A 57,671-nucleotide genomic window follows, 5' to 3' on the forward strand; every position below is an offset into this window, starting at 1 on the left:
CTTTGAGTCCATCAAAACCCTTTGGGTGTTGTATGGTTAAGCCTCACGGGCAATTAGTACAGGTTAGCTCAACGCCTCACAACGCTTACACACCCTGCCTATCAACGTTCTAGTCTCGAACAACCCTTAAGGATACTTAAAGTATCAGGGAAGACTCATCTCAGGGCTCGCTTCCCGCTTAGATGCTTTCAGCGGTTATCGATTCCGAACTTAGCTACCGGGCAATGCGTCTGGCGACACAACCCGAACACCAGAGGTTCGTCCACTCCGGTCCTCTCGTACTAGGAGCAGCCCCCTTCAATCTTCCAACGCCCACGGCAGATAGGGACCGAACTGTCTCACGACGTTCTAAACCCAGCTCGCGTACCACTTTAAATGGCGAACAGCCATACCCTTGGGACCGACTTCAGCCCCAGGATGTGATGAGCCGACATCGAGGTGCCAAACACCGCCGTCGATATGAACTCTTGGGCGGTATCAGCCTGTTATCCCCGGAGTACCTTTTATCCGTTGAGCGATGGCCCTTCCATACAGAACCACCGGATCACTATGACCTGCTTTCGCACCTGCTCGAATTGTCATTCTCGCAGTCAAGCGGGCTTATGCCATTGCACTAACCTCACGATGTCCAACCGTGATTAGCCCACCTTCGTGCTCCTCCGTTACTCTTTGGGAGGAGACCGCCCCAGTCAAACTACCCACCAGGCACTGTCCTCAACCCCGATAAGGGGTCTAAGTTAGAACATCAAACATACAAGGGTGGTATTTCAAGGATGGCTCCACTAATACTGGCGTACTAGTTTCAAAGCCTCCCACCTATCCTACACATGTAGGCTCAATGTTCAGTGCCAAGCTGTAGTAAAGGTTCACGGGGTCTTTCCGTCTAGCCGCGGGTACACTGCATCTTCACAGCGATTTCAATTTCACTGAGTCTCGGGTGGAGACAGCGTGGCCATCATTACGCCATTCGTGCAGGTCGGAACTTACCCGACAAGGAATTTCGCTACCTTAGGACCGTTATAGTTACGGCCGCCGTTTACCGGGGCTTCGATCAAGAGCTTCGACCTAAGTCTAACCCCATCAATTAACCTTCCGGCACCGGGCAGGCGTCACACCGTATACGTCATCTTACGATTTTGCACAGTGCTGTGTTTTTAATAAACAGTTGCAGCCACCTGGTATCTGCGACTCCCCATAGCTCCATCCGCAAGGGACTTCACCGCGAGGAGCGTACCTTCTCCCGAAGTTACGGTACCATTTTGCCTAGTTCCTTCACCCGAGTTCTCTCAAGCGCCTTGGTATTCTCTACCCGACCACCTGTGTCGGTTTGGGGTACGATTCCTTACAATCTGAAGCTTAGAGGCTTTTCCTGGAAGCATGGCATCAATGACTTCACTACCGTAGTAGCTCGACATCGTGTCTCAGCCTTAAAAAGAGCCGGATTTACCTAACTCTTAAGCCTACGCACTTGAACCTGGACAACCGTCGCCAGGCCCACCTAGCCTTCTCCGTCCCCCCATCGCAATTGTAAGAAGTACGGGAATATTAACCCGTTTCCCATCGACTACGCCTTTCGGCCTCGCCTTAGGGGTCGACTTACCCTGCCCCGATTAACGTTGGACAGGAACCCTTGGTCTTCCGGCGAGGAGGTTTTTCACCCCCTTTATCGTTACTCATGTCAGCATTCGCACTTCTGATACCTCCAGCAGACCTTACAGTCCACCTTCAACGGCTTACAGAACGCTCCCCTACCCAATAACTAAAAGTTATTGCCGCAGCTTCGGTGTATAGCTTAGCCCCGTTACATCTTCCGCGCAGGCCGACTCGACTAGTGAGCTATTACGCTTTCTTTAAATGATGGCTGCTTCTAAGCCAACATCCTAGCTGTCTAAGCCTTCCCACATCGTTTCCCACTTAGCTATACTTTGGGACCTTAGCTGGCGGTCTGGGTTGTTTCCCTCTCCACGACGGACGTTAGCACCCGCCGTGTGTCTCCCGGATAGTACTTACTGGTATTCGGAGTTTGCAAAGGGTTGGTAAGTCGGGATGACCCCCTAGCCTTAACAGTGCTCTACCCCCAGTAGTATTCGTCCGAGGCTCTACCTAAATAGATTTCGGGGAGAACCAGCTATCTCCAGGTTTGATTGGCCTTTCACCCCTAGCCACAAGTCATCCGCTAATTTTTCAACATTAGTCGGTTCGGTCCTCCAGTTGATGTTACTCAACCTTCAACCTGCCCATGGCTAGATCACCTGGTTTCGGGTCTATATCCAGCAACTCGACGCCCAGTTAAGACTCGATTTCTCTACGGCTCCCCTAGATGGTTAACCTCGCTACTGAATATAAGTCGCTGACCCATTATACAAAAGGTACGCAGTCACACCACGAAGGTGCTCCTACTGCTTGTACGTACACGGTTTCAGGTTCTATTTCACTCCCCTCACAGGGGTTCTTTTCGCCTTTCCCTCACGGTACTGGTTCACTATCGGTCAGTCAGTAGTATTTAGCCTTGGAGGATGGTCCCCCCATATTCAGACAGGATATCACGTGTCCCGCCCTACTCGATTTCACTGATTATGATATGTCGGTTACGGGGCTATCACCCTGTATCGCGCCACTTTCCAGAGGCTTCACCTGTATCATTAAAAGCTTAAGGGCTAATCCAATTTCGCTCGCCGCTACTTTCGGAATCTCGGTTGATTTCTTTTCCTCGGGGTACTTAGATGTTTCAGTTCCCCCGGTTCGCCTCACTAACCTATGTATTCAGTTAGTGATACTCTCTTATGAGAGTGGGTTTCCCCATTCAGAAATCCCAGACTCAAAGGTTGTTACTACCTAATCTGGGCTTATCGCAAGTTACTACGTCTTTCATCGCCTCTGACTGCCAAGGCATCCACCGTGTACGCTTAGTCACTTAACCATACAACCCCAAAGAGTTTCAAAGAAACCTTGAGGTTGTCGTCTCTTTGCTTTCACTTTGAAAAGTGAAGACAAATAAGCAACCAAAGTTGTCTGCAATTATTTAAACATGATGCAGACTCGATTTTGCCGGACTCAAATATTAAGTAGCTTTCGCTACTTCCAAGAACACTTGAATGTGTGTTGGTACCTAAATCTTAAAGACTTAGGATTTGAGAACTTTTATTTGAATAACAACACTTATCTAAAAGATAAGGGGATTGTTGTTATTCGTCAGCTTTCCAAATTGTTAAAGAGCTTGATTCAATTAAATGAACCATTTTTAAAGATTCTTAAGGAAAAACCCTTAAAGATGGTGGAGCTAAGCAGGATCGAACTGCTGACCTCCTGCGTGCAAGGCAGGCGCTCTCCCAGCTGAGCTATAGCCCCATCAATGGATAAATCCATAAACAGTCATTGAGACTGGGAATCTTTTCGTATGCAAGGAAACAAGTAAGGCCGTGTACATCAGTACACAACGCGCTTGTTGACGCAGCAGACGGAAAGATTTGGTGGGTCTGAGTGGACTTGAACCACCGACCTCTCGCTTATCAGGCGAACGCTCTAACCACCTGAGCTACAGACCCCCAATTTTGATTTTACCTAAACAGTAAAATCACTCTTTCTTTTACAAACCATATCAATCTGTGTGAACACTCATCGCAATAATCATCGTATAAGGAGGTGATCCAGCCCCAGGTTCCCCTAGGGCTACCTTGTTACGACTTCACCCCAGTCATGAACCACAAAGTGGTGAGCGTCCTCCCGAAGGTTAAACTACCCACTTCTTTTGCAGCCCACTCCCATGGTGTGACGGGCGGTGTGTACAAGGCCCGGGAACGTATTCACCGTAGCATTCTGATCTACGATTACTAGCGATTCCGACTTCATGGAGTCGAGTTGCAGACTCCAATCCGGACTACGACGCACTTTTTGGGATTCGCTCACTCTCGCGAGTTGGCTGCCCTCTGTATGCGCCATTGTAGCACGTGTGTAGCCCTACTCGTAAGGGCCATGATGACTTGACGTCGTCCCCACCTTCCTCCGGTTTATCACCGGCAGTCTCCCTGGAGTTCCCGACATTACTCGCTGGCAAACAAGGATAAGGGTTGCGCTCGTTGCGGGACTTAACCCAACATTTCACAACACGAGCTGACGACAGCCATGCAGCACCTGTCTCAGAGTTCCCGAAGGCACCAATCCATCTCTGGAAAGTTCTCTGGATGTCAAGAGTAGGTAAGGTTCTTCGCGTTGCATCGAATTAAACCACATGCTCCACCGCTTGTGCGGGCCCCCGTCAATTCATTTGAGTTTTAATCTTGCGACCGTACTCCCCAGGCGGTCTACTTAACGCGTTAGCTCCGAAAGCCACGGCTCAAGGCCACAACCTCCAAGTAGACATCGTTTACGGCGTGGACTACCAGGGTATCTAATCCTGTTTGCTCCCCACGCTTTCGCATCTGAGTGTCAGTATCTGTCCAGGGGGCCGCCTTCGCCACCGGTATTCCTTCAGATCTCTACGCATTTCACCGCTACACCTGAAATTCTACCCCCCTCTACAGTACTCTAGATGACCAGTTTCAAATGCTGTTCCGAGGTTGAGCCCCGGGCTTTCACATCTGACTTAATCATCCACCTGCATGCGCTTTACGCCCAGTAATTCCGATTAACGCTCGCACCCTCCGTATTACCGCGGCTGCTGGCACGGAGTTAGCCGGTGCTTCTTCTGTCGCTAACGTCAAATACCGCAGCTATTAACTACGATACCTTCCTCACGACTGAAAGTGCTTTACAACCCGAAGGCCTTCTTCACACACGCGGCATGGCTGCATCAGGCTTGCGCCCATTGTGCAATATTCCCCACTGCTGCCTCCCGTAGGAGTCTGGACCGTGTCTCAGTTCCAGTGTGGCTGATCATCCTCTCAGACCAGCTAGGGATCGTCGCCTTGGTGAGCCATTACCTCACCAACTAGCTAATCCCACCTGGGCTAATCTTGACGCGAGAGGCCCGAAGGTCCCCCTCTTTGGCTCCTGTTCATTATAAACAAGGGCATTATGCGGTATTAGCTATCGTTTCCAATAGTTATCCCCCACATCAAGGCATATTCCCAGGCATTACTCACCCGTCCGCCGCTCGCCGCCCAGAAACGCCCCCGAAGGATTGTATCTGTCGCTGCCGCTCGACTTGCATGTGTTAGGCCTGCCGCCAGCGTTCAATCTGAGCCATGATCAAACTCTTCAATTTAAAGTTTTGTGACTCAATGAATACTGAACATTACATAAAGTAATGTTTGAATTGACTGTGCCGAATCTTGCGATTCGTAATGGTCACTTCGTTTCATTGAAATCTAAGTTGATTCCGAAGAATCATTTTCGATTATCATCAACGAGTGCCCACACAGATTGATAGGTTTATATTTTTAAAGAGCTTTCCAACTAACGCTTGGCTTAACACCTCGTCGTTGGGGATGCGTATGATACGCTGTGAAAACTCAGAGTCAACTCTTTTTTTCACTTTTTCTCAAGCTGCTTTCCAGCAAATCTTAGAGAAAAATAAAGAGGACATCGAGATGTCCTCTTTATCGAAAGATGGTACCGGTGGGCGGACTTGAACCGCCACGCCCGAAGGCAACGGATTTTGAATCCGTCGTGTATACCAATTTCACCACACCGGCTTTAACGGACTGCCCCGTCTTTGTGTTGTGCATTATACGTAACAGCGAAACGAACGCAACCCTTAAAATTGATGCTTTTGCTCGACTGCTGATTATTTGCTCGCAAAGCCTGCGAAATCGACAATCTCTTCCTCCCAAGGGTAGGATTTTGTATGCTGATTACACGAACAACAATAATCGAAAAACAATGAACACAATAAAGGACTACCCAACAGCCGGACTTATGCGCCGCTTTGCTGCTCTCTTTTACGATGCACTAATCATAATTGCGATTGAAATGATCGCTGCAGGTATAATTGTCGCTGTTTTGATGGCGGGCATCTCATTAGGGGTTATCAGTTATGGTCACTATATAGATGCTGGCGATTTACTTTCTAATCACCCGATATGGAGCCCACTGTTTGCCTTATACCTTGCTACTGTCTGGGTCGGCTTCTTTAGTTTCTTCTGGATCAAAGCAGGACAAACTCTTGGCATGCGTGCCTGGCGTCTCCAGTTGGTCAATCAAGAGGGCGGCAAAATAACCCTGACCCAAGCCTTGATTCGTATCGCCACTTCCGCGTTTGGTCTAGCGAACCTTACCGTACCACTGGACCCACAAAAACGTGGCTTCCACGACATGTGGGCCAAAACCAAAGTCGTAGTATTACCAAACACCAAATAAACCCAGACGCGAGGAGCTTAAGTTTATTAACCACTCGCTTCTCGCCTCTGCCTTTATACGACGCGGTTGTGTTGCTCACCACGCTCGAATCTCTCAACATTGTCGATCAAAATGTTAGCCAGCGCCTGAATCGCACTATCACTCCCCCACGCGACATGTGGTGTCAAAAGCAAGTTAGGTAAATGTGCGTTATCGAGTAATGGGTTGGTGATATCAGCGGGCTCTTGGGTGAAGACATCCACACCCGCAGCGGCAATTTTTCCTGTTTTAAGCGCAGCGACTAAGTCTTGCTCATTAACCAACCCACCGCGCCCAGTATTAATCACGATCGCGTTCGGCTTCATTTGTGCAAACTGCTCGGCAGCAATCAAGTTGGCTGTGTCGGCAGTCAATGGGCAATGCAGCGTTAATACATCAGACTGCGCCAGTACCTGCTCAAACGGGTGATAACCAGCTCGACAATTTTTCTCTTCTTTACGCTCGGCAAGTAACACCCTCATACCTAAGGCTCTGGCAAGTTTAGCGGTTGCCTGGCCTAATACTCCCGAGCCAATCACCCCCATGGTACTTCCTGCAATATCGCCAATCGAATGGGTAAAGAAGCAGAACTGTTTATTACGCTGCCACTCTCCTCGAGCAATGTCTTGATGATAGCCGATTAGGTTGCGTCTTAGCGCAAACATCATCGCGATAACATGCTCAGGCACCGATTGATGGGCGTAGCCTCGCACATTGGTCACGGCAATCGAATGTTGCTGACAGTAGTCAATATCGACATTGTTATACCCAGTGGCAGAAACCGCAATCAGGCGCAGCTTTGAGAGGCCAGTGAGTTGCTCATGACCTAGATAGACTTTATTGGTCAAAACAATCTCCGCATCCGCAATTCGTTCACGAGCCAGCTCGGGTGGCGTGAAGTCGTATTCGACCCACTGGTGAGGAAAAGATAACTTGGGTATGACAATATGATCAGGGATGGTGGCAGTATCAAGAAACACTACTTTGGGCAGCGACATACAAACTCCTATGCACTGCCAGGGTTGGATTAATAGACGGTAACTAGCATTTAGGCAGTGTCTTGTAATCGGGCAATTCTCTCACAGGATCAAAAAAGGTAAAGATCATTGGCTTAGCCTGCGGGTAGAAATCACATGGCACGAAGGTGGTCTTCAATTGCTGCGAGTTCGGGTGGTAATAGCTCAACTCAGCCGCGTGCAGCTCAAGGCGGTCTGAGAAAGCGAGCGCCTCACCCTCAGAGTAAAACTCATCCCCCACAATCGGATGCCCCAGCGCCTGCATATGCACACGCAATTGGTGCGATCGACCAGTGATCGGCAACAAACGGATAATACTGGTTTGTTCTTCGTGCCTTACCACCTGATAAAGCGTTTGTGATGGCTTGCCATCTTCAAAACAGACCTTTTGCCGGGGTCTGTTTGGCCAATCACAAATCAGTGGCAGATCCACTTCACCACTGTCATGCTCAGGGTGCCCCCATACTCGAGCATAGTAAACCTTGTGAGTTAAGCGGAATTGAAACTGTTTCTTCAGCGCACTCTCGCTCGCCTTATCTTTGGCAAACAGCATCAAACCGGATGTCGACATATCCAAGCGGTGAATAACCTGAATACCAGGATACTCCTGCTCAAGGCGACTCCACATGCTGTCGTAGTGCTCTTCCAGACGCCCCGGCACGGAGAGCAAGCCTGAAGGCTTATTGGCTACGAGGATAAAATCATCTTCATAGACAATATCGATCCAAGGGTCGCAAGGAGGGGTGTATTCAAGCATTGCCATAGCCAGTCTCTAAACAAGGAAGTGGGCGCGGATTATAGCAACAGTAAAGCGGGGAACAAATCGCTGAATATCACAAGTGTAAACTTCAATGTAATTAATAATTGACACTAATTAACAGTATGATATTTGTGTAATTGGTTGACAATAATAAAAAGGAATTTAGGAACATGGAAAGTGTATCAGGTGCACCTTCACCAATCCGCAGTGGCTGGTCTCAGTTTATTCGCTCTCTAGGCCCAGGGGTTATGATGGCCGCCGCCGCAGTCGGTGGCTCACATTTGGTTGCCTCAACCAAAGCTGGGGCGATTTACGGCTGGCAACTTGCTGGTCTGATCCTGCTAGTTAATCTATTTAAATATCCCTTCTTTAAGGCAGGTGTACAATTTACGGTTGGCACAGGCAAAAGCCTGGTTGAGGGCTACTCTGAACTGGGTAAGCCCTACCTATGGATCTTTGTTATTTTAAGCACGGTTTCGGCAATTGTTAATACTGCTGCTCTCGCCCTATTTAGCGCTAGCTTGCTTAATTACTTTGTTCCCTTCGATCTAAGCACCCCTGTATCAACAGCGAGTGTGCTGATCATCTGCTTGGCTATCCTATTTGCCGGCCACTACAAGGCTCTCGATACCCTGTCCAAGATCATTATGGCGTGCTTGACAGTGGCGACCATCATTGCGGTCGTGATCGCGATGGGCAATCCGGTCGAGCCTGCAGCTGATTTTCAATCGCCTTCTCCTTGGTCTATCGCCGCGATTGGCTTTTTGGTGGCGACCATGGGCTGGATGCCAGCACCGATCGAGATTTCAAGTATCACCTCAATGTGGCTAAAAAGTCAGCAGCGCCATACCCAAGTCACCGCCAAATCAGCCCTGTTCGACTTTAATGTTGGTTACATCGGCACAGCACTATTGGCTTTATTCTTTGTTGCACTTGGTGCTCTGGTGATCCATGGCAGTGGTGTTGACCTCGCAGCTTCCGGTGTTGGCTTTACCCACCAGCTGGTTGGTTTGTATGCTTCAACCATCGGTGAATGGTCACGCATGCTCATCGCCGTGATCGCCTTCTTCTGTATCTTCGGCAGCACAATTACGGTGATTGATGGCTACTCACGAGTGATCTCAGAGTCACAGCGCTTATTGATGAAGCAGCCACAAGCCAACCCTAAGGTGACCTTAGCTTGGATGGTGATCGTCTCAGGCTGTGCGTTTGGCATCATTATGTTCTTGATGTCGGCTCTTATGCCTATGCTCGACTTCGCCATGGTGATGGCATTTATGACCACGCCAGTGTTTGCCCTGCTCAACTACATCCTGGTCACTCGTACCGAGCTACCAAAAGAGCTCGCCGTAAGCAAAAACCTCAGACGCTTATCCCAGGCTGGCCTAATCTACCTCTTCGGCTTCTTAGCGGTGTTTATTTGGTGGAAGTGGTTGATGTAACTATTTAAGAGGCGAGAGTCGAGAAGCGAGAATCGAGGGGGTGACATACTCGCCTCTCGTTTCTCGCCTCTCGAATCTATTTTTTAGTTGTGCGAAACCACAATCAAGCGTAGTGAATCGAGTTGGTACTGCGCTTTATCGATCAGACCATCAAGCTGGGTGATCTGTTGTTCGATGACCTCAAGCTCCTCATCACGGATATTTGGGTTAACCGCTTTCAGTGCTTGTAGGCGCTCTAGCTCGGTATTGAGGCTGGCGTGCATCTCTTGTTTGGCCTGCTGGCGGATCTGCTCAATCGGCTCAACCACCGCTTTATCGCCCGCTTCGATCATGGTGTGGATCTGAGCTTGGACTGAATTAACCAGTTTGCTTGCCAAGTGACGATTCACTGGGCTCAACTGGCGGTTAAAGCTATCAAACTCCACCTGCGCCGATAGATCGTTACCACGCTGATCAATCATCAAACGGATCGGCGTTTTCGGCAAGAAACGACTGATACCAGTACGTTTTGGTGCCTGGGCATCCACGCAGTAGATAAGCTCAATCAGAATCGTACCCACAGGCAGCGCCTTGTTCTTAAGTAGAGAGACCGCCGACGTGCCGACACCCTCACTCATAATAAGGTCGATACCACCTTGGATCATCGGGTGTTCCCAGCTGATAAAGTTCATATCCTCGCGCGAGAGTGCAGTTTCGCGATCAAAGGTGATCGTCGCACCTTCATACGGCAAGCCAGGGTAGCTTGGTACTAGCATATGCTCAGATGGCGTAACGACTAGGGCATTCTCGCCTTTGTCATCTTGGTTAAGGCCAATGGTGTCAAACAAACTCAGGGCAAAGGTAACTAGGTTAATATCACCATCGGTGGCTGCGATTTGATCAACGATCTTCTGCGCCTTTTCGCCACCGTTTGAGTGCATCTCTAGTAAGCGATCACGACCTTGCTCTAGTTGTGCTTGGAGCTCTTGGTTCATCTTCGCCGATGCCTCAATGACCCCGTCCAGCTCAGAGGTATCCCCCGAGGCCAGCATCTTGATCAGTGCATCCGCGTGCAGCTCATAAACCATACGACCAGTTGGACAGGTTTCAGCAAAGGCATTCAAGCCTTCATTAAACCAGCGGGCTAAAATGCCTTGTGAGGTGCCCTCAAGGTAAGGCACGTGAACATCAATATCGTTACGCTGACCGATACGATCTAAGCGGCCGATACGCTGCTCCAGCAGATCCGGGTTAAACGGTAGATCGAACATCACCAATTGACTAGCAAACTGGAAGTTGCGTCCTTCCGAGCCAATCTCACTACAGATCAATACCTGTGCCCCGCCCTCTTCCTGAGCGAAGTAAGCCGCGGCCTTATCACGCTCAAGAATCGACATTCCTTCATGGAATACGGTTGCTCGGATCCCCTCGCGCTCGCGCAATGCCTGCTCAAGTTGCAGTGCCGTTGCTGCTCGTGAGGCGATCACTAAGATCTTGTCGCCACGCTTATCTTTTACCTTATCAATCAGCCAATCGACACGTGGATCAAATTGCCACCAGCTCGACTCGTCCCCTTCAAACTCTTGAAAGATCTCTTCTGGATAAAGGTTTTTCACCGCGCGAGCCTCATCGCTCATCTTGCCACCCAGCATGCCCGCCACTCGCATTGAGGTGTTGTACTGAGATGGGATTGGCATTGGCATCAGGTTAACCATGCGCTTTGGAAAGCCTTTGATCGCGGCACGGGTGTTACGAAATAGCACGCGTCCGGTACCGTGGCGGTCCATCAGGTTATCAATCAGCTCCTGACGAGCATTGGCTTGCGACTCCTCATCATCATCGTTTTCAATGATGCGGAACAGCGGCTCGACGTCTTGCTCTGACAACAGTTCGGTGATCTGGTTCTTCGCTTCATCCGCAAGTCGCTCACCAGTGAACAGCGCGGCAACAGCGTCAGCGACAGGAGCATACTGCTCCTCTTCATCGACAAATGCCTGATAGTCATAGAAACGATCAGCATCAAGCAGGCGTAAGCGAGCAAAGTGGCTCTCGCGCCCAAGCTGCTCTGGTGTTGCAGTGAGAAGTAATACGCCCGGCGTGCGCTCAGCAAGGCCTTCAATCACCTGATATTCACGACTCGGCTTATCTTCACTCCATTCGAGGTGGTGCGCCTCATCCACGACGAGCAAGTCCCAGTCACCCTCAAGCGCTTGCTCAAAGCGCTTGCGGCTTTTGCGGAGGAAGTCGAGTGAACACAACACCAACTGCTGAGTATCAAACGGGTTATCCGCCTCGGCATATGCCTCGACACAGCGCTCTTCATCGAAGATAGAGAAGTGCAGATTAAAGCGGCGCAACATCTCAACCAACCATTGGTGCTGAAGGGTTTCTGGTACCACGATAAGAATACGCTCAGCACGTCCTGCTAGTACTTGTTGGTGAATGATCATGCCTGCTTCAATGGTTTTACCCAAACCTACTTCATCGGCTAGAAGCACGCGAGGGGCATGGCGGCGACCCACCTCATGAGCAATATACAGCTGATGAGGGATAAGGCCCGCACGCATACCACACAGACCGCGCATTGGGCTCTTGTGCTGCTGATACTGGTTTTGCAGAGCGCGATAGCGAAGCACAAAGTTATCCATGCGGTCCACTTGGCCTGCATAGAGCTTGTCTTGCGGTTTATTAAAGCGAATTTGGTTGCTTAGCAGAATTTCTCGCAGCTCAACACCAGCTTCCTGGGTATCTTCACGAGTACCGATGTAGCTAAATAGCCCGTTCTCCTCAATCACTTCCTCAACAACCAAGGTCCAGCCTTGTTGTGACTCGATGACATCACCAGTGTTGAAAGTTACACGTGTGACGGGGGCATCATTTCTCGCGTAGACACGATTATCCTCTGATGCGGCGAACATTAGAGTCACTGTGCGTGCATCAAGTGCGACCACGGTTCCTAGGCCTAAATCGCTTTCCGTATCGCTGATCCAGCGCTGCCCAATAGCAAATGTCATGAAAACACTACCTCGTTTGAAGAATAATTGATGGTGAGCTTGGTTATTGTCTCAGCCAGTTCGAATGCAAAACACCCTAGTAAATATAGGCGAGTTATGGCGGAGAAAAAGGGGGCTAATGGTACTTGAAGCTGTGATAGAGGTCACGTGATCCGGTTAGATTTTTTTGGCGAAATTTGAATGTAATCAAGCTGTAAAAAAGCAACGGTTATGTTATTTACAAGCCTCGCTATAATAGGAGTGAGGAATGCTCATTTTTAAGAAGATGAGCAAAGAGTAAATCGGCGAGCTCACGGCCGACCTAGCATTCTCGTCGACATCGCCGCTTTACCGCCATATGTCAGCCACTTGGCTGACAAGATTACTGCGCTGCCAAAGGCAAGGAGATGCTTATGGGCGATACTGATCGCAAACTGTTTGTCCTCGATACCAACATCCTGCTTCACGAACCTCTCGCTATTTTTTCCTTCCAAGAACATGACGTGGTCATCCCGATGACCGTCCTCGAAGAGTTAGACCGCATTAAAGATAGCAAGCGTGATATCGCACGTGATGCTCGAGTCGCAATACGCGCACTAGAAGACCTGTTTAGAGACGCTACCCCAGACCAAATCTCTGAGGGGATCCCAATTAACCGCCAGCAACACAGCTCAGGAACCATCGCAATCCTTGCCGATTATGTTTTGCAAGAAACCGTCAAAGCCTTTGCCGATAAAGAGGGTGACAATCGCATTCTCAACGCAACCATCTACCTACAAAATAAGCGCGCCCCACGTGAGGTTGTCTTGGTCACCAAGGACATCAATATGCGCCTACGCGCCAAAGGCGCCGGAGTGCGCTTTGTTGAGGATTATCGTACCGACCAACTGATTGATGATGTGCGCTACCTAACCAAAGGCTTTCAACGCTGCGAAGGAAGCTTCTGGCAACATATCGACCAGGTAGAGAGTCGCCGTTTGGGTAGCAGAACCCTGCACACCCTTCCAAGAGCACCGTTTGAACCCACCTTTATCAATCAGTACGTGATAGATGAAGAGAGTGACTTTGCAGGCAGAGTTGAAGAGATTGACTGTGAGACCGTCACTGTGCGTGACCTCAGTCGTGAGCGCATGATGTCGCGCCGAGCCTGGGATATCACGCCAAAAAACATCTACCAAGCGATGGCACTCGATGCGCTGCTTGACCCTGATATCGATTTGGTTATTCTCACTGGCGCAGCCGGCAGCGGGAAAACATTACTCGCTATGGCCAGCGCACTTGAGCAAAGCATCGAGCGCGGCCTGTTTGATAAGATCATCGTCACCCGAAACACCCCAGATATTGGTGAGTCAATAGGCTTTCTTCCCGGCACGGAAGAAGAGAAGATGATGCCTTGGCTCGCCGCTATTACCGACACGCTTGAGGCGCTGCACAAAAATGATCACTGCACCGAGGGCTCACTCAAGTACATCTGCGATAAAGCCAATATCCAGTTCAAGTCGATCAACTTTATGCGCGGACGCTCAATTCAAAACGCCTTTGTATTGCTCGACGAGTGTCAAAACCTGACTGCGTCGCAGATAAAAACCATCATCACTCGCTGTGGTGAGGGCACCAAGATTGTCTGCTCGGGCAACCTGGCCCAAATCGACTCCCCCTACCTAACACCGGTGACCTCAGGCCTGACCTACATGGTCGAGCGATTCAAAAACTTTGAGGGCAGCGCCAATATTCACCTCAACGGGGTGGTGCGCAGCCGTCTGGCAGAGTTTGCCGAGGAGAATCTCTAAACAAAAAGGAATAACTATGTAGTAGAAGCGGCATTTTTAATTAAATGCCGCTTTTATTTGAAATAATAATTCACATAAACTGCATTTGTATGCTTTACTGTCACTACTGTGTGTTTCAAGGAATAGAATATGGCCTTTAATCTTCGTAATCGTAATTTTGTTAAGCTATTGGACTTCTCACCCACCGAGATCCAATTTCTTCTCGACCTATCCACTGACCTAAAAAAGGCTAAGTACGCAGGCAGCGAGCAACCGAAGCTAACGGGCAAAAACATTGCCCTGATCTTTGAGAAATCCTCAACTCGCACGCGTTGTGCTTTCGAGGTTGCGGCCTTTGACCAAGGCGCTCAGGTTTCCTATATCGGTCCCTCTGGGTCACAAATTGGCCATAAAGAGTCGATGAAAGATACTGCTCGCGTTCTCGGTCGCATGTACGATGGCATCGAGTATCGTGGCTTTGGCCAGGAGATTGTTGAAGAGCTGGCGGATCATGCTGGCGTCCCAGTGTGGAACGGCCTGACCAATGAGTTCCACCCTACGCAAATCCTGGCCGACTTTCTGACCATGCAAGAACATGCGCGTGACAAGCAGCTAAGCCAGATCAGCTTTGCCTATCTAGGTGATGCGCGCAACAATATGGGCAACTCATTAATGGTCGGTGCCGCCAAGATGGGCATGGATATTCGCCTTGTAGCACCAAAAGCCTTCTGGCCTGAGCAAGCACTGATCGATACCTGCATGACCATCGCCGAGCAAACCGGCGCAACCATCACCCTCACCGAGGATGTCAAAGCTGGCGTGGCTGGCTGTGACTTCCTCTACACCGACGTTTGGGTGTCGATGGGCGAGTCGGAGCAGGCTTGGGATGAGCGCGTCGCGCTGATGACACCTTACCAAGTCAACCAATCGGTGCTTGAGGCTACCGGTAACCCAAAGGTCAAATTTATGCACTGTCTGCCCGCTTTCCATAATGATGAGACGACGATTGGTAAGCAGGTAGCAGAGAAATACGGCATGAATGGGCTTGAAGTCACCGAGGACGTGTTTGAGTCACCGGCCTCCATCGTGTTCGATCAGGCAGAGAATCGCATGCACACCATCAAAGCGGTGATGGTCGCCACTCTCGGCTAAAAATCCGCTCGTATAATGAGTGGCGGTACTGCTTTTGACGCTTTTGGTCACCCATGATCCAAAAGGTGATAAAGGGGTACAAAGGAGGCTAAACCGCGTATCACGAGAAGAGAGAAGTCAATTAGTGACCAAGTAAACGAATAGTCACGACAAGACTGGCAAAAACGGCTGATTTAGCGCTATAATCAGCGCCAGTTTTGAGGAGGGCTTTCATGCAACGCAAACGATTACTTAACGTTGGTCAGATCGCACTGAAAGCACGTTGTTTTCACTCCTCATTGTTCATATTCTAAGCCTCCCACAACGGGGGGCTTTTTTATGGCTTTTCACCAGGGAATATCACCATGACTAACTCTCTATACAAAAAGCACATTATCTCAATCCCTGAGCTTTCACGTCAGGAGCTTGAGTTAATCGTTGAAACGGCTGGCCAATTGAAGGCGAACCAGCGTCCTGAGCTTATCAAGAATAAGGTTATCGCAAGTTGCTTCTTTGAGCCTTCGACTCGAACACGTCTATCGTTCGAGACTGCGATCCAACGCATCGGTGGTGATGTGATCGGCTTTGATAGCGGCGGTAATACGTCTCTGGCCAAAAAAGGCGAGACACTGGCTGACTCTGTGCAGGTGATCTCTTCCTATGTGGACGCGTTCGTTATGCGCCACCCGCAAGAAGGTGCCGCACGTCTGGCCTCTGAGTTTTCTAATGGTGTGCCAGTCATCAACGCAGGCGACGGTGCCAACCAACACCCAACGCAAACCCTGCTTGATCTCTACAGCATCGCAGAGACGCAAGGTCGCCTGGATAACCTCAATGTGGCCTTTGTTGGCGACCTAAAATACGGTCGTACTGTCCACTCTCTGACTCAGGCTCTGGCTAAATTCGATAACGTGCGCTTCTTCTTTATCGCGCCTGATGCGCTAGCTATGCCGGATTATATCTGCGAGGAGCTCGATGAGGCAGGCATCCGCTACAGCCTGCATAATGATATGGAGAGCGTGGTACCTGAGCTGGATATTCTCTACATGACGCGCGTACAAAAAGAGCGTTTTGATGAGTCTGAGTACGCACACATCAAGTCCGCTTATATCCTAACAGCTGAGACGTTAAAAGACGCTAAGAGCAACCTTAAAGTGCTTCACCCATTGCCACGCGTCGATGAGATCACGGTGGATGTGGATAAGACCCCGCACGCTTACTACTTTGAGCAAGCAGAGAATGGCGTTTACGCCCGCGAAGCACTGTTGGCACTCGTGCTAAACGAAACCTTGTAATGGAGTGAAGACAATGACTAAAGATAACCAATTGCAGGTAGAAGCGATTAAAAACGGCACCGTTATTGACCATATTCCAGCCCAAGTTGGCATCAAGGTGATCAAGCTGTTTGATATGGACAAGTCAAACCAACGCGTCACGATTGGCCTTAACTTGCCATCTTCTGCTCTGGGCAGCAAAGATCTGCTCAAGATCGAAAACGTCTATATCAACGAAGAGCAAGCCAACAAACTTGCCCTTTACGCGCCAAACGCGACCGTGAATCAAATCGAAAATTATCAGGTTACGCGCAAGCTGCCTTTGGTTCTGCCAAAACAGGTGCACGATGTGTTTGAGTGTCCAAACTCGAACTGTATTACCCACAATGAGCCGGTTGAGACCAGCTTTAGCGTGATCGAGAAGCAACAAGATATCCGCTTGAAATGTAAATACTGCGAAAAGGTCTTCTCGCGCGAAATCGTCACTGAAAGATAACATTTCCCCCGGGGAAAGAGGCGGGAGTCGAGAAGCGAGAGGCGAGTGTGGTTCAACGCACGCTGCGAGCTTCTCGAAACACAGCGCTCCCTCCTCATAACTGAGGTTGCATGGTATTTTGCTTTACGTCTGCGTTAATTGACGGCACACTGACTTTTTAATCCTTAATCACAATTGGAAAAAACTGATGACTAAAGTTCTTCACACTGAGTCTGCACCAGCAGCGATCGGCCCATACGTTCAAGGCGTTGACCTAGGTAACATGGTTCTGACTTCAGGCCAAATCCCAGTAAACCCAGCTACAGGTGAAGTGTCAGCAGATATCGCTGAGCAAGCACGTCAGTCGCTAGACAATGTGAAGGCCGTGGTAGAGTCTTCTGGTTTGAGCGTAACAGACATTGTTAAGATGACGGTATTTGTTAAAGATCTTAATGACTTCGGTACGGTTAACGAGGTTTACGGTAAGTTCTTTGATGAGCACAACGTGGCTAACTACCCAGCACGCTCATGTGTTGAGGTGGCTCGCCTGCCAAAAGATGTGGGTATTGAGATTGAAGCGATTGCCGTGCGCAAGTAAGTTTCAAGCTAAAACAAAAAAGGCGAGTCAGTGCATGACTCGCCTTTTTTGTTCTTTGTGTCCCGCGTTACTTAAAGCCTTTCTCTTTCTTAATTAAGTCATAAGCATTTTGGATCTCTTGCGCTTTTTCCTTCGCCACACTCATCATCTCTGGCGGCAAGCCTTTCGCCATCAATTTATCCGGATGATGCTCATTCATTAGTTTGCGATAGGCGCGCTTCACAGTACGTGCATCAGCACTCTCTTCGATACCCAGCACCTTGAACGCATCACCCAACTGATCTCGGCTTGGGGCTTGCTGCCAGTTACCCTGGTGCTGGTGCGACCCTTGATGCTGACCACCAAATCCACCCTGCTGAAAACGAAACGCGGCCTCTTGCATGCGCAAGCGCTGCTCAAGCTGGCCAGATGAAAAGCCTAACCCCTGTGCAACGCGATGCAATACCTGACGCTGACCTGGGTGAACCTCACCATCAGCAAATGCTGCCGACACTTGGAGCTCGAGGAAAAACTGTTTAAGGTCAAAACGATTATGCGCCGCAACTTGCACTCGCTCTAACACGCTCTCGAGAGGGAAGTCACTCTCTTTACCCTCGCGAAAAGCGTCTTGAGCCGCACGACGCTGATCGCCATGCAGGCTCATACGATCCATCATCGTCGAGGCAAGCTCAATCTCGGCTTTCTCTACCTGTCCTTTTGCTTTGGCTACGTGTCCCATAACCGAGAATGCGGCACGAAAAAACTCTTCCTGCATCTGTTGGTCTTGCTTAGGACCAGAAAAGCCACCAAAACCGCCGGTGCGGTAGCCCATACTCGCTAAGCGACGCGCTTTATCAAATTGGTGGCCGATAAATAAACCGAACAGGAGACCAAGTGGGCCTCCAAATAGCATGCCAAAAAAAGCACCTAACAATTTGCCAAAAATATGCATTGTGTGGTCTCAATCAGTGAATTTTGTTGTGTGTACGTGGTCTGATAGTGCTCGACAGTGGAAATTCCTTTATTATAAAGAGCGTTTTTATTACATTCGGTCTCTTTGGCCGGAACGATCAAGCTAAACAGGATAGTAAAACTCGATGTCACGCTTTTCTTTCACCATTCTAGCATCGTCCATCAGTGCGGCTCTGTATGTGCCGACTGTGATTGCTGCAAGCGACTCAGTTCCGAGCGACCCTATTCTAGGCGACCCTACCCCGGGCGGCCCTATCCCGGGCGGCACCCGCCCTAGTTTGCAAGAACTTCCTACCAAAGATCAATGTCTAATCAACGATCAAGACATTGAAGCAACCAATCAACTGCCAATTAACGTCGAAGCCGATAGCCTTGAGGCGACCAACGGTGAGACCGCTGTCTACCAGGGAGATGTCATCGTCACCCAGGGAAATCGAACCATCACCGCCGATAGTGTCACCTTTAACCAAGAAGACGATATCGTCGTTGCCTCAGGAAATGTCACCTTCTCTGATGGTGAATTTCAATCAACGTCAGACCAAGTCACAGCTGACTTGATCACCGATGAGGTGTCATTGGTCAATACTCGCTATCAAATGCTGTGTGAACAGGGCCGTGGTGAGGCCGTGTTTATCTCAAAAGATGGCCGGGGCACCTATAAGCTCAGTGATGGCACCATCACATCATGCCCAGAAGGCAATCACTCTTGGCGTATGCGTGCATCGACCATCGAAGTTGACCAAGAAGAGGAGCAAGCGACCCTATACGGCCCGCGCTTCGAGGTGCTCGATGTCCCTATTTTCTACATTCCATATGTGACCCTGCCGCTCAACGATGCGCGTAAGACTGGTCTGTTATATCCTACCTTCTCGTACGGCTCAAGTGACGGTGCGCAGGTAGATATTCCCGTGTACTGGAACCTGGCAGAGAATTACGACCTCACGACCACCTTTCGCTATTTGGAAAAACGTGGCCTACAGCTCGATGGTGAGTTCCGCTATCTGTCACCCTATGGATTAAGTACCCTAGACGGTGAGTACCTTGGTAGCGATCAAAAATATGACGACCAAGAGCGCTGGGGCTTTCAGTTCGAGCACGATGGTATTGTTAACGAGCACTGGAAACTGCGCACAAATTACTCGCGTGTCAGTGACGTTGAGTACTTCCAAGAGGTAGACTCACGAATTGGTAATCGAGAAGATGGCCAACTGGTTCAGGAAGGCTCAGTCTCCTATCGCTCTAATAGCTGGGATACGACATTGTTAGTACGTGATTTTCAGGTTCTTGCCGACACCGACAATCAACCATATCGCTTACTGCCTCAAATCAAAGCCAACTACTACGCACCAAATATCTATGGCCCGCTCGATTTTGACCTGATCAGTCATGTGTCGGTTTTCGATACTGATACAAGTAACAACCCAACAGCAACCCGTGTCCATATCGAGCCAGGTTTTACCCTGCCGATTGGTAACCCATGGGCAACTTGGACAACCGAGGCACGCTTACTGGCAACCCATTACGAGCAAGACTTCGACGCTAGCCTGTACACTGAGCTGGACAAGTCAGTGACGCGCATATTACCCGAATTTCGCACACACACAGGGTTAGTTTTGGAGCGGGATACCTCGGTTTTCTCGGGCTATACTCAAACACTCGAGCCTCAATTGCAATATGTGTATGTGCCGGATAAAGACCAAAGCAATATCTTCTGGTATGACACCACTCTCTTGCAAACCGATTACTATGGCCTGTTTAGAAGTCGCCAGTACAGTGGGGTTGACAATATCGCCTCGGCGAACCAGCTCAGCTATGGCGCCTCCAGTCGCTTTTTTGACTCCGAGTTCAAGGAGCGCCTGGCCATCTCATTTGGTCAAATTTTCTATATTGACCGCAAGACCAACTCAACGTTGGGGGATGAGCGCTCAAATTACTCGGCCTGGGCGGTTGAGATCGATTTCAAATATGGCGATAACATCTTCTACCACGGTGGTATTCAATATGATATTGAGACCAACGCCGTGCAGCACAGTAACAGCACGCTTGAATACCGACGCGACGCTGGCTTTGTTCAAGCCAACTATCGCTTTGTCTCGAAAGACTACATCAATGAAACGGTGGGCGACAATATCCGTGACAGCGATGGCAACCTCAACATTGATGAGATCACCAAAGACGGTATCTCACAACTAGGACTGCTGACTGGCTACCAAATCAACCGTAACTGGAATTCCCAACTGCACTACTTCTACGATCTCACCATCCAAGAAGAGCTAGAGTGGTTGGCAAACCTAACCTATACCGATGATTGCTGGTATATCGGCTTCACATACAGCAACCAGTTGCGCAGTTGGTCATCAACCGGAATGAACTTCTACGACAGTAACCCGGTCTACGAAAATAACTTGAGCTTAAACATCGGCATTATTGGTTTTGGTAAGCCACAAAAAATCAATGAGTATGATATTTCAGGTTCGAAAAACTCTCTCGGCTATGGACGCCCATTTGTCTTAAACGATTAATTCGATGATGTTGGACACCAGCATCACCCAAAGGAAACCAAACTCTATGTGGAAGAAAACTCTCCTAAGCGTAACCGCTGCACTGGCTATGACAACTGCTTGGGTCCAGGCTGAGCCTGTTGAAATGGATCGTGTCGCGGTCATCGTAAACGAAGGCGTGATATTGCAAAGCGACATCGAGAGTGCATTGATCACACTGCGTACTAGTAACGCAGACAACCCACAGTCTTTGCCTAGCGAAGAGATATTGCGTGAGCAAGTGATTGAGAAACTTGTTATCGATACCCTACAGCAGCAGGAGGCCGAACGCCTGGGTGTGCGAATTGATGATAGCCACCTTAACGAAGCCATTGCCGATATCGCTGCGGGTAATGGACAAACCGTTGAGCAATTGATCCAAGCCGTTGCACTTGAAGGTCTGAGCTACTCGGCGTTTCGTGAACAGATCCGCAATGAAATCGCGGCAAGCGAAGCACGCAACGCCTTAGTCCGCCGCCGTATCAATATCCTACCAGCAGAGGTGGACAACCTAGCAGAGCTTCTGGCAGAGGAAACCAATGCAACGGTAGAATACAATATTAGTCATATTCAACTGCGCTTTAGCGACGACCAAGACAAAGCTGAGCTCGAGGAGCAAGCCAATCAGCTGATCGCCGAACTGGAAGCTGGAGCTGATTTTACTAACCTTGCCTACACCCACTCCAAAGGGCCAAAAGCGCTCGAGGGCGGTGACTGGGGCTGGATGCGCAAGGAAGAAATGCCGACGATCTTTGCCGATCAGATCAAGCTGCAAAACAAAGGCAGCATTATTGGTCCATTTCGCAGCGGAGTCGGTTTCCACATCCTAAAAATCGATGACGTGCGCGGGTTGGAAACGGTCGCGGTGACAGAGGTCAATGCGCGTCATATTCTAATTAAGCCGACAGTGATCCTCAGCGACGACGGCGTTCTGCGTGAGCTCAATGCCATTACTGCCCAGATCCAAGCGGGTGAAGCTACCTTCGGTGATATGGCCCAGCAGTACAGCCAAGACCCAGGTTCAGCAGCACAAGACGGTGAGCTCGGCTTCCAAACACCCGATCTCTATGTGCCTGAGTTTAAACACCAGGTCGAAACGCTTCCAGTAGGACAAATCAGTGAGCCATTTAAGACGGTTCATGGCTGGCATATCGTTGAGGTTATTGAGCGTCGTGAGGTCGATCGCACTGACTCAGCCCTGAAAAACCGTGCCTACCGCATTCTGTTTAATCGCAAATTTAACGAAGAAGTCGGTGCCTGGGTTCAAGAATTGCGTGCCAGTGCATTTGTCGAGATGATTGGGGAGAGCAGTGATGACAGCTAAGCGCATCGTTGTAACCGCAGGCGAGCCAGCCGGAATTGGTCCCGACCTGACACTCGCGTTAGCCAACCAAGCCTGGCCACATGAGTTGGTGGTGTGTGCCGATAAGCAAATGCTGGCAGAGCGTGCACAACAACTTGGGATTGAGGTTGAGCTGGTTGACTATCAGGCAGACATCCCCGCGCGGCCAACGCCAGCGGGCAAGCTCATCGTTGACCACTTACCAATGCAGGCCCCCGCCGAGGTTGGGAAACTCAACGCAGAAAATGGACACTATGTTTTGGCGACACTTGAGCGGGCAGCCAAAGGCTGCATGAGCGGCGAGTTCTCTGCGGTAGTCACTGGGCCAGTACACAAGGGCATTATCAATCGCGCTGGCGTAGCCTTTAGTGGCCACACCGAATTTTTTGCCGAAAAGTCAAACACCCCGTTGGTGGTCATGATGCTGGCCACCGAAGGGATGCGCGTTGCCTTGGTCACCACTCATATCCCACTCGCGTACGTATCAAAAGCGGTCACCTCTGAGCGACTCGAGCAGATTATCGATATTCTTAACCGGGATCTAGTAGAAAAATTTGCTATTCCGCAGCCAAAGATCTATGTTTGCGGGCTTAATCCTCACGCAGGGGAAGATGGCTGCCTTGGCAGTGAAGAAATTGAGACCATCACCCCGACGTTAGAGCGTCTGCGCGACGAAAAAGCAATGGATCTTATTGGCCCATTGCCTGCAGACACGATTTTTAATCAGAAGTACCTAGACGATGCAGATGCTATCCTAGGTATGTACCATGATCAGGTATTGCCTGTACTAAAGTATAAAGGATTTGGACGTTCAGTGAACATTACACTTGGACTGCCCTTTATTAGAACATCGGTTGATCATGGCACCGCACTCGATCTTGCGGGAACCGGCCAAGCGGACACAGGGAGCTTCCGAACGGCCCTTGCGCATGCAATTGAATTAGTTGAGAAAAAACAATGAGAAATGATGTCCACTTGGGACACAAAGCGCGTAAACGTTTTGGTCAAAACTTTCTAAATGATCCATATATTATCGACGGTATTGTCTCATCGATTAACCCAAAACCGGGCCAGAACCTGGTTGAGATCGGCCCAGGTCTGGGTGCAATCACTGAGCCTGTCGGTAAAGAAGTTGATAAATTCACGGTTATCGAGCTCGATAGAGACTTGGCTGAGCGCCTTCGTAATCACCCGGAACTGGCAGACAAGCTGACCATTCATGAGGGTGACGCGATGCGCTTCGACTTTACCCAGTTGGTTAAGCCAAACAACAAGCTACGAATTTTTGGTAACCTGCCATACAACATCTCGACGCCATTAATGTTCCACCTGTTTGAGTTTCATAAAGACATCCAAGATATGCACTTTATGCTGCAAAAAGAAGTGGTTAATCGCTTGGCTGCAGGCCCTGGTTCTAAAGCTTATGGTCGTCTTACCGTCATGGCACAGTACTACTGTAAAGTCGTGCCGGTTCTTGAGGTTCCGCCAACTGCGTTTGTACCGCCACCGAAGGTAGACTCTGCGGTTGTACGCTTGATGCCATATGAAGAGATCCCGCACCCTGCTGCGGACATTAAGTGGCTTGATCGCGTTTGCCGTGAAGGCTTTAACCAGCGTCGTAAAACCGTACGAAACTGCTATAAATCACTACTCAGCGATGATGACTTAGCGCAGTTGGAGATCAACCCAAGTATGCGTCCTGAGAATCTAACCCTTGAGCAATTTGTTGCAATGGCTAATCTATTAGCAGAACGCCATTAATCTTTATCCAAAAGCAGGCTTCGGCCTGCTTTTTATTTGTCGTGTGTTAGCCTAAGAAATCTTGAACAAGCAAAAGCCACTTTAGATAAGGACTGGATATGAACGCATCTTCACCCTGCATCAAAGTTCAAGTACATAGTAAGTACATCGAGGCCCAATCCGAGCCGGATCTGGGTCGGTATGTGTTTGCCTACTTAATCACGATCAAAAACCTCAGTGGCCAACCGGTGCAGCTAATGGGTCGCCGCTGGCTTATTACTGATGCCAATGGAAAACAATTAACCGTTGAGGGAGACGGGGTAGTGGGTAAGCAACCCATTATTGATGCATATGATGAGTACACCTACTCAAGCGGGACGGCGATAGAAACCCCTGTTGGTGTGATGCAAGGACACTATACAATGCAGGACGCCAACCAAGAGCCATTTATTGCTGAAGTGGACCCCTTCCGACTCGCGGTACCCAATATCCTCAACTAGGAGATGCGGTGAAGCCGAAATCAAATTATATCGTTGGTGACATCCAAGGCTGTCATGACGAACTGCTGTTGCTACTCAAACAAGTCAACTTCAATCATTCTACCGATAAACTCTGGATTGCCGGTGACTTAGTCGCCAGGGGCCCAAAGTCGCTTGAGACACTACGCTTTGCCTTTCAGTATCAAGACTCCGTTCAGGTGGTGCTCGGAAATCATGATCTACACCTACTTGCGGTCTCTCGTGGGATAAAAAAGATCAAAGAGCGCGATCGCACCGCACCAATCTTTGATGCCCCAGATCGAGAGCAACTGCTTGAGTGGTTGCGCCACCAACCCCTACTTGCTGAGCACCCTGAGTTCGTGTTGTCTCATGCAGGTATTTCCCCACACTGGGATCTTGCCACCGCTCGTCAAGAGGCGCAGAGCGTTGAACAGGTATTACGCAGCTCACGTTTCATATGGCTTCTAGAGAACATGTACCAAAACCTGCCAGATGACTGGAATCCTGATCGTACAGACCTGAGTCGCTATATCTACGCGATTAATGCCTTTACCCGCATGCGATACGTCACGCCTCAAGGTCAACTTGACATGGCATGCAAGTTACCCCCCGAAGAGGTTCCCAGCGACGAGTTGATGCCATGGTTTGATTTTCCTAATAGAAAACAGATTGATAAGGCTATTCTGTTTGGCCACTGGGCAGCCCTACAGGGCTATCAAAGCCCAAAAGTGATCGGTCTCGATACGGGCTGCGTGTGGGGTGGTTGCTTAACGATGCTTGAATGGGAAACGAAAACGTTTTATACGCAAAGTGCGGTCTAAGACTGAAATGGCCAGTCCTTACTCTGTAAAGAATGAAAACAGCTGCGCATTTTTTGATCTAGATCGGGTTTCATATCAACTTCATAATCTTTGCTTCCTCCTCATCTACACTTTTTAATGAGGTCGCGCCGCTGGAGGAAATAAAGGATGATTACCAAGCACAGAGATTATTTGATACCCAACACCAAGAGTTTTCACGCCCACGTTGAGATCAACCCTGTTGGGGAGGTGGACATCGACATTATCGAAAGCCGCAAGCACTATCACTCAAGTCTGGAAAAGCTGAAGTTCGAACCTAAAGGGGAGAAAGTCAAAGTGGTGGGTTGCGATGAAAGCGGCGGTCGTAAAGTTTGGCAACTCACACTCGCCTCAACAGATGCGCTCGACCTCAACCATGTGATTGAGGAAGCGAACGACGAATATGAAATATTAATGAGGGACCTGATTTAGCTCATTAGGGACTGGATTACCAAGGGCGCCCAACCTTTGTCGGGTGCCCTCGTCTTGCTTAGTTACGCTCTAACACCACGAACTGCATATCATATTTGTTCGCTTCGTCAGCTTGATATGACTCCACTTCTGTTTGCTTAAACGACTCATCCCATTGAGGAAAGCGAGTATCGCCGTCTATTTGGGCATCGATAAAGGTGAGGTACAGGCGCTGAGTAAGTGGCAGGCAAGCGGCATAAATACTGCCGCCGCCAATAATCATCAATTCTTTAACATCCCCTGCTGCATCAATCGCTTGCTCAATTGACTGAACCACCTCAACACCATCAATTGCTAAGCTGGTATCGCGGCTAATGACAATATTTTTACGACCAGGCAAGGGACGACCGATCGACTCATAGGTTTTACGCCCCATCACGATAGGCTTGCCCATCGTACAGCGTTTAAACCACGCAAAGTCTGCTGGTAGGTGCCAAGGCATTTGATTATCTTTGCCAATGATACGGTCGTCTGCCATCGCGGCAATCATACTAATGATCATGTCTGTTCCTAGTCATATTGGTCACTGACCTGATGCACTTCGGCTTAGGTCACATTATACAATGGGTTTGCGGCGATAGAATATCAGCCCAGGAACCGCTAAGCCAACCGCAAGTGCAGTAATGATAAAGATTGCTGCTAGGAAGTTTTCCACTAGCATCGCCATTAATGACTCTGAATAGCCTATGTATTGGATCTCGATCAGCGCGATCATGGCCTTAAAGGCATAGACACCCGGTACCATAGGGATCATTGCAGCGACGGTAAATACCTTCGGGTGAGCTAAAAAGCGCTGCGACCAATAGATACCAATCACACTGACAGTTGTCGCGGCAGCAAATGTCGCCCACTCTATTGGCACACCATACTCCAGTAACAAAAACCTTAGTCCGTGACCTATCGCCCCGCCGAGGGCACAATAGAAAAGCGCACGCTGCGGGACATTAAATAGCATGGCAAAGCCAATGGCAGGAATCGATGCCAGCAACATGTCTTCTAGCAATGCGAATATCAGTGTCATCATGAGCCCATCCATCCCCAAATACCAGTGAGCCCCATTGAAGCGACAATCCCGACACTGGTGGCGAGAGTGAGTAAGCTTGCCATCATAAATCGAGCCAAGCCCATGTTGATGTGACCTTTGAGCATATCAGCTACGGCATTGATCAAGGGCAAGCCAGGGACTAACATCAAAACTGATGAAGCCATAACTAGGGTTGGCTGATCACCAATACCAAACACCACAGCTTGGGCCGATATCGTCGAGGTAACAAATGCCGTGGCCGCGAAGTTGACCAAGGGATTAAAGTGACGGTGGCCCAGCTCTTGACGCACTATCATACCAAGACTAGAGGCGATAAAAGTCATTAGAAAGACCCATATATCTCCTCCTGCAAGACGGCTAAAGCTGGCGCAAGATACACCGATCATAAAAACAATCAGCCAACGGTTATAGCGCTCGGGACTGATCCTATCAATTCGCTCTTGCGCTAACTGGTGATCAAGTAGTCCCTTCTCCATCATGATACAAATACGCTGGATCTGAGTGATCACGCGCATATTGATCCCGCGATCAGCACAACCTCGTGTCGTAGTTACGCAGTGATTGTTCATTACCGTCGTGACCACCAGCGCATCGGCAGACAGAGCAACCTCAACTTCCGTTACCCCGGCTGCGCGCCCTATGCGTCGCATCACAGTACTGACTAGGGTACTTTCTGCACCATGGGCTAATAACATCTGCCCGGCCTGAGCGATCAAGCGAGATATATCCCTCTGCTCGTTATCCATAACTTACTCCAAATCCATTACCACGGGGCTGTTATACTCGATTTTCCAGTCACCGCCATGATTTGGGCACAAAAAAACCGCAATTAAGCGGTTTTTTAGTTTTCAGCAATAAGCTTGATTGAGGTGAGAGTTATTCGCGAACCCAGATAACGTGGCCGTCATCTTCGTCGTCATCCCACTCGTCCCAGTCATCGTCATCTTCAGACACGACGTTTTTACCCGCCATAGCATCGTTGTGGTAGTCGTCCCACATGAAGTTAACTTTCTCTTCTTCACTGATCTCCTCTTCCTCACGCGGAAGGGCTTCCATAAAGTCAGCGAGTTTATAACACAGCTCTTTGGTACCCATCTTGTTGATGGCAGAGATCTTAAAGTACTGCTCTTCCCAACCGAGTGCATCGAGGATCTCTTGGATCTTCTCGTTGGCTTCTTCCTCTGGCATTAGATCCGTTTTGTTGAATACTAGCCAGCGCGGTTTACCCGCCAATTTCTCGCTGTATTGCTCAAGCTCATCGATAATGGTCAGTGCATTTTGCACCGGATCCGATTGATCGATAGGCATGATATCAATCATATGCAGAAGAACGCGACAGCGCTCTAGGTGCTTGAGGAAGCGAATCCCTAGCCCCGCTCCATCAGCCGCACCCTCGATAAGACCTGGGATATCAGCAACAACAAAGCTCTTCTCAGGTACGACACTCACCACACCCAAGCTTGGGATCAGAGTGGTAAATGGGTAGTCTGCCACTTTCGGCTTCGCCGCCGACACCGCACGGATAAAGGTTGATTTACCCGCATTTGGCAAACCAAGCATACCCACATCAGCCAAAAGCAATAGCTCTAGGCGTAACTCGCGGATCTCGCCTTTAGTGCCCAATGTCTTTTGACGTGGCGCACGGTTAACGGAAGACTTAAAGCGGGTGTTACCCAGGCCATGCCAGCCGCCTTTTGCTACCATCACTTTCTTGCCGTGCTCAGCAACTTCACCAACGATTTCGTTAGTGTGGATGTCCACCGCACGCGTACCCACAGGCACACGCATTACCTTATCTTTGCCGCGCTTACCGGTACAGTTACCGCCGCGACCATTTTCACCGCGCTCTGCTTCATAGAAGCGCTGGAAACGATAATCAATTAGGGTATTTAGGTTCTCGTCCGCTTGGATGTAAATATCACCGCCGTCACCGCCGTCGCCACCATCAGGGCCACCTTTCGTAACGAATTTCTCACGCCAAAAACTCACTATACCGTTACCGCCGTCACCGGCTTGAACTTTTACTACCGCTTCATCAACGAATTTCATCTCTTACTCCGCCCAATTGCTACATGTGTGTAGCTGCGTTGCAAATATCATCTCTGTGGCACGTAGTTGCCATAGAATGATATAAATTCTAGCAGATCCCAATATCAGATCGATCACCTAAGATCTCAGATCGTTCTGCCACCTGTGCCAGACTCTCGAGCTCACCGACAAAACCAACGGTTAGGGGTATGCTCACTGGCTTGGTATTAGGAACCAATAATGAGGGACTCTTTACAGAGTGCCTTAGTATTGATTCGGTTCGCATAAATAAAAAACCCCACCGAATCGGCAGGGCTTTTGAATTCAGCTTGAAAGCTTTTAACTAATTAAATCAGAGATTTAATTACTCAGCTTCGATGCTAACGAATTTACGGTTTTTAGGACCTTTCACTTCGAACTTCACTTTACCTTCAGTAAGAGCGAATAGAGTGTGGTCTTTACCGATACCTACGTTAGTACCAGCGTGGAACTTAGTACCACGTTGACGAACAATGATGTTACCTGCAAGAACAGATTCACCACCGAAACGCTTTACACCAAGACGTTTGCTTTCTGAATCGCGGCCGTTACGAGTAGAACCACCAGCTTTTTTGTGTGCCATTGTTAAACTCTCCTAAAACTTAAGCGTTGATGCCAGTGATTTTCACTTCAGTGAACCACTGACGGTGACCAGCTTGCTTGCGAGAATGCTTACGACGACGGAACTTAACGATTTTAACTTTATCGCCACGACCGTGTTGTACAACTTCTGCTACAACTTTGCCACCCTCTACAAGAGGTGCACCAACTGTGATGTCTTCACCGTTAGCAACAAGAAGAACTTTATCAAATTCAACAGTTGCACCAGTTTCAACGTCTAATTTCTCTAAACGAAGAGTTTGACCTTCGCTTACACGGTGTTGTTTACCACCAGATTGGAAAACAGCGTACATATTTTACTCCGCTTTTTCCGCACAGCCTGTTGCCGTTTATTTGGGCAAGTGGGTGTGCGCTAAACTAATCATCAATAGGGCGCAGATTCTACAGAAAGGACGCACCTATGACAAGCCATATTTGAAAAAAATTGGCGAAAAGCTAATCGCCCATCAAAAGTGCCGCGATCATGCCTTTTAGTCATATATTAATCAATGATTTTTAGTGTATTATTCAGCGATAACTCTAATGACAAGCCTTGCAGGTTCTCAATTTAGCCGGAATTACAATGGATTTTAAAGCCATCCAAGCCCTTACCGCCGATGACATGGCAAAAGTGAACGAAACCATCCAAGCTCAGCTCGATTCCGATGTCTCGCTCATTAACCAACTCGGTTTCTACATCGTAAGTGGGGGTGGAAAACGTATTCGTCCGCTGCTTGCGGTACTATCTGCGCGTGCCCTGGGGTATCAAGGAACGAAACACACCCTCGCTGCCGCCTTCGTTGAATTTATTCACACCGCGACACTTTTGCACGACGATGTGGTCGATGAGTCAGACCTACGTCGTGGTAAAGCCACCGCCAACGCCGCCTTCGGTAATGCCGCCAGCGTGTTAGTCGGTGACTACATCTACACCCGATCTTTTCAGATGATGACTGAGCTAGGATCAATGAAGATCCTTAAGCTAATGAGTGATGCGGTCAACGTGATCGCCGAGGGTGAAGTGCAGCAGCTGATGAACTGCAATGATCCTAACACCACAGAAGATAACTATATGCAGGTTATCTACTCAAAAACCGCGCGTCTGTTTGAAGCGGCAACCCAGATCGGTGCGATCCTCAACCAGGCCTCCCCTGAAGTTGAGCTTGCACTGCAAAACTATGGCCGCTATCTGGGCACCGCATTTCAGCTTATTGATGATGTCATGGACTACACCTCAGATGGTGAGTCTATGGGTAAAAATGTCGGTGACGATCTGGCCGAAGGTAAGCCGACCCTGCCGCTACTTTATGCGATGCAACATGGCAGTGATGCCCAAAGGGTAATGATCCGTGAAGCCATCGAGTCCTCTAACGGCATGCAGCGTCTCAACGAGATCCTGCAAGCGATGGAAGAGACTGGCGCGCTCGATTACACACGGCAGAAAGCGCTGAGGGAAGCCGATAAGGCGATTGCTGAGCTGTGTACAATCCCTGATTCGGAGTACAAACAAGCGCTGATACACATTGCACACCTTGCAGTCCACCGTAACGCCTGACCAAGATGAAACAAGAGAGCCAAAAGGCTCTCTTGTTAATTTATGTCGACATGGACCATTCAAATGTTTGTTGAAATGAATCAATAGTACTTGTCGCATCCTGTGTGCAACTGAGGATTTTCTGACAACTCTTGACAATGCACAGCGAACTGCTCTTGGCTCTCTTGGGTTTCAATCAGCACCATTTCGGTCTCTTTATCCTTGGCCAGAACTTTGGCAATCCCCTGTTGGGACTCGACTATCATACCGCTGTGCACATGTTTGCTTTCCATCTTGACGCCTCCGCCTAATTAAACCCTGATCTCATTACGATCTTAGCCCCACATAGATCAAAGCGACAGGATCAAAAAGCCGGCCTTATCAGCCGGCTTAGTATGCTCATTGAATGATCATTTAATAAAATCAACACCGACTTGGATATCGCCGTTCAGCGTTTCTAGCATCCCGTCAAGCGCTGATGCCTCGTAATCGCTCAACTGGCCATAACTCAATACCTCTTCAACACCCTCTTTGCCGAGTTTAACTGGCTGAGCGAAATACGGTGCGTGTTCTCCTTCACCCTCTACATAAGCGCACTCAATAACGCCCTCTTCACCTTGAATAGCACGAACCAGAGCCAAGCCAAAGCGACATGCAGCCTGACCCATCGACAAGGTTGCAGAGCCACCGCCGGCTTTTGCTTCAACCACTTCGGTGCCAGCATTTTGAATACGCTTGGTTAAGGCTTGCACCTCATCATCGGTGAATTCGACCCCTTCAACCTGAGAAAGTAGTGGCAAGATAGTCACACCAGAGTGGCCGCCAATGACCGGCACACGGATCTCACCTGGATCTTTATTTTTAAGGTCCGCAATAAAGGTCTCAGAACGGATCACATCCAGAGTAGTCACACCAAACAACTTGCGCTTGTCGTACACACCCGCTTTTTTCAGCACCTCGGCTGCTATGGGAACGGTGGTATTAACAGGGTTGGTGATAATCCCAACGCAGGCTTTAGGGCATACCTGAGCAATCTTTTCAGCCAGTGACTTGACTATCCCGGCATTCACATTGAATAGATCGGCGCGATCCATGCCAGGTTTGCGAGCCACACCAGCCGAGATCAACACCACTTCTGCGCCTTCAAGGGCTGGAGTAGGATCCTCGCCAGCATAACCCTTGATGGAGATAGGAGTAGGGATATGACTCAGATCAGCAGCGACACCGGGTGTAACAGGAGCAATATCGTATAACGCCAGGTCTGAGCCTGCTGGTAGACGATTCTTTAGTAATAGAGCTAAGGCTTGACCGATGCCACCTGCGGCACCAATAACGGCTACTTTCATGGTAGTTTCTCCTTGAGAATCACTCTTTTAATTTAAGGTTTGTAGGGTATTCTTTTTGATCCAAGCTAGTGTAAATACAAAATAGTTACAAACTGCCAACCTGCCATTTGCGACTTTCGCAACACCATATCCGCACTAACTCGACGAAAACTTTGATATATTCCTCGACTACTTTTCAACCATATTGCCGTGTAAGCGCGAGCTTTGCAGTGACCCCATAGACAGAATTTGTTAAACGAATTGTTATTATCTGAATATCTATGCGAAAATATGCATGTAATGACATTTAGAAAGATATGACGATGCGAAATTCTGACAAACAAGACAATTTAGTGCGCGCTTTTAAAGCCCTGTTAAAGGAAGAACGGTTTGGCTCTCAGGGTGATATTGTTGATGCCCTAAAACACGAAGGCTTTGAAAATATAAACCAATCAAAAGTGTCGCGCATGCTGACTAAATTCGGCGCGGTTCGTACCCGTAATGCCAAGATGGAAATGGTCTATTGCCTACCAGCCGAACTGGGTGTGCCTACCGTATCGAGTTCACTGCGTGAGTTAGTTCTGGATATCGACCGCAATACCGCTTTGGTGGTGATTCATACCGGCCCAGGAGCGGCGCAATTAATTGCTCGCCTACTCGACTCACTGGGTAAATCAGAGGGTATTCTCGGTGTGGTTGCCGGTGATGACACCATTTTCATTACGCCAACAATCACAGTTTCAACCGAGCAGCTTTACAGCTCGGTGTGTGAACTGTTTGAGTACACTGGCTAACCCATCCCACTGATAACACTGCGGAATTAAACCAAACCTATTCCGCAGTTGCCCTACGCTTCCTTCAGCTATGGTGTTTTTGTGTGATAAACCTCTCAAGTCACACAATCGCCACGCCAGTTTAGCACTCAAGTCTAAGTCATTGAATTAAAACAGCATTAAATCATAATTAAACTCTTTTCTGCACAACGACAGGGGTGAACTTTTCGTTGCCATTCTTTGCAGCCATGTAACTTTATGTCGCTTTTTGTTACTGTTAGGTTCACTTTTTCATCACTCTGATGTGAAAAGATGCCGTTCCCATACCGGGAACTACCAGAATTACTACACTTAATTTGGGACTAATCGTGAATTAAAGGAAGGAAAATTCATGGCATTTACAAAGCTGATTAAAGTAGGGGCAATCGCTGCCGCCGTCATGGGAGCTGGAGCGGTCAATGCACAGGAGTTCATCACCATTGGCACAGGCTCAGTGACAGGTGTTTACTACCCTACGGGTGGTGCAATTTGTAAACTGGTTAATAATGGACGTAAAGAGCACAACATTCGTTGTTCGGTTGAGTCCACTGGCGGCTCAATTTACAACGTCAACACGATTCGCGCCGGTGAGCTAGACTTTGGCGTCGTGCAGTCTGACTGGCAATATCATGGCTACAACGGCACCAGTAAGTTCGCCGACCAAGGCGAGTACAAAAATCTGCGTGCGATGTTCTCTCTGCACACCGAACCTTTCAACATCATTGCTCGCTCTGACTCAGGGATAGAAAACGTCGCAGACCTAAAAGGCAAGCGCGTTAATATCGGTAACCCAGGCTCAGGTGACCGAGCGACTATGGGTGTAGTCATGGACGCGATGGGCTGGACCAACGATAGCTTCAAGCTTGCTTCTGAGCTCAAGGGCTCCGAGCGCTCTCAAGCCCTGTGTGATAACAAGATTGATGCCTTTATCTATATGGTCGGGCACCCAAATGGCTCGATCAAAGAGGCAACAACCTCGTGTGATGCGAAGCTTGTCTCTGCCACCGGCACTGAGATCGATAAAATCGTTGCCGAAAACCCCTATTACGCATATAGCACCGTACCGGCTGGTATGTATCGAGGTAACGACGCAGACGTCAACAGCTTCGGTGTCGCCGCGACCATGGTCACCACTACGGACGTTCCAGATGTCGTTGCGTACAATGTCGCTAAAGCGGTGTTCGAGAACTTTGACACCTTCAAGCGCCTCCACCCTGCTTTTGCCAACCTGAAGAAAGAGGACATGGTACAAGCGGGTCTGTCGATCCCACTCCATCCAGGTGCGGAGCAGTACTACCGAGAGGTCGGTCTGATTAAATAGGCCATCAGACCTCCAAAGGCGAGCCTAGCTCGCCTTTGTTGTTTTCCTATCTGACTAAAACCTAGTATCTAGCGTGCAAATAGGGATTCACTATTTTCTAATAAAAAGGCGCCAACGCCTTTGATCCATTTGGGATCACACGTTTAGTCACATGTTCGAAGCAAAATAGGGTGCCATTCACTACACTGGAAGTAAGCACCCATGGGCCGTAACTCAAATATTCATTCCAAACGCGAACAATAACAAGGAAGAGTAAATGACGACGAATAATTCTCCGTCTCAAGATGTGCAAGAGATGGTCGCGAAAGCCGATACCGGCGCTCGAAATCCGCGCGGCATATCGGGACGCATTCTGTGGGTAGTTCCGCTTTGTTGGTCGCTATTCCAGCTCTGGTATGCCTCACCGCTACCATTTATCTTTAATTTTGCGGTGCTCAATGACACCCAAGCAAGATCCATCCACCTCACATTTGCGATTTTTCTCGCGTTTACTGCGTATCCAGCGCTTAAGCACTCGCCACGCGATCACATCCCGCTACTTGACTGGATTTTGGCACTCGCCGGCAGTTTTTCAGCCGCGTACATCTACATTTTTTATGCCGATTTAGCTGGGCGCTCTGGCGCGCCAACTACCCCAGATATTGTCTTTGCCGTCATTGGTATGGTGCTGCTGCTTGAGGCAACTCGCCGAGCCCTCGGGCCACCACTGATGGTGGTCGCCGCGGTCTTTCTTCTTTACACCTTTGGCGGGCCACATATGCCCGATGTCATTGCCCACAAAGGGGCAAGCCTCAACAAGGCGATGTCTCATCTATGGCTCACCACCGAAGGGGTATTTGGTGTTGCGCTGGGCGTCTCAACCTCGTTTGTGTTCCTGTTTGTCCTGTTTGGTGCCATGCTCGAGCGCGCGGGCGCGGGTGCTTACTTTATTAAGGTTGCCTTCTCACTACTTGGTCACATGAAAGGCGGTCCGGCGAAAGCAGCGGTCGTCGCCTCAGGTTTGTCAGGGCTGGTGTCAGGCTCTTCCATCGCCAACGTTGTGACCACCGGCACCTTTACCATTCCTCTAATGAAGCGCGTCGGCTTCCCTGGCACCAAGGCGGGTGCTGTTGAGGTAGCGGCATCGACCAATGGTCAGCTAACGCCACCTATTATGGGAGCTGCAGCATTTTTGATGGTGGAGTATGTCGGTATCTCGTACGTTGAGGTGATCAAAGCGGCGCTACTGCCAGCGCTTATCTCGTATATTGCACTAATCTACATCGTGCACCTTGAGGCGTGTAAAGCGGGCATGACCGGATTACCCCGTCGTCACAACCCCACGCTACTGCAAAGCCTGCTCTCCTTCTCTGCAACGATACTGGGTCTTTGTGTCATCAGCGCGGCAGTCTACTACGGCGTTGGCTGGACTAAGGACGTATTTGGCGCAGCAGCAACCCCGATTGTTACCCTTGCCCTGTTTATCGCCTATCTCGCCCTGCTTAAGGTATCCGCCAACCATATTGAGGATGGCAATATTGAGATTGATGCCGAGCTCACTGAGGTCCCCGATCCCGGCCCAACCATCAAGTCTGGTTTGCACTTCTTGCTGCCTATTGTCGTTCTGGTATGGTGCTTAACCGTAGAGCGCTTCTCACCGGGCCTATCTGCATTTTGGGCAACGGTATTTATGATCTTTATCCTCCTAACGCAAAGACCATTGATGGCATTGATGGCGCGAACCGGTGATGTTGTCGAGCAAACCAAAGCTGGTGCGATTGACCTGGTTGAGAGCCTCGTTAGTGGTGCACGTAACATGATAGGTATCGGTGTGGCCACTGCGGCCGCGGGTACCGTTGTTGGTGTGGTCACACTGACGGGTATTGGCCTAGTAATGACCGACTTTGTCGAATACATCTCTGGCGGTAGCATCATTCTTGTGCTGATCTTCACTGCGATCATCAGCTTGATCTTAGGTATGGGCCTACCAACCACGGCTAACTATATCGTGGTTTCTACGCTGATGGCGCCAGTGATCGTCACGCTTGGCGCAGCGCATGGCTTGATCATCCCACTCATCGCAGTGCACTTGTTCGTCTTCTACTTTGGCATTCTTGCCGACGATACACCGCCAGTAGGCTTGGCCGCCTTTGCCGCTGCAGCGATTGCCAAGTCGGATCCTATCCGCACCGGTATCCAAGGCTTTACCTACGATATACGTACTGCGATCTTGCCGTTTATGTTTGTGTTCAATACCCAGTTGTTGATGATGGGCATTGATTCATGGTGGCATTTGCTGCTGACCATCATCTCATCGGTGATCGCAATGCTGCTGTTCTCCGCCGCTACCCAAGGCTGGTGGTTCACGCGCAATAAATGGTGGGAAACCATCTTGCTGCTCGTGCTGACATTTAGCTTCTTCAGGCCAGGTTTTTGGTGGGACATGATCTACCCTGCACAAGACATTCGCCCCGGCACGGAGCTCAGTCAAGTGGTCGAGGCCTTACCAGTTGGCGAAGCGGTGCGTTTAGAGGTGGCAGGAGAAACGCTCGACGGTCGCTTCGTTGAAAGGACGGTCAAGCTGCCGTTTGATGATAAAGCCGTTGGCGCAGAGGATCGCATCTCCTCAATGGGGCTGATGCTCATCGAAGATGAAGGCAAGTTGATCGTTGATATGGTGGAGTTTGGTAGCCCAGCAGAAGCAGCAGGCATTGATTTTGATTGGGAGATCAAATCGATTGTGCAAAAAGCTCAGCGTCCTATGAAGGAGTGGGCATTTGTACCGACCCTCTTGCTCGTCATGCTGCTTGGCTGGAATCAATTGCGCCGGGCGCGACGTCAACAGACCCTCGCCTGATAATACGGGCTCAGCAAAACCGGTGAGCCCTCAGTGAAAAAGAGAGATATCATGTTCAAGCAAATTCTTGTACCTGTAGACCTCAATGATCAGGGCTTTAGTGACAAAGCCCTTCACTTGGCAATTTGGCACGCCAAGCAGTCTGGCGCGCAAATTCATCTACTGAATGTTTTACCTGGCATCCACACCTCGATGGTCGCGAGCTACTTCCCTAAAGATGCCGCGGCGAAGATGAAGGCCGATGTACGCAAGCAACTGAAGCAGTTTGCTGACCAGCATGTGCCTGACGAGTTGGTGTACAAGACCCATGTTGCCGAGGGAAAAACCTACCGGACCATTTTGGACTATGCCGAGCGATTGGGAGCCGATTTAATCGTCCTGCCGAGTCACAAGCGCTCAAAGCTCGACAATACCGTTCTTGGCTCTGTGGCAAGTAAGGTGGTCCAGAACTCAAACATTAACGTTCTAGTGGTCAAACCGTTCGGCTAATCAGCGCCTCGGTGTCTTCATGACGATGAAAAAAACCTATCAAAACGATAGGTTTTTTTTACTTTACCCAATGAGAATGATTATCAATAATCATTACAAGTCAGGAAGAAAAGTAAAGGTATCACCATGAAAAAGACCATCAGCTTTGCCGCAATCCATTTCTTTATCGCCTTCAGCGTTGGCTACATTCTTACTGGTGACATCATCTTAGGCAGCTTGATCGCCATGATTGAGCCCATGGTCAACACGGTAGCATTCTACTTTCACGAACGAGTATGGAGCACGCTGCACGCGTTACGCCGCCTAGCTCAATCTGCCAAAATCAAAACCATCAGCTTCGCCGTGGTTCATTTCAGCGTCGCCTTTAGTGTCGCTTACCTATTAACCGGCGATATATTGATAGGCAGCATTATCGCCACAATTGAACCGGCCTGTAACACAGTCGCCTACTACTTCCACGAACGCATCTGGTTGCGCCACCAGACGGCTTAAAAAACAGGTGCGAGGTTCGGGGACGGGCTTCGCCCTACGAGGAGCGAGGAGTCTAGTGCACGCGGCTTATTCCTCGCTACTCGGAACGAAGTGTAACCCGCACCTCACCCCCCCCCCTTTTTTCAGGTAGATAAGGTGAAGCGTTTAGGAGCTTGGTCTGGGGCTAGTGCTACTGAAAACGTGTAACAATGTTCCTCAATAAACACGCACAAAGGATGCTTTTGGGGCTCTTTGGGACAAGTGACCCTAGGGGCTTCGACTTGAAATAGTGCCGTTAATCGGGAGGTGCGCATATCAACCGGGAGTTGCAGCGTGACACCGTTAAATTGTACCCCGACAGAAACTAAGCCAAATTGTAGGGCTTGGTAATCTAGATGAACCAGCACCTCACACCCGCCGCCGTGATGCCAAACCTGCTCAACCTCAACCTGATTAAGGCGCACATTGGTCATGCAGTGCAGATAAGGCTCGCTATGAATACCTATCGGCTGTATTGACCCGCCGACGTGGTGGCTATTTTGCTGCTCTTCTTCGAGTAGCCAGTCCTCGTCGTGAGCCAGAAATAGGATCTCAAAACGATTTCGCCCCGGTTGCAGATAGCTGCGAATATCCTTGCGATACTCTTGCTCATCGCCATGGCAGTCATAGACCGCGACCCCATTCACTCGCACCTCGGCGTAGTGTGAGACTTTATCCAGTACTAAGTCGATAGCTGGAGAAGACAGTTCACTATCGAGTTCAATGTCATGCATCAGGTGCCACTCTTGCTGGCTTATCACCTCTTCAGTGAGGGTGCTGGGCAACACCTGACTTAGCTTGGCAGGAAAACAGATGTCGTCCTGAGGTATGGTTAGATCGGTCAGTGGCGAGACCTGCCACAAACCCGCTATTGATAGCTTCATCCTTGTATTTACTCTCTTGGCTTTATTTACTTTCTTATTTAACTGCTTGGCTCTTTTTTTATGGCCGATGTTTTGCAGCGTATACCCAATATGCCTCAAGGTGCATTTTCAGCAAGATTTGCTTAGGTTGCAGCCAAGGCGCTGAGTTGGGTATATAAAAAAAGCCAGAGTCACGATTGCGACTCTGGCCTTTTCAATATTATAGGCTGTATTAGCGCGGGAGCGAGATTAAGCTAATCCGCGGCTTATGCCAATAGTTCCTTTGCAGTTGCAACCACATTCTCAGTGGTGAAACCAAACATCTTAAATAGCTCACCGGCTGGTGCAGACTCACCGAAGGTCGTCATACCGATGATACGGCCGTCAAAGCCAACGTACTTGTACCAGAAGTCCGCAATACCCGCTTCTACTGCGACGCGAGCAGTCACATCTGATGGCAGTACTTCTTCACGGTATGCCGCACCTTGCTTGTCGAATGCATCCGTAGATGGCATTGATACTACGCGAACTTGCTTACCTTCCGCAGTAAGTTGCGCTGCCGCTTCAACCGCTAGCTCAACCTCAGAGCCTGTTGCGATTAGGATAAGCTCAGGCTTATCAGCGCAGTCTTTCAGGATGTAAGCACCCTTAGCAATGTTAGCGACTTGCTCAGCGCTGCGCTCTTGCTGCGCTAGGTTTTGACGCGAGAAGATTAGCGATGTTGGGCCATCTTTGCGCTCAATTGCCAGTTTCCAAGCAACCGCTGACTCAACCTGGTCACATGGGCGCCATGTGCTCATGTTTGGCGTCATGCGTAGTGAAGCCATCTGCTCAACCGGTTGGTGAGTTGGACCATCTTCGCCTAGACCGATAGAGTCGTGCGTGTACACCTGGATGTTTTGCACTTTCATCAGCGCCGCCATACGCATCGCGTTACGTGCGTATTCCATAAACATCAGGAAGGTTGCACCGTAAGGGACAAAACCACCGTGCAGCGCGATACCGTTCATGATCGCTGTCATGCCGAACTCACGCACACCGTAGTGGATGTAGTTACCCGCAAAGTCGTCCGCTTCTAGAGACGTAGAGCCAGACCACATGGTCAGGTTTGAAGGCGCTAGGTCAGCTGAGCCGCCCATAAACTCTGGTAGCATTTGACCAAAGGCTTCAAGCGCGTTCTGTGAAGCTTTGCGCGAAGCGATGTTCGCTGGGTTTGCTTGTAGGTCAGCGATGATTTGGTTCGCTTTCTCTTCCCACTCAGCTGGTAGCTCACCATTGACACGACGCTTGAACTCCGCCGCTAGCTCTGGGTAAGCCGCTTCATACGCTGCTAGCTTCTCTTCCCAAGCAGTTTGCTTAGCAAGACCCGCTTCTTTTGCATCCCACTGCGCGTAAACATCTGATGGGATCTCAAACGGACCGTGTTCCCAACCTAGGAATTCACGTGCCGCGGCAATTTCTTCGTGGCCTAGTGGTGCACCGTGACAGTCATGTGAGCCAGACTTGTTAGGCGAACCGAAACCAATGATGGTCTTAGTACAGATAATAGTTGGACGTGGGTCAGCCTTCGCCGCTTCGATAGCCGCGTTGATCGCTTCAGGATCGTGGCCATCAACCGCTGGGATTACGTGCCAGCCGTAAGACTCAAAACGCTTAGGTGTGTCGTCAGAGAACCAGCCTTCAACTTCGCCATCGATAGAGATACCGTTGTCATCCCAGAATGCAATCAGCTTACCAAGACCCAGCGTACCCGCCAGTGAGCAGGCTTCGTGCGAGATGCCTTCCATCAGACAGCCATCACCCATGAAGACATAAGTGAAGTGGTCAACGATATCGTGGCCTTCTTTGTTGAACTGAGCCGCCAGCGCTTTTTCAGCGATCGCCATGCCCACACCATTGGTGATGCCTTGACCTAGAGGACCGGTTGTCGTTTCAACGCCTGGTGCATAGCCATACTCTGGGTGACCCGGAGTTTTTGAGTGCAGTTGACGGAAGTTTTTCAGATCGTCAATCGATAGCTCGTAGCCGCTTAGGTGCAGTAGAGAGTAGATCAGCATTGAGCCGTGACCATTTGAAAGAATAAAGCGGTCGCGGTTTGCCCACTCTGGGTTCGCTGGGTTGTGGTTTAGGTGAGAACGCCAAAGAACTTCAGCGATATCAGCCATACCCATAGGCGCGCCTGGGTGGCCAGAGTTTGCTTGTTGAACACCATCCATGCTTAGGGCACGGATTGCATTGGCTAGATGTTTACGAGACGACATTACTGCTCCTGAGTGCATGTGCAAAAGAGAAAGAGTTTACCAAGCTGCATTGCAGCGCGGGGTATTGTCGCAGAGGGCACCTGACTCTGCAAACGTTTACTTACCTAATTTGAGTCCAGCCCCAGTTAATACCCCTACTTTTTGTGGCAATTTACGCAAACGATTAACTGGAATTAATGTCAAAAATCACTTGTAATTCAGATGTTGAAAACTAGAATAGACGTCTAGATGTAGAAACACCTACAAAATGAATTTCCTTGATAGCCGCGATGCCAAATTGGGCAGTGAGGTACGGCTATAATCGATCGCTAAAAGTGGAGCTCTCATGGCTAAGCACCTATTCACTTCTGAGTCAGTTTCAGAAGGTCACCCAGATAAAATTGCAGACCAAATTTCAGATGCCGTTCTAGACGCAATTCTTGAACAAGATCCGAAAGCACGTGTTGCTTGTGAAACTTACGTAAAAACCGGCATGGTTATGGTTGGTGGTGAGATCACGACATCTGCATGGGTTGATATCGAAGAACTGACGCGTGAAACCGTGCGTGAGATTGGCTATGTTCACTCTGATATGGGCTTTGACGCAGACTCGTGTGCGGTTCTAAACACCATCGGTAAGCAGTCGCCAGATATCAACCAAGGTGTTGATAAGTCAGACCCTAAAGAGCAAGGCGCGGGCGACCAGGGCATCATGTTTGGTTACGCGACCAACGAAACTGACATCCTAATGCCAGCACCAATCACTTACTCACACCGCCTAGTGCAAAAGCAAGCGGAAGTACGTAAGAACGGCACCCTACCTTGGCTACGTCCAGACGCGAAGTCTCAGGTAACCTTCCAGTACGACCAAGGCAAAATCGTCGGTATCGATGCAGTCGTTCTATCGACTCAACACTGTGATTCAATCTCAACGCCGGATCTGCGTGAAGCAGTAATGGAAGAGATCATCAAGCCAGTACTACCTTCTGAGTGGATCAACAAAGAGACCAACTTCTTTATTAACCCAACCGGTCGTTTTGTAATCGGCGGTCCTATGGGTGACTGTGGTCTAACTGGTCGTAAGATCATTGTTGATACTTACGGTGGTGCAGCGCGTCACGGTGGTGGTGCTTTCTCTGGTAAAGATCCATCAAAAGTTGACCGCTCTGCAGCATACGCAGCACGCTACGTAGCGAAAAACATTGTTGCAGCAGGCATGGCTGACCGCTGTGAGATCCAGCTGTCTTACGCTATCGGTGTTGCAGATCCTACTTCAATCATGGTTGAGACGTTCGGCACTGAAAAAGTACCACACGAGATCATCATCGAAGCAGTACGCCAAAACTTCGACCTACGCCCATACGGCCTACAAGAGATGCTGAACCTTCTTCAGCCAATCTACAAGAAGACCGCAGCATACGGTCACTTCGGCCGCGAAGAGTTCCCATGGGAAGCAACTGACAAGGCAGCAATGCTACGCGAGTTTGCTGGCATTAAATAAAAAAGCCCAAGCAACTATAAAAAAGCCTCAGCCTATGCTGGGGCTTTTTTTCCTGGCGGAAGAGGCGAGAGGCGGGATCGCGTTGCTGCGAGAGGCGAGATGTGATCGTGGACGCACCGCGCTTCATTCAACTCTCTCGCAATTCTTATGAATGCACTATTGCTCACCATTAATTTGCCTTTCACTCTGCGGTAAACTTCTAATCAAAAACGAGCGACTAGCTCGTCGTCTTTTCCTCGCTTCTCGCCTCTCGATTCTCGCCTCTGAAACTTCACCCATGAAGTTTTTGTGAGTTAGATTTGAATTTTTCCTAATCCACATCAATAGTTATATCACTGCGTACGTAAACACCTACCACCACTAATGGTATAGCGTGTGGCGCGGTCTCTGCATCGACATGATGGTTTGTTGTCCTTTGTGCCGCTATGCACCGTATACAGGATATCGGTTGCATTGGGTGCCATGTTTGGCCCCAGCACCTAGTTAGATAACTATATCGTTAGGGTAAACGCATCAAGGAGGAAGCATGCCTCGTACATATCAATCGTCAGACTTTGACAGTAAGAACAAGCCGTCTGACCAAGAGTACGCGCGCACCATACCGTGTAATCAACTATCAACCTCTGCGCCATTTCACTGGTTGGCGCTAGGCCTTAATGACTTTATTCGCATGCCGATCATCAGCGTCTTTTACGGCCTGTGCTTTATGGCGGCGGCTATCGGCATCGTTATGCTAGTTCAAGCTCAGGGAACCCATTTGGTTATCCTACCTAGTCTTATCGTCTATATGTTGATAGGGCCTTTCTTAGCACTGGGTCTATACGACGCCAGTTGGCAGCGTGAAAAAGGCCGCCGTGCTAGCCTGATGCACTCAATGAAAGCGATTGGACGCAACTCATCATCGCAGTGGGCATTCGCGGTCCTTTTGGCTGTGGCGATGATCTTTTGGATGCGTATCGCCGCACTACTGCATGCCCTCTATCCATCAGTTCAGGGAGCGCCATTGAGTGATTTCTTGCCGTTTCTAATTATCGGCTCGGTAGTTGGCGCGATATTGGCAGCGGTGGTGTTTAGCATCTCAGCCTTCTCTATCCCGCTGATGATGGAGCGCCGCGTGGATATGATGACGGCGGTGTTTACTAGCGTAAACGCGGTACGCAACAATATTGGCGCGATGGTGGTTTGGGCAGGGATCATCGGTGGTGGGATACTACTCGGCTTTGCGACCTACGGCATCGGTATGTTATTTACCATGCCTATCCTCGGCTACAGCACCTGGCACGGCTACCACGCTACAATTAAAAAGAAACACCATGACTAGCCAGAGCTTGGCTCTTGGTCAAATATGTGTATCCTAGCCTCGAGTTCACTCGAGGCTTTTATTTTGTTAGACCAACACCTACTCCAGCAAGCCAGCACCCAACTGGCGCATTGTCTAGAACAAGCGCAGCGCTATTTTAAACGCACCTTTCCAGCGCCAAAACTCAGCTACCAACTGCGCGGTAAGGCAGCGGGCAAAGCCTACTTGCAGCTGTGGGAGATCCGTCTTAATCCGATTTTGTTTGCTGAAAACCCGCAAGCCTACATCGATGAGGTAATCCCACATGAGCTGGCGCACCTGCTCTGCTACCGCTTATTTGGTCGCATCAGACCGCACGGTAAACAGTGGCAAATGGTCATGTCACAGGTGTTTGGGCTTGTGCCTAAAACCACTCACTCGTTTGATGTTGCCTCAGTTCAAGGCAAAACCTTTGAGTATCAGTGCTGCTGCAGCCAGCATGCTCTTAGCATCCGTCGACATAATAAAGTTCAGCGTAATCAAGCACTCTACCGCTGTGGGCGCTGCCAAGAGACCCTACAGCATACTGGCAAGCAGCTTTCTTAAATCGAAAGCGCCACAAGCCCTTGTTTTTCAGGCGATGAGCAACCATGTTAGAATGATTAGAATTCGATAAGCTTTTAATTTGGACTCTGCTTTATGCGCGTACCTCGACTATTCCACCCACAGACCATTCATGCCCTTGGTGAGCTTAACCTCAGTGAAGACGCCAGTGGACACATCGGCCGCGTACTGCGCATGAAAGAGGGTCAAGAAGTGCTGCTGTTTGACAACAGTGGTGCCGAGTTCCCAGCGACCATCTCTGCGATCAGCAAGAAACTGGTTAGCGTCAACGTAACCGCGCGCAATGAGGTGGATATTGAGTCGCCACTGGATCTGCACCTTGGCCAGGTGATCTCACGCGGTGACAAAATGGAGTTCACTATTCAAAAATCGGTTGAGCTTGGGGTGAATACCATCACCCCTCTGCTATCTGAGCGCTGCGGCGTCAAGCTAGATCAAAAGCGATTTGAGAAGAAGCTAGCCCAATGGCAGAAGATCGCCATCGCAGCTTGTGAGCAGTGCGGTAGAAATCGCGTTCCTGAGATTCGCCCAATAATGCAGCTTGAGGCATGGTGTAATGAGGACTTTGATGGTCTTAAATTAAATCTACACCCACGCGCCAAGTATTCGATCAACACCCTGCCAACCCCAGTTGAGAAGGTCCGTCTATTGATTGGACCTGAGGGTGGGCTTACCGGTGAAGAGATCGATATGACCCATAATTATAATTTTGAAGAAACCCTGCTAGGGCCACGAGTACTAAGAACGGAAACCGCCGCCCTAACAGCAATTACAGCCCTACAAGTTCGCTTTGGCGATCTTGGCTAAATGGAGAGAAGAATGATCAAGCTCGGCATTGTGATGGACCCAATTTCATCCATCAATATTAAGAAAGACTCTAGCTTTGCCATGATGCTGGAAGCGCAGCGTCGTGGCTATGAGATCCACTACATGGAAATGAGCGATCTTCACCTTGATCAAGGTGTGGCGATCGCTGACACCAAGGTCGTTGAGCTGAAAGAAGATCCTAACGGTTGGTATGAGTTTAAATCCGAGCAGACCATTGAGCTGGCTGAGCTTGACGTGGTCCTGATGCGCAAAGATCCTCCGTTTGATACCGAGTACATCTATGCCACTTACATCCTTGAGCGCGCTGAGGATCAAGGCGCGCTGATCGTCAATAAGCCACAAAGCCTGCGTGACTGTAACGAAAAGCTATTCACCGCATGGTTCCCCGAGCTAACACCAACCACGATCGTGACGCGCAAAGCGGAGAAGCTCAAAGCGTTTCGAGAAGAGCACGGCGATGTGATCTTGAAACCTCTTGACGGTATGGGTGGAGCCTCGATCTTCCGTGTTAAAGAAAATGATCCCAATGTCTCGGTGATCATCGAAACTTTAACCAATCATGGTCAAAACTACGCCATGGCGCAAACCTTTGTTCCAGATATCAGCAATGGTGACAAGCGTATTTTAGTCGTTGATGGTGAACCGATGCCTTACTGCCTAGCACGCATTCCAGCTAAAGGGGAGACCCGTGGCAACCTAGCGGCTGGTGGTCGTGGCGAAGCTCGCCCACTAAGTGAGACTGACCTTAAGATTGCTCAAACAGTCGCACCAACGCTTAAAGACAAGGGCCTGATTTTCGTTGGCCTTGATGTGATTGGTGACAAGCTGACTGAAATTAACGTCACCAGCCCAACCTGTATTCGTGAGATCGAAGCCGCCTTTGATATCTCCATCACGGGCAAACTAATGGATGCGATTGAGCGTCGAGTTCAATCTAAGTAACTCAAGCCACTTAGATTGAGCCTGAGTGATACCCACTCGGCAACGCTGCAAGTGTTGTCGAGTGAGTCAAAACGATTGGAGTCGTTATGAATTTAACCAACCACTTTTTAGTCGCTATGCCCGGAATGCAAGACCCCTACTTCAAAAACAGTGTGGTCTATATCTGTGAGCATAATGAAGAGGGGGCGATGGGACTGATTATCAACGCCCCAATCAGTGTCACTGTGGGCAATATCCTCGAACAAGCCGAAATTACCTCAGGTCAAGAGCGCGTCGTCACCGAGAGTCTCCAGCAACCCGTCCTTAACGGTGGGCCAGTGGCAGAGGATCGTGGGTTTGTGTTGCACAAACCCAAAGATTACTACGAGTCGAGTATCCAGATGACCGATGACCTGACTGTCACCACCTCACGCGATATTCTCTCTGTGCTAGGCACTGAAGCTGAGCCAAGTAACTACCTGGTCACACTCGGTTACTCAGGCTGGACAGCCGGTCAGCTGGAGAGTGAATTAGCGGAGAACTCATGGCTGACGATCGAGGCGGACGCCAGCTTGATCTTCGATACCCCCAATGATGAAAAATGGCGCAAGGCCGTAGAGAAGCTAGGTATCGACCCGGCGCAACTCTCAAGCCTTTCCGGTCACGCTTAAATCACCTAACCAAGCTGACACAGCGTCAGTCACAAAGTAGTAAATAGGAATCCAAAACTGTATGTCTCGCACGATTATGGCCTTTGATTTTGGCACCAAAAGTATTGGCAGTGCTATTGGTCAGGAGATCACCGGCACCGCATCACCACTTCGCGCCTTCAAGGCCAACGATGGTATTCCCAACTGGGACGACATTGAACGCTTGATCAAAGAGTGGCAGCCAAACCTTTTGGTCGTTGGACTGCCGACGGACCTGCACGGCCGTGACCTTGAAACCATCACGCCGCGAGCGAAAAAGTTTGCTAACCGCCTGCATGGGCGTTTTGGCCTGCCTGTTGAGCTGCATGATGAACGCTTGTCGACCGCAGAAGCTCGCGCGGAACTGTTCAGTATGGGGGGCTATAAAGCACTCGAGAAAGGCAATATCGACTGCCAATCTGCTGTCGTGATCCTAGAGAGCTGGTTTGAGGCGCAGTGGGGCTAATACCCACTAGCTGTTGCATCTATATCCCCAAGCGACCTCGTTTGCTCATCTGCACTTATCACTGCTTGGGCGAGTAGCTGATGAGCAGACTGCTCCATAGTTTGCATCCCTTTCGCCGCACCCATCTGGATAATTGATAGCATCTGCGACACCTTATCCTCACGGATCAAATTACGAATCGCTGGTGTCGCCAGCATAATTTCATGACACGCTACCCGGCCCCCAGCCACCCTTTTGAGTAACTTCTGCGCAATCACAGCCTGCAGAGACTCGGAGAGCATCGAACGCACTCGGTTTTGCTCACTACCCGCAAATACATCAATGATCCGATCAATCGCTTTGGCCGCTGAGCTGGTATGTAGGGTTGCAAACACCAAATGCCCTGTTTCGGCCGCCGTTAATGCCAGAGCGATGGTTTCATGATCGCGCAACTCACCGACTAAGATCACGTCTGGATCTTCTCGCAGCCCACTGCGCAGTGCACGGCTAAAACTATCGGTATCTCTATGTACCTCTCGCTGGTTGATCAAACTGCGCTGACTGTGATGAATAAACTCAATTGGATCCTCAATGGTGAGGATATGCTTACTGTAATGGCGATTGATATAATCAACCATCGCCGCCAGCGTGGTGGACTTGCCCGAGCCTGTCGGCCCTGTGACCAGCACTAGCCCTTTATTTAGCTTGGTGATGCGCTCAATAACGGGCGGCGCCCCTAATTGCTCAAGTGATGGGATCTCGGTTGGAATAGTTCTAAATACCGCAGCACAGCCTCGCAACTGATGAAAGGCATTCACTCGAAAGCGCCCGATGTCCGTCAGCTGGCAAGAAAAGTCGACTTCCCGATGCCGCTCAAACTCCTCTTGCAGCTCTTGATGCATGACTTCAAACAGCAATCGATGCACATTGGCGTGAGTCAAAGCCGGTAATTCCAGACTGCGCATCTCGCCATCTATACGAACCATCGGCGTAACCCCTGCAGAAAGGTGTAGATCTGAGGCATTATGCTTTACACTAAATTCCAGTAACTCAGCGATATTCATATAATTTCCTTGGCCTCTAAGACTATGAGTAGTATTCAGAACAATATTGAGCTTATCACCTCACAAATCCGCTCTGCAGAGAAAAACTGTGGACGCACTCGAGACTCTGTCCAATTGTTGGCGGTCAGCAAGACCAAACCTAACCAAGCGATCCTCGAAGCCGCACTGGCTGGCCAGCGCCTGTTTGGCGAAAACTATGTTCAGGAAGGGGTCGATAAGGTTCAGTACTTTAGCCAGCATCACCCACAGCTGGATATCGAGTGGCACTTTATCGGCCCAATTCAGTCGAATAAAACCCGCCATGTTGCCGAGCACTTTGCCTGGGTACACACTATTGATCGCGCTAAAACCGCGCAAAGACTTAACGATCAACGTCCAGAGCACCTGCCGCCACTCAAAGTGCTGCTGCAAGTGAACACCAGCGGTGAGGCGTCTAAATCTGGCCTTGAGCCAGAGCAAGTGGCAAAGCTTGCCAAACTGATTGCCACACTACCGAACCTTGAGCTACGCGGGCTGATGTCAATCCCAGCCAATGTTACAGATTATCAATCCCAGCTAAGCGCATTTTCACAGCTTGCGGAGTTAAACAACCAATTAGCAGCCGACTATGCCAATATCGATACCCTGTCGATGGGCATGAGTGGCGATATGCAAGCGGCAATTGAGGCTGGCAGTACCATGGTCCGTATCGGTACCGCCATCTTTGGCGCTCGCGATTACGCAAATAAAAACTAGAGAAGCTTATGCAACACAAGAAAATTGCCTTTATTGGCGCGGGCAATATGACGCGCTCAATTATTGCCGGCCTAGTCTCAAGTGGCTACCCGGCTTCACAGATCACCGCGACGGCGCCTAGCCAGGCAACGCGTGAAGCGATTGCGCAGCAGTATGGCGTTGTCACCAGCGTTGATAATGAGCTAGCAGCGCAGCAAGCCGACGTGGTCGTGCTCGCGGTTAAACCACAAATGATGGCGCTGGTCGGCGAAGGACTGCAACAGGTCGACTTTAGCCAAAAGCTAGTGATCTCGATTGCCGCGGGCATTCACTGTCAGCGCCTTGAAGAGATGCTCGGCAGCAAGCTTAACCTTGTGCGCGTAATGCCAAACACTCCTTCTTTAGTCGGTGAAGGCATGAGCGGTCTTTATGCTCCGCAGAGCGTGGAGACTGCGGATAAAGACTTTGCCGAGCAACTGATGCGCGCCGTTGGAGAGGTGTGCTGGGTCGAGCAAGAGTCGGGGATCAATAACATTATCGCCGCGGCAGGCAGCTCTCCGGCCTACTTCTTCCTGTTCATGGAAGCGATGGAGCAAGAGGCTATCGCACAAGGGTTTGATAAATCAACTGCTCGCCTGCTGGTTCAGCAATCTGCACTCGGCGCAGCCAAGCTGGTTGTCGCCAAGCCAGAGCTTGAGCTGGCCACTTTGCGCGAGCAGGTCACCTCAAAAGGCGGCACCACTGCCGAGGCGCTACGCACCTTTAATCAGCATCAGCTTTCAGATATTGTATCTAAAGCAATGCGCGCAGCTGTTGCTCGCGCACAAGAGATGGAATCACTAATTTAATACCGCTTTAAGGGCTAACTATGAACTCAATGAGTTTTTTAATTTCTACGCTTTTTGACCTCTACATCATGGTCGTGATCCTGCGCATCTGGCTACAGGCGGCGCGAGCAGATTTCTACAATCCGTTTTCTCAGTTTATTGTCAAGGCGACACAACCGGTCGTTGGGCCACTGCGTCGAGTGATCCCATCGATTGGCAGCCTCGATCTGGCAACCTTGCTGTTTGCCTACGTCCTGTGTGTGCTGAAGTTCGTTGCTCTGGTATTCTTGACCTCAAAAGGGGCAGCTGGCTTTAGCCTTGATTATCTATACCTTGGCTTCCTGTCACTGGTTAAAGCAGCCGGTGGTCTTCTATTCTGGGTATTGCTAATCCGCGCAATCCTAAGCTGGGTCAGCCAAGGTCGTAGCCCAATCGAGTACGTCTTCCATCAATTGACTGAGCCAATGCTAGCGCCAATCCGCCGCTTTATCCCAGCTATGGGTGGTTTTGATTTTAGTGTACTCGTGCTGTTTATTGGTCTTCAGTTCGCCAATTTCCTGATGGGCGACATCATTGGTCCTATCTGGTTTAGACTCTAATGCAAAAACCAGCCAGGCTGGATAGTGATGACCTAGTCCTCAGGCTCTACATCCAGCCTAAAGCAAGCCGTGATGCCCTGATGGGCGTGCATGGCGACGAGCTAAAAATTGCTATCACCGCCCCGCCGGTCGATGGCAAGGCAAACAGCCACTTGACCAGATACCTTGCGAAGTCTTTCAAGGTCGCTAAAGGGGCGATCCAGATTGAGAAGGGTGAGCTAGGACGCCACAAACAAGTCCGAGTATCCTCCCCTCGTCAGTTACCGAAAGAAATTGAAGCCATCCTGTGATGGCTTCGCTATTTAGGGGCGAGGGGCGGGTTACACTTCGTTCCGAGGTGCGAGGATTCTGACACGCGCTTCAAACTCCTCGCTCCTCGTAGGGCCTTGCCCGCCCCCGCTCCTCGAACCTTTTTTTAGTATAATCAAAAGGACTACGCAAAAGTAAGGACACCCTATGAAATATGCATTACTCCTATGCCTTAGCGCTCTATTTGCGATGCCGACTTGGGCTGGGCAATTTAAAACCTTTAAGGACGTTGAGGTGCACTACTCTGCGTTTAACTCCACCTTTTTGACTCCGGCTATCGCTCGTAGTTATGACCTGAAACGTAATGGCTACTCGGCTATTCTCAATATCAGCGTTCTCGATAAAGGCTCACTCGGCAAACCGGCCACCACGGCTCAACTATCGGGTAGCAGTAAAAACCTTATTGGTAATAGCCGCACTCTGACTTTTCGAGAAGTTCGTGAGGGAGATGCGATATACTATCTGGCGGAGTTCACTATCACCAATGAGGAAACCCTCACCTTCAATATTGATGTTGATAGTGGCAGTAAAGGCTCAGGTCGGCTGACCTTTACGCAAAAATTTTATGTCGATAACTAATCACAGTAAGAGCAAACAATGAAGAAAATCGTATTAGCAACCGGTAATCAGGGCAAGGTTCGTGAGATGGCTGACCTTTTAGCAGACTTTGGTTTTGAGGTTGTTGCCCAAAGTGAGTTCAACATCTCTGAGGTTGCTGAAACAGGCACCACCTTTATCGAGAATGCGATTATCAAGGCGCGTCATGCCGCCAAAGAGACCGGTCTTGCTGCCATCGCCGATGACTCAGGTCTTGAGGTTGATTTTCTTAAGGGTGCTCCAGGTATCTACTCAGCACGTTATGCCGGAGAGGGCGCCTCTGACGAGGACAACCTGAACAAATTACTCGAGGCCATGCAAGGTGTGCCAGAAGAGCAGCGCACGGCGCGCTTTCACTGTGTATTGGTGCTGATGAAGCATGAGCACGATCCAATCCCTATCGTCTGCCACGGCAAGTGGGAAGGCCGCATCCTAGAGAAGGCTGAGGGTGAGAACGGATTTGGCTATGACCCAGTGTTCTTTGTACCAGAAGATAACTGCGCGTCAGCGCAGCTTGAGCCAGTTCGCAAAAAGCAGCTCTCTCACCGCGGCAAGGCACTCAAGTCGCTGTTTGCTCAGCTGTCTAAGTAACCCGATATGAGCCAGTTAGTTCCCCCAGCGCTGAGTTTGTATGCCCATATTCCTTGGTGCGTGCAAAAGTGTCCTTATTGTGACTTTAACTCTCACGCTCTTAAGGGAGAGATCCCGGAGAATGAGTATATTCAGGCTCTGCTTGAAGACCTTGATCGTGATATCGACAAATATCAGCTCGCTCAAGCGCCGCGCCCGCTACACTCGATCTTCATCGGCGGTGGCACGCCAAGCCTAATCTCACCGCAAGGAATCAAAACCCTGCTCGACGGTATCGAGCAGCGTATCGCTTTTAAGCCTGATATTGAAATCACTATGGAGGCAAACCCAGGTACGGTTGAGGCTGAGCGTTTTGCTGGCTATCGCCAGGCAGGGATCACGCGCATTTCTATCGGTGTGCAGAGCTTTGAGCAGCAGAAGTTGACTGATTTAGGGCGCATTCATGGCCAGGATGAGGCAATCAATGCCGCCAAGCTTGCCCACGAGATTGGGCTTAATAGCTTCAACCTCGACTTGATGCATGGCCTGCCCGATCAAAGCGTTGAACAGGCACTGAGTGACCTTGAGCAGGCCATTGAGCTGGCACCGCCGCACTTGTCTTGGTATCAGCTCACCATAGAGCCCAATACCATGTTCTACTACCGTACCCCAGAGTTGCCTGACGATGATGACCTATGGGATATCTTCGAGCTTGGCCATAAGAAGCTGAAAAAAGCAGGCTACGTGCAGTATGAGATTTCTGGCTATAGCAAGCCCGGTTATCAGTGTCAGCACAATCTCAACTACTGGCGATTTGGCGACTACCTTGGCATTGGCTGCGGCGCCGCAGGCAAGCTGAGTTTCAGCGATGGCCGTATCGTGCGCACCACTAAGGTTAAGCACCCCCGCGGTTACCTAAGCGCCTACCAAAACCTCACCAAGCCGTACTTGAGTGACGAGCAACTAGTCGCCAATGAGGATCGCCCATTCGAGTTCTTTATGAACCGCTTTAGGCTAATGGAGCCCTGCCCAAAACAGGACTTCATTGATACCACCGGCCTAGACCTCACCGCCATCGAAGACACCATCAACTGGGCCATCAACCTCGGCTACCTAAACGAAACCGACACTCACTGGCAGATCACCGACAAGGGGAAACTGTTTTTGAATGATTTGTTGGAAGCTTTTATGGGAGAGGAATAGAGGCGAGAATCGAGAGACGAGAAGCGAGAAAAAGCCCTGCCTTAGTCACAACTGTCTGGTTTTTCACCACCTCGAGCGCAGCGTACTCGCAGTGAAACGATCTCGCCTCTCGACTCTTTTTTAGGGGGCGGGGTTCGGGAACGGGCGTTGCCCTACGAGGAGCGAGGAGTTTAGTGCACGCGATGACCTCCTCGCGCCTCGGAACGAAGTGAAACTCGCACCTCGCACCTAAAAAATCGATCGCCCTATCCGCTCTGAGAGTAACTCCAACGCTCGAGTCCCTGCTAGCGAATTGCCTGACTTATCCAGCTCTGGCGACCAGACGGCGATCGTCATCTCGCCTGGGACGATGGCGATGATGCCGCCGCCTACGCCTGATTTGCCTGGCATGCCGACCCGATAAGCGAACTCACCCGCGCCATCATAAAGGCCACAGGTGGCCAAAAGCGCGTTGAGCTGTTTGGTTTGGGTTGGGGAGATCACTGGCTCTTGGGTGAGCACGGATACCCCTTTATTGGCGAGGTAGCTAAAAGTCTTGGCCAGATCGGCGCAACTCATCTTGATTGAGCAGGCGTGAAAGTAATTATTCAGTACCGGGATCACCTCGTTATCGAAGTTGCCAAACGATCGCATCAAGTAAGCGATTGCTGCGTTACGATCACTGTGGAGCATCTCTGAGGCAGCCACGATCTTGTCATAGATGATATGGCTATCACCAGACAATTGACGGACGAACTCTAGCAGCCTTTGACGTGGTGCGGATAAACGGGATTGCAATAGATCCGCCACCACAATCGCCCCCGCATTGATAAACGGATTACGCGGAATCCCCTGCTCCATCTCTAGCTGGATCAGTGAGTTAAATGCTTGCCCTGACGGCTCTTTGCCCACTCGTAACCAGATCTCATCGGGCGTATACATCTCAAGAGCCAGCGTCAGGCTTAGTGCCTTAGAGATTGATTGGATTGAGAACCCCTCATGAGCATCACCTGCAGTCAGAAGCTCGCCCTGATTGGTAAATACGGCGATGCCTAGCTTGCTAGCGGGCACCTTAGCCAGTGCCGGAATATAGTCTGCGACCTTACCTTGACCTATCAAGGGCTTTACTTCATCGATCACAGAGTCGAGGATTGCTTGTGTAGGCATTTTTCTTCCATTCAAAACGAAAAAGAGCCAGCAATAGGCTGACTCTTCAAAAGGGATAAAAACGAAACTTACGGCTTTACCGCCACAATAATATTTCGGTTTATCGACTGGTCAACACGGTGCAGATAACCTGTGTATGGCGCCTCATCCATGACTTTCCAGCCTTGTGATTCAAACAGCTCAGCGAGATCGCGCCACTTAAGCGTAAACTCATTAAAAGATAGCACGACCGCACCATTTTTCTTCAGCACCTTCTTCCACGCCGGCAGTGCTTCAGCCAACAACTCATTCGGGCTGCGGTTAAGCTTACTGTCTTTGGCATTCTTGCTGCCATGCTGTACGCCGTACGGCAAGTCTGAAACCATCACATCGACAGAGCTCTTACGCACGACAAGATCAGCTTGGCGGGTATCAGCAGCATAGAGCTTCATCGACTGGCTTTGACCAGCGCTAAACGCCTCTTTGCTTGCCGCGGCATCAAGGATAAAGCCATCGGCGACCTTTTTACCTTCATGGCTGCGTTTATCTTTGCCCGCCTTATGTTTAAAGCGACCATTTTTCATAAACTTAACGATAAAGGTCTGGATCTCTTGCACCCATTTGGCGTTGATCTCGACCCCAACCACATTCATGCCCTGGATCAGACCTTCATATAAGGTAGTGCCTTTACCACACATAGGATCCATCAGGGTGATGCTCTCGCTATCTGTCTTCGCTGCACTGACACCAAGGTTGACCATCAAGCGAGTGAACTGCTCATTGGTCTTACCGGTGTAACGCAAGATCTGGCTCATGCTCTCAGGGAAGGTGTTGTAAGCCGGTGGCGTCAAAGGCTTGAGCAGCCCATTCTCTACCACCTCAAACAGGGCGTAGTAGATCGACGAAGCCGCAATTTTCTGCATTTGAGCGGCGCTCAGCGCCTGGTCACAAGAGAAAACAATCGCGGCTGGTAACCCAGTCTCACGCTCTTCAATACAGAACAGCTCGACACCCTCAGCCTCAAGCATCGCCTGAAGCTCAGAGCATGCAATTTCAAGCGCAGTGTCAAAGTAGATACGGTTATGGCCAGGGTTGGCCAAGATCGCGTACAACGCCATAGACTGCTTCCTTACGCCGTGCGCTTAAACTTGATATCCCACACGCCGTGACCTAGGCGGTGACCACGAGCCTCAAACTTGGTTAGCGGACGCTCGTCTGGACGCGGGATAAAGTCGCCATCAATGGCAATGTTGGCGTAGCCCGGCGCTTGATTCATGATCTCAATCATGTGCTCGGCGTAGTTTTCCCAGTCAGTTGCCATGTGGAAGATACCCTGCTCTGGGATCAACTTTTGGCGCACCATCTCGGCAAAATCAAGCTGCACGATACGGCGCTTGTGGTGACGCTTTTTATGCCATGGGTCAGGAAAGAACAACTGTAGAGTACTTAGGCTACCATCAGGGATCATATTGGCAAACACCTCTACCGCATCGTGACACATCACGCGCAGGTTGGTGATACCCGCATCGCGCGCATCCGCCAAACAGGCACCGACACCAGGGCGGTGAACCTCGATACCGATAAAGTTCTTCTCTGGCGCATTCTTTGCCATCTCTACTAGTGACGCACCCATACCAAAGCCAATCTCAAGCACAACTGGGTTGTCATTACCGAACACCTCTGTCCAATCAAGCAGTTGCTCTTGGTAATCGATACCCATTGTTGGCCAGCACTCGTTCATTGCTGACTCTTGGCCCTTGGTTAGACGGCCCTCACGACGCACAAAGCTACGTACTTTGCGGATCAGTTTGCCATCTTCATTGTATTCGTTAGTGGTCACTTCACTCATGGTTTTTGCCTGTTCAAAATGCGCTCAAATCAAAGGGATTGTGATTATCCAAAGAATTGCCAAGGGTGCAAGTAATATCGACCCAATCGATATGGATATCGCTCGATAAACCACAAAAAATGTCCGATTTACTTCTTCCGCTCAACATGATTCAATTTTGCGCTAATTATAGACTTATTTCTTAGGGCTTGATCTCGTGACCCCATTTGCAAGGGCCATACTGACCTGGTACGAACAGTTTGGCCGAAAACACCTGCCTTGGCAGCAAAATAAAACCGCTTACCGTGTCTGGCTCTCGGAGATCATGTTGCAACAAACCCAAGTGGCAACCGTGATCCCATACTTTGAGCGCTTTTTAGAGCGCTTTCCAACCGTAACGGCTCTCGCCAATGCTGAACAAGATGAGGTTTTACACCTATGGACGGGTCTTGGCTACTACGCTAGAGCGCGCAACCTGCACAAGGCAGCGCAGATTGTCGCCAGTGAATACAATGGCGAGTTTCCCACTCGAATCGAACAACTCAACGCGCTCCCCGGAATTGGTCGCTCAACCGCAGCGGCCATCCTGTCCTCAGTGTATCAACAGCCACATGCGATCCTAGATGGTAATGTCAAACGCACCCTCGCCCGCGCTTTTGCCATCGATGGCTGGCCAGGAAAAAAGAGTGTTGAGAATGCGTTGTGGCAAAAAGCACAAGCACATACTCCAGACGTTGAAGTGGATAAGTACAACCAAGCCATGATGGACAT

At 49.8% G+C, this 57,671-nt stretch carries 53 protein-coding genes, 3 tRNA genes and 2 rRNA genes (1 of these 58 running past the window's edge); 35 read left to right on the forward strand and 23 right to left on the reverse strand.

From position 1 onward, the window contains the following. Window positions 1-32: 32 nt before the first annotated feature. The 5 genes from ACZ5R2_RS00005 to ACZ5R2_RS00025 all read right to left on the reverse strand — a co-directional run bounded on the left by ACZ5R2_RS00005 (window position 33) and on the right by ACZ5R2_RS00025 (window position 5,633). Window positions 33-2,920 (reverse strand): 23S ribosomal RNA (locus ACZ5R2_RS00005). 352 nt (window positions 2,921-3,272) lie between these two features. Continuing rightward, window positions 3,273-3,348 (reverse strand) — tRNA-Ala (locus ACZ5R2_RS00010). A 120-nt stretch (window positions 3,349-3,468) separates the two neighbouring features. Continuing rightward, a tRNA-Ile gene (locus ACZ5R2_RS00015) sits at window positions 3,469-3,545 on the reverse strand. 90 nt (window positions 3,546-3,635) lie between these two features. Further along, window positions 3,636-5,203: ribosomal RNA gene (locus ACZ5R2_RS00020) — 16S ribosomal RNA — on the reverse strand. The 16S and 23S rRNA genes sit together here with 3 tRNA genes alongside, the layout of an rRNA operon. A gap of 345 nt (window positions 5,204-5,548) precedes the next feature. Continuing rightward, window positions 5,549-5,633, reverse strand: a tRNA-Leu gene (locus ACZ5R2_RS00025). Window positions 5,634-5,820: 187 nt separating this feature from the next. Between ACZ5R2_RS00025 and ACZ5R2_RS00030 the strand changes: the two genes are divergently transcribed. Further along, window positions 5,821-6,297: an RDD family protein gene (locus tag ACZ5R2_RS00030; RefSeq protein ID WP_464900281.1), complete on the forward strand. Its 477-nt coding sequence runs from the start codon at window positions 5,821-5,823 to the stop codon at window positions 6,295-6,297. Between the two features lie 53 nt (window positions 6,298-6,350). Here ACZ5R2_RS00030 and ACZ5R2_RS00035 read toward each other — a convergent pair whose 3' ends face one another. Together ACZ5R2_RS00035 and rluA are read right to left on the reverse strand one after the other, a co-directional pair. Beyond that, window positions 6,351-7,313, reverse strand: a complete 963-nt coding sequence (locus ACZ5R2_RS00035) for a D-2-hydroxyacid dehydrogenase (RefSeq protein WP_464900282.1) — start codon at window positions 7,311-7,313, stop codon at window positions 6,351-6,353. A gap of 43 nt (window positions 7,314-7,356) precedes the next feature. Next, window positions 7,357-8,094: a bifunctional tRNA pseudouridine(32) synthase/23S rRNA pseudouridine(746) synthase RluA gene (gene rluA, locus ACZ5R2_RS00040; RefSeq protein ID WP_464900283.1), complete on the reverse strand. Its 738-nt coding sequence runs from the start codon at window positions 8,092-8,094 to the stop codon at window positions 7,357-7,359. 167 nt (window positions 8,095-8,261) lie between these two features. On the opposite strand from rluA, the gene ACZ5R2_RS00045 reads away from it, so the two are divergent. Next, the gene (locus ACZ5R2_RS00045; protein ID WP_464900284.1) at window positions 8,262-9,533 is read left to right on the forward strand and encodes an Nramp family divalent metal transporter; all 1,272 of its coding nucleotides are present in this window, start codon (window positions 8,262-8,264) and stop codon (window positions 9,531-9,533) included. 83 nt (window positions 9,534-9,616) lie between these two features. Here the strand turns inward: ACZ5R2_RS00045 and rapA are convergent, their stop codons facing one another. Further along, window positions 9,617-12,526, reverse strand: a complete 2,910-nt coding sequence (gene rapA, locus ACZ5R2_RS00050) for an RNA polymerase-associated protein RapA (RefSeq protein ID WP_464900285.1) — start codon at window positions 12,524-12,526, stop codon at window positions 9,617-9,619. Between the two features lie 392 nt (window positions 12,527-12,918). Between rapA and ACZ5R2_RS00055 the strand changes: the two genes are divergently transcribed. From ACZ5R2_RS00055 to ACZ5R2_RS00075, 5 genes are all read left to right on the forward strand, one after another. After that, a complete protein-coding gene (locus tag ACZ5R2_RS00055; protein WP_438460428.1) occupies window positions 12,919-14,295 on the forward strand; it encodes a PhoH family protein in 1,377 nt (458 codons plus the stop codon). A 129-nt stretch (window positions 14,296-14,424) separates the two neighbouring features. Further along, window positions 14,425-15,426, forward strand: a complete 1,002-nt coding sequence (locus ACZ5R2_RS00060; RefSeq protein WP_464900286.1) for an ornithine carbamoyltransferase — start codon at window positions 14,425-14,427, stop codon at window positions 15,424-15,426. Window positions 15,427-15,770: 344 nt separating this feature from the next. Then, window positions 15,771-16,700, forward strand: coding sequence for an aspartate carbamoyltransferase (gene pyrB / locus ACZ5R2_RS00065; protein WP_438460430.1), 930 nt, complete (start codon window positions 15,771-15,773; stop codon window positions 16,698-16,700). 13 nt (window positions 16,701-16,713) lie between these two features. Next, window positions 16,714-17,175, forward strand: a complete 462-nt coding sequence (gene pyrI, locus ACZ5R2_RS00070) for an aspartate carbamoyltransferase regulatory subunit (protein ID WP_438460431.1) — start codon at window positions 16,714-16,716, stop codon at window positions 17,173-17,175. A 187-nt stretch (window positions 17,176-17,362) separates the two neighbouring features. Continuing rightward, window positions 17,363-17,752, forward strand: coding sequence for a RidA family protein (locus ACZ5R2_RS00075; RefSeq protein WP_438460432.1), 390 nt, complete (start codon window positions 17,363-17,365; stop codon window positions 17,750-17,752). A gap of 67 nt (window positions 17,753-17,819) precedes the next feature. Here ACZ5R2_RS00075 and djlA read toward each other — a convergent pair whose 3' ends face one another. Further along, window positions 17,820-18,683 carry a co-chaperone DjlA gene (gene djlA / locus ACZ5R2_RS00080; RefSeq protein WP_464900287.1) on the reverse strand — a complete coding sequence of 288 codons (864 nt, stop codon included), beginning with the start codon at window positions 18,681-18,683 and terminating at the stop codon, window positions 17,820-17,822. 145 nt (window positions 18,684-18,828) lie between these two features. Between djlA and lptD the strand changes: the two genes are divergently transcribed. The 7 genes from lptD to ACZ5R2_RS00115 all read left to right on the forward strand — a co-directional run bounded on the left by lptD (window position 18,829) and on the right by ACZ5R2_RS00115 (window position 26,096). Beyond that, window positions 18,829-21,225 carry an LPS assembly protein LptD gene (lptD, locus tag ACZ5R2_RS00085; RefSeq protein WP_464900288.1) on the forward strand — a complete coding sequence of 799 codons (2,397 nt, stop codon included), beginning with the start codon at window positions 18,829-18,831 and terminating at the stop codon, window positions 21,223-21,225. Window positions 21,226-21,232: 7 nt separating this feature from the next. Next, on the forward strand, window positions 21,233-22,567 hold the full coding sequence (gene surA, locus ACZ5R2_RS00090; RefSeq protein WP_464902392.1) for a peptidylprolyl isomerase SurA: 1,335 nt from the start codon (window positions 21,233-21,235) through the stop codon (window positions 22,565-22,567). Then, a complete protein-coding gene (gene pdxA, locus ACZ5R2_RS00095) occupies window positions 22,557-23,546 on the forward strand; it encodes a 4-hydroxythreonine-4-phosphate dehydrogenase PdxA (protein ID WP_464900289.1) in 990 nt (329 codons plus the stop codon). Before surA ends, pdxA begins: the two co-directional genes overlap by 11 nt. Beyond that, window positions 23,543-24,346: a 16S rRNA (adenine(1518)-N(6)/adenine(1519)-N(6))-dimethyltransferase RsmA gene (gene rsmA / locus ACZ5R2_RS00100; protein ID WP_464900290.1), complete on the forward strand. Its 804-nt coding sequence runs from the start codon at window positions 23,543-23,545 to the stop codon at window positions 24,344-24,346. The genes pdxA and rsmA overlap by 4 nt, the downstream gene beginning before the upstream one ends. Before the next feature lie 98 nt (window positions 24,347-24,444). Then, entirely contained in the window at window positions 24,445-24,825 is a 381-nt protein-coding gene (gene apaG, locus ACZ5R2_RS00105) for a Co2+/Mg2+ efflux protein ApaG (RefSeq protein ID WP_464900291.1), read from the forward strand. Between the two features lie 8 nt (window positions 24,826-24,833). Next, entirely contained in the window at window positions 24,834-25,646 is an 813-nt protein-coding gene (locus ACZ5R2_RS00110) for a symmetrical bis(5'-nucleosyl)-tetraphosphatase (RefSeq protein WP_464900292.1), read from the forward strand. A 147-nt stretch (window positions 25,647-25,793) separates the two neighbouring features. Then, entirely contained in the window at window positions 25,794-26,096 is a 303-nt protein-coding gene (locus ACZ5R2_RS00115) for a hypothetical protein (RefSeq protein WP_438460440.1), read from the forward strand. A gap of 58 nt (window positions 26,097-26,154) precedes the next feature. Here ACZ5R2_RS00115 and folA read toward each other — a convergent pair whose 3' ends face one another. The 6 genes from folA to rplU form a co-directional block, all read right to left on the reverse strand. Further along, complete coding sequence (gene folA / locus ACZ5R2_RS00120; protein WP_464900293.1) at window positions 26,155-26,637, reverse strand: type 3 dihydrofolate reductase; 483 nt, start codon at window positions 26,635-26,637, stop codon at window positions 26,155-26,157. A 54-nt stretch (window positions 26,638-26,691) separates the two neighbouring features. Next, on the reverse strand, window positions 26,692-27,159 hold the full coding sequence (locus tag ACZ5R2_RS00125; RefSeq protein WP_464900294.1) for a threonine/serine exporter family protein: 468 nt from the start codon (window positions 27,157-27,159) through the stop codon (window positions 26,692-26,694). Beyond that, on the reverse strand, window positions 27,156-27,926 hold the full coding sequence (locus tag ACZ5R2_RS00130; protein ID WP_464900295.1) for a threonine/serine exporter family protein: 771 nt from the start codon (window positions 27,924-27,926) through the stop codon (window positions 27,156-27,158). The genes ACZ5R2_RS00125 and ACZ5R2_RS00130 overlap by 4 nt, the downstream gene beginning before the upstream one ends. 130 nt (window positions 27,927-28,056) lie before the next feature. Next, on the reverse strand, window positions 28,057-29,229 hold the full coding sequence (gene cgtA, locus ACZ5R2_RS00135) for an Obg family GTPase CgtA (RefSeq protein ID WP_464900296.1): 1,173 nt from the start codon (window positions 29,227-29,229) through the stop codon (window positions 28,057-28,059). 343 nt (window positions 29,230-29,572) lie between these two features. Continuing rightward, window positions 29,573-29,830: a 50S ribosomal protein L27 gene (gene rpmA / locus ACZ5R2_RS00140; RefSeq protein ID WP_004409945.1), complete on the reverse strand. Its 258-nt coding sequence runs from the start codon at window positions 29,828-29,830 to the stop codon at window positions 29,573-29,575. A 19-nt stretch (window positions 29,831-29,849) separates the two neighbouring features. Next, window positions 29,850-30,161 (reverse strand): 50S ribosomal protein L21, encoded by a 312-nt coding sequence (gene rplU, locus ACZ5R2_RS00145; RefSeq protein WP_438460445.1) that lies wholly within the window; start codon window positions 30,159-30,161, stop codon window positions 29,850-29,852. Window positions 30,162-30,430: 269 nt separating this feature from the next. Between rplU and ispB the strand changes: the two genes are divergently transcribed. Next, complete coding sequence (gene ispB / locus ACZ5R2_RS00150) at window positions 30,431-31,402, forward strand: octaprenyl diphosphate synthase (protein ID WP_464900297.1); 972 nt, start codon at window positions 30,431-30,433, stop codon at window positions 31,400-31,402. Window positions 31,403-31,482: 80 nt separating this feature from the next. Here ispB and ACZ5R2_RS00155 read toward each other — a convergent pair whose 3' ends face one another. Both ACZ5R2_RS00155 and mdh read right to left on the reverse strand, forming a co-directional pair. Beyond that, window positions 31,483-31,674, reverse strand: a complete 192-nt coding sequence (locus tag ACZ5R2_RS00155) for a hypothetical protein (protein ID WP_464900298.1) — start codon at window positions 31,672-31,674, stop codon at window positions 31,483-31,485. Window positions 31,675-31,791: 117 nt separating this feature from the next. Then, window positions 31,792-32,727 carry a malate dehydrogenase gene (gene mdh / locus ACZ5R2_RS00160; RefSeq protein ID WP_464900299.1) on the reverse strand — a complete coding sequence of 312 codons (936 nt, stop codon included), beginning with the start codon at window positions 32,725-32,727 and terminating at the stop codon, window positions 31,792-31,794. 302 nt (window positions 32,728-33,029) lie between these two features. On the opposite strand from mdh, the gene argR reads away from it, so the two are divergent. The 5 genes from argR (at window position 33,030) to ACZ5R2_RS00185 (ending at window position 38,656) form a co-directional block, all read left to right on the forward strand. Continuing rightward, window positions 33,030-33,500: a transcriptional regulator ArgR gene (gene argR / locus ACZ5R2_RS00165; RefSeq protein WP_438460449.1), complete on the forward strand. Its 471-nt coding sequence runs from the start codon at window positions 33,030-33,032 to the stop codon at window positions 33,498-33,500. 370 nt (window positions 33,501-33,870) lie between these two features. Continuing rightward, window positions 33,871-34,839 (forward strand): TAXI family TRAP transporter solute-binding subunit, encoded by a 969-nt coding sequence (locus ACZ5R2_RS00170; protein ID WP_438460450.1) that lies wholly within the window; start codon window positions 33,871-33,873, stop codon window positions 34,837-34,839. A 256-nt stretch (window positions 34,840-35,095) separates the two neighbouring features. After that, complete coding sequence (locus tag ACZ5R2_RS00175) at window positions 35,096-37,675, forward strand: TRAP transporter permease (RefSeq protein WP_464900300.1); 2,580 nt, start codon at window positions 35,096-35,098, stop codon at window positions 37,673-37,675. A 51-nt stretch (window positions 37,676-37,726) separates the two neighbouring features. Beyond that, the gene (locus tag ACZ5R2_RS00180) at window positions 37,727-38,164 is read left to right on the forward strand and encodes a universal stress protein (protein ID WP_438460452.1); all 438 of its coding nucleotides are present in this window, start codon (window positions 37,727-37,729) and stop codon (window positions 38,162-38,164) included. 126 nt (window positions 38,165-38,290) lie between these two features. Then, on the forward strand, window positions 38,291-38,656 hold the full coding sequence (locus ACZ5R2_RS00185) for a DUF2061 domain-containing protein (RefSeq protein WP_464900301.1): 366 nt from the start codon (window positions 38,291-38,293) through the stop codon (window positions 38,654-38,656). A gap of 122 nt (window positions 38,657-38,778) precedes the next feature. On the opposite strand, the gene ACZ5R2_RS00190 is transcribed toward ACZ5R2_RS00185, so the two are convergent. Beyond that, complete coding sequence (locus ACZ5R2_RS00190) at window positions 38,779-39,558, reverse strand: glycosyl hydrolase 2 galactose-binding domain-containing protein (RefSeq protein WP_464900302.1); 780 nt, start codon at window positions 39,556-39,558, stop codon at window positions 38,779-38,781. Between the two features lie 245 nt (window positions 39,559-39,803). Beyond that, complete coding sequence (gene tkt, locus ACZ5R2_RS00195; RefSeq protein WP_464900303.1) at window positions 39,804-41,798, reverse strand: transketolase; 1,995 nt, start codon at window positions 41,796-41,798, stop codon at window positions 39,804-39,806. Between the two features lie 325 nt (window positions 41,799-42,123). On the opposite strand from tkt, the gene metK reads away from it, so the two are divergent. The 7 genes from metK (at window position 42,124) to ruvX (ending at window position 48,085) form a co-directional block, all read left to right on the forward strand. Beyond that, window positions 42,124-43,278, forward strand: coding sequence for a methionine adenosyltransferase (metK, locus tag ACZ5R2_RS00200; protein WP_438460456.1), 1,155 nt, complete (start codon window positions 42,124-42,126; stop codon window positions 43,276-43,278). 526 nt (window positions 43,279-43,804) lie between these two features. Continuing rightward, complete coding sequence (locus tag ACZ5R2_RS00205) at window positions 43,805-44,599, forward strand: DUF2189 domain-containing protein (RefSeq protein WP_464900304.1); 795 nt, start codon at window positions 43,805-43,807, stop codon at window positions 44,597-44,599. A gap of 63 nt (window positions 44,600-44,662) precedes the next feature. After that, complete coding sequence (locus ACZ5R2_RS00210; RefSeq protein WP_464900305.1) at window positions 44,663-45,163, forward strand: SprT family zinc-dependent metalloprotease; 501 nt, start codon at window positions 44,663-44,665, stop codon at window positions 45,161-45,163. 93 nt (window positions 45,164-45,256) lie between these two features. Next, complete coding sequence (gene rsmE, locus ACZ5R2_RS00215) at window positions 45,257-45,988, forward strand: 16S rRNA (uracil(1498)-N(3))-methyltransferase (RefSeq protein ID WP_438460459.1); 732 nt, start codon at window positions 45,257-45,259, stop codon at window positions 45,986-45,988. A 12-nt stretch (window positions 45,989-46,000) separates the two neighbouring features. Continuing rightward, window positions 46,001-46,951 carry a glutathione synthase gene (gene gshB, locus ACZ5R2_RS00220; protein WP_464900306.1) on the forward strand — a complete coding sequence of 317 codons (951 nt, stop codon included), beginning with the start codon at window positions 46,001-46,003 and terminating at the stop codon, window positions 46,949-46,951. An 86-nt stretch (window positions 46,952-47,037) separates the two neighbouring features. After that, window positions 47,038-47,601, forward strand: coding sequence for a YqgE/AlgH family protein (locus ACZ5R2_RS00225; RefSeq protein ID WP_464900307.1), 564 nt, complete (start codon window positions 47,038-47,040; stop codon window positions 47,599-47,601). 61 nt (window positions 47,602-47,662) lie between these two features. Further along, window positions 47,663-48,085, forward strand: coding sequence for a Holliday junction resolvase RuvX (ruvX, locus tag ACZ5R2_RS00230; RefSeq protein ID WP_438460462.1), 423 nt, complete (start codon window positions 47,663-47,665; stop codon window positions 48,083-48,085). Here the strand turns inward: ruvX and ACZ5R2_RS00235 are convergent. Then, entirely contained in the window at window positions 48,082-49,128 is a 1,047-nt protein-coding gene (locus ACZ5R2_RS00235) for a type IV pilus twitching motility protein PilT (RefSeq protein ID WP_464900308.1), read from the reverse strand. The two genes, ruvX and ACZ5R2_RS00235, sit on opposite strands and share 4 nt — an antisense overlap. 24 nt (window positions 49,129-49,152) lie before the next feature. Here ACZ5R2_RS00235 and ACZ5R2_RS00240 point away from each other — a divergent pair, with 24 nt between their 5' ends. The 7 genes from ACZ5R2_RS00240 to hemW all read left to right on the forward strand — a co-directional run bounded on the left by ACZ5R2_RS00240 (window position 49,153) and on the right by hemW (window position 53,947). Then, window positions 49,153-49,863, forward strand: coding sequence for a YggS family pyridoxal phosphate-dependent enzyme (locus ACZ5R2_RS00240; RefSeq protein ID WP_464900309.1), 711 nt, complete (start codon window positions 49,153-49,155; stop codon window positions 49,861-49,863). Window positions 49,864-49,871: 8 nt separating this feature from the next. After that, window positions 49,872-50,690: a pyrroline-5-carboxylate reductase gene (gene proC, locus ACZ5R2_RS00245; protein WP_464900310.1), complete on the forward strand. Its 819-nt coding sequence runs from the start codon at window positions 49,872-49,874 to the stop codon at window positions 50,688-50,690. Window positions 50,691-50,710: 20 nt separating this feature from the next. After that, window positions 50,711-51,268: a YggT family protein gene (locus ACZ5R2_RS00250; protein ID WP_464900311.1), complete on the forward strand. Its 558-nt coding sequence runs from the start codon at window positions 50,711-50,713 to the stop codon at window positions 51,266-51,268. Next, window positions 51,268-51,558 carry a DUF167 family protein YggU gene (gene yggU / locus ACZ5R2_RS00255; protein WP_464900312.1) on the forward strand — a complete coding sequence of 97 codons (291 nt, stop codon included), beginning with the start codon at window positions 51,268-51,270 and terminating at the stop codon, window positions 51,556-51,558. Before ACZ5R2_RS00250 ends, yggU begins: the two co-directional genes overlap by 1 nt. A gap of 166 nt (window positions 51,559-51,724) precedes the next feature. Next, on the forward strand, window positions 51,725-52,156 hold the full coding sequence (locus tag ACZ5R2_RS00260) for a DUF4426 domain-containing protein (protein ID WP_464900313.1): 432 nt from the start codon (window positions 51,725-51,727) through the stop codon (window positions 52,154-52,156). An 18-nt stretch (window positions 52,157-52,174) separates the two neighbouring features. Further along, entirely contained in the window at window positions 52,175-52,765 is a 591-nt protein-coding gene (locus tag ACZ5R2_RS00265; protein WP_464900314.1) for an XTP/dITP diphosphatase, read from the forward strand. A gap of 6 nt (window positions 52,766-52,771) precedes the next feature. Beyond that, the gene (gene hemW, locus ACZ5R2_RS00270; RefSeq protein WP_464900315.1) at window positions 52,772-53,947 is read left to right on the forward strand and encodes a radical SAM family heme chaperone HemW; all 1,176 of its coding nucleotides are present in this window, start codon (window positions 52,772-52,774) and stop codon (window positions 53,945-53,947) included. A 228-nt stretch (window positions 53,948-54,175) separates the two neighbouring features. On the opposite strand, the gene glsB is transcribed toward hemW, so the two are convergent. The 3 genes from glsB to trmB form a co-directional block, all read right to left on the reverse strand. Further along, window positions 54,176-55,093 carry a glutaminase B gene (gene glsB, locus ACZ5R2_RS00275; RefSeq protein ID WP_464900316.1) on the reverse strand — a complete coding sequence of 306 codons (918 nt, stop codon included), beginning with the start codon at window positions 55,091-55,093 and terminating at the stop codon, window positions 54,176-54,178. A gap of 68 nt (window positions 55,094-55,161) precedes the next feature. Beyond that, window positions 55,162-56,190, reverse strand: a complete 1,029-nt coding sequence (locus ACZ5R2_RS00280; protein WP_464900317.1) for a TRM11 family SAM-dependent methyltransferase — start codon at window positions 56,188-56,190, stop codon at window positions 55,162-55,164. An 11-nt stretch (window positions 56,191-56,201) separates the two neighbouring features. After that, on the reverse strand, window positions 56,202-56,921 hold the full coding sequence (trmB, locus tag ACZ5R2_RS00285; protein ID WP_464900318.1) for a tRNA (guanosine(46)-N7)-methyltransferase TrmB: 720 nt from the start codon (window positions 56,919-56,921) through the stop codon (window positions 56,202-56,204). 196 nt (window positions 56,922-57,117) lie between these two features. On the opposite strand from trmB, the gene mutY reads away from it, so the two are divergent. Then, window positions 57,118-57,671, forward strand: the 5' portion of a protein-coding gene (gene mutY / locus ACZ5R2_RS00290; protein WP_464900319.1) for an A/G-specific adenine glycosylase. The gene runs 514 nt beyond the window's last position; the window shows 554 of its 1,068 coding nt (coding positions 1-554); the start codon lies at window positions 57,118-57,120; its stop codon lies off the right edge, out of view.

It is taken from the genome of Vibrio sabulosilitoris (genome assembly GCF_055391395.1).

Bases quoted from the DNA above. Each gene is read 5' to 3' on its own strand.
- ACZ5R2_RS00045 (WP_464900284.1), top strand. From the start codon at position 8,262: ATGGAAAGTGTATCAGGTGCACCTTCACCAATCCGCAGTGGCTGGTCT.
- ACZ5R2_RS00225 (WP_464900307.1), top strand. From the start codon at position 47,038: ATGAATTTAACCAACCACTTTTTAGTCGCTATGCCCGGAATGCAAGAC.
- rplU (WP_438460445.1), bottom strand. From the start codon at position 30,161: ATGTACGCTGTTTTCCAATCTGGTGGTAAACAACACCGTGTAAGCGAA.
- argR (WP_438460449.1), top strand. From the start codon at position 33,030: ATGCGAAATTCTGACAAACAAGACAATTTAGTGCGCGCTTTTAAAGCC.
- pdxA (WP_464900289.1), top strand. From the start codon at position 22,557: ATGACAGCTAAGCGCATCGTTGTAACCGCAGGCGAGCCAGCCGGAATT.
- pyrB (WP_438460430.1), top strand. From the start codon at position 15,771: ATGACTAACTCTCTATACAAAAAGCACATTATCTCAATCCCTGAGCTT.
- ACZ5R2_RS00125 (WP_464900294.1), bottom strand. From the start codon at position 27,159: ATGATGACACTGATATTCGCATTGCTAGAAGACATGTTGCTGGCATCG.
- rpmA (WP_004409945.1), bottom strand. From the start codon at position 29,830: ATGGCACACAAAAAAGCTGGTGGTTCTACTCGTAACGGCCGCGATTCA.
- gshB (WP_464900306.1), top strand. From the start codon at position 46,001: ATGATCAAGCTCGGCATTGTGATGGACCCAATTTCATCCATCAATATT.
- yggU (WP_464900312.1), top strand. From the start codon at position 51,268: ATGCAAAAACCAGCCAGGCTGGATAGTGATGACCTAGTCCTCAGGCTC.
- surA (WP_464902392.1), top strand. From the start codon at position 21,233: ATGTTGGACACCAGCATCACCCAAAGGAAACCAAACTCTATGTGGAAG.
- ACZ5R2_RS00075 (WP_438460432.1), top strand. From the start codon at position 17,363: ATGACTAAAGTTCTTCACACTGAGTCTGCACCAGCAGCGATCGGCCCA.
- rsmE (WP_438460459.1), top strand. From the start codon at position 45,257: ATGCGCGTACCTCGACTATTCCACCCACAGACCATTCATGCCCTTGGT.
- lptD (WP_464900288.1), top strand. From the start codon at position 18,829: ATGTCACGCTTTTCTTTCACCATTCTAGCATCGTCCATCAGTGCGGCT.
- apaG (WP_464900291.1), top strand. From the start codon at position 24,445: ATGAACGCATCTTCACCCTGCATCAAAGTTCAAGTACATAGTAAGTAC.
- ACZ5R2_RS00060 (WP_464900286.1), top strand. From the start codon at position 14,425: ATGGCCTTTAATCTTCGTAATCGTAATTTTGTTAAGCTATTGGACTTC.
- metK (WP_438460456.1), top strand. From the start codon at position 42,124: ATGGCTAAGCACCTATTCACTTCTGAGTCAGTTTCAGAAGGTCACCCA.
- ispB (WP_464900297.1), top strand. From the start codon at position 30,431: ATGGATTTTAAAGCCATCCAAGCCCTTACCGCCGATGACATGGCAAAA.
- ACZ5R2_RS00265 (WP_464900314.1), top strand. From the start codon at position 52,175: ATGAAGAAAATCGTATTAGCAACCGGTAATCAGGGCAAGGTTCGTGAG.
- cgtA (WP_464900296.1), bottom strand. From the start codon at position 29,229: ATGAAATTCGTTGATGAAGCGGTAGTAAAAGTTCAAGCCGGTGACGGC.
- ACZ5R2_RS00055 (WP_438460428.1), top strand. From the start codon at position 12,919: ATGGGCGATACTGATCGCAAACTGTTTGTCCTCGATACCAACATCCTG.
- ACZ5R2_RS00280 (WP_464900317.1), bottom strand. From the start codon at position 56,190: ATGGCGTTGTACGCGATCTTGGCCAACCCTGGCCATAACCGTATCTAC.
- rapA (WP_464900285.1), bottom strand. From the start codon at position 12,526: ATGACATTTGCTATTGGGCAGCGCTGGATCAGCGATACGGAAAGCGAT.
- ACZ5R2_RS00235 (WP_464900308.1), bottom strand. From the start codon at position 49,128: ATGAATATCGCTGAGTTACTGGAATTTAGTGTAAAGCATAATGCCTCA.
- ACZ5R2_RS00030 (WP_464900281.1), top strand. From the start codon at position 5,821: ATGAACACAATAAAGGACTACCCAACAGCCGGACTTATGCGCCGCTTT.
- ACZ5R2_RS00035 (WP_464900282.1), bottom strand. From the start codon at position 7,313: ATGTCGCTGCCCAAAGTAGTGTTTCTTGATACTGCCACCATCCCTGAT.
- ACZ5R2_RS00115 (WP_438460440.1), top strand. From the start codon at position 25,794: ATGATTACCAAGCACAGAGATTATTTGATACCCAACACCAAGAGTTTT.
- tkt (WP_464900303.1), bottom strand. From the start codon at position 41,798: ATGTCGTCTCGTAAACATCTAGCCAATGCAATCCGTGCCCTAAGCATG.
- trmB (WP_464900318.1), bottom strand. From the start codon at position 56,921: ATGAGTGAAGTGACCACTAACGAATACAATGAAGATGGCAAACTGATC.
- ACZ5R2_RS00205 (WP_464900304.1), top strand. From the start codon at position 43,805: ATGCCTCGTACATATCAATCGTCAGACTTTGACAGTAAGAACAAGCCG.
- ruvX (WP_438460462.1), top strand. From the start codon at position 47,663: ATGTCTCGCACGATTATGGCCTTTGATTTTGGCACCAAAAGTATTGGC.
- mdh (WP_464900299.1), bottom strand. From the start codon at position 32,727: ATGAAAGTAGCCGTTATTGGTGCCGCAGGTGGCATCGGTCAAGCCTTA.
- ACZ5R2_RS00185 (WP_464900301.1), top strand. From the start codon at position 38,291: ATGAAAAAGACCATCAGCTTTGCCGCAATCCATTTCTTTATCGCCTTC.
- ACZ5R2_RS00155 (WP_464900298.1), bottom strand. From the start codon at position 31,674: ATGGAAAGCAAACATGTGCACAGCGGTATGATAGTCGAGTCCCAACAG.
- rluA (WP_464900283.1), bottom strand. From the start codon at position 8,094: ATGGCAATGCTTGAATACACCCCTCCTTGCGACCCTTGGATCGATATT.
- ACZ5R2_RS00170 (WP_438460450.1), top strand. From the start codon at position 33,871: ATGGCATTTACAAAGCTGATTAAAGTAGGGGCAATCGCTGCCGCCGTC.
- glsB (WP_464900316.1), bottom strand. From the start codon at position 55,093: ATGCCTACACAAGCAATCCTCGACTCTGTGATCGATGAAGTAAAGCCC.
- ACZ5R2_RS00180 (WP_438460452.1), top strand. From the start codon at position 37,727: ATGTTCAAGCAAATTCTTGTACCTGTAGACCTCAATGATCAGGGCTTT.
- ACZ5R2_RS00240 (WP_464900309.1), top strand. From the start codon at position 49,153: ATGAGTAGTATTCAGAACAATATTGAGCTTATCACCTCACAAATCCGC.
- rsmA (WP_464900290.1), top strand. From the start codon at position 23,543: ATGAGAAATGATGTCCACTTGGGACACAAAGCGCGTAAACGTTTTGGT.
- djlA (WP_464900287.1), bottom strand. From the start codon at position 18,683: ATGCATATTTTTGGCAAATTGTTAGGTGCTTTTTTTGGCATGCTATTT.
- ACZ5R2_RS00250 (WP_464900311.1), top strand. From the start codon at position 50,711: ATGAACTCAATGAGTTTTTTAATTTCTACGCTTTTTGACCTCTACATC.
- proC (WP_464900310.1), top strand. From the start codon at position 49,872: ATGCAACACAAGAAAATTGCCTTTATTGGCGCGGGCAATATGACGCGC.
- ACZ5R2_RS00190 (WP_464900302.1), bottom strand. From the start codon at position 39,558: ATGAAGCTATCAATAGCGGGTTTGTGGCAGGTCTCGCCACTGACCGAT.
- ACZ5R2_RS00260 (WP_464900313.1), top strand. From the start codon at position 51,725: ATGAAATATGCATTACTCCTATGCCTTAGCGCTCTATTTGCGATGCCG.
- ACZ5R2_RS00130 (WP_464900295.1), bottom strand. From the start codon at position 27,926: ATGGATAACGAGCAGAGGGATATATCTCGCTTGATCGCTCAGGCCGGG.
- hemW (WP_464900315.1), top strand. From the start codon at position 52,772: ATGAGCCAGTTAGTTCCCCCAGCGCTGAGTTTGTATGCCCATATTCCT.
- pyrI (WP_438460431.1), top strand. From the start codon at position 16,714: ATGACTAAAGATAACCAATTGCAGGTAGAAGCGATTAAAAACGGCACC.
- folA (WP_464900293.1), bottom strand. From the start codon at position 26,637: ATGATCATTAGTATGATTGCCGCGATGGCAGACGACCGTATCATTGGC.
- ACZ5R2_RS00175 (WP_464900300.1), top strand. From the start codon at position 35,096: ATGACGACGAATAATTCTCCGTCTCAAGATGTGCAAGAGATGGTCGCG.